General features: G+C 74.4%; 47 protein-coding genes, 3 pseudogenes and 1 riboswitch (1 of these 51 running past the window's edge). Of the genes and pseudogenes, 26 read left to right on the forward strand and 24 right to left on the reverse strand.

From position 1 onward, the window contains the following. Window positions 1-124: 124 nt before the first annotated feature. Window positions 125-478: a DUF8129 domain-containing protein gene (locus tag ACZ3KJ_RS26570; protein WP_467530640.1), complete on the reverse strand. Its 354-nt coding sequence runs from the start codon at window positions 476-478 to the stop codon at window positions 125-127. Between the two features lie 116 nt (window positions 479-594). After that, a complete protein-coding gene (locus tag ACZ3KJ_RS26575) occupies window positions 595-960 on the reverse strand; it encodes a DUF6479 family protein (protein WP_467530642.1) in 366 nt (121 codons plus the stop codon). Window positions 961-1,143: 183 nt separating this feature from the next. Here ACZ3KJ_RS26575 and ACZ3KJ_RS26580 point away from each other — a divergent pair, with 183 nt between their 5' ends. Continuing rightward, entirely contained in the window at window positions 1,144-1,518 is a 375-nt protein-coding gene (locus tag ACZ3KJ_RS26580) for a four-helix bundle copper-binding protein (protein WP_389522801.1), read from the forward strand. A 76-nt stretch (window positions 1,519-1,594) separates the two neighbouring features. Here ACZ3KJ_RS26580 and ACZ3KJ_RS26585 read toward each other — a convergent pair whose 3' ends face one another. After that, entirely contained in the window at window positions 1,595-2,443 is an 849-nt protein-coding gene (locus ACZ3KJ_RS26585) for an NUDIX hydrolase (RefSeq protein WP_467530644.1), read from the reverse strand. Window positions 2,444-2,591: 148 nt separating this feature from the next. On the opposite strand from ACZ3KJ_RS26585, the gene ACZ3KJ_RS26590 reads away from it, so the two are divergent. From ACZ3KJ_RS26590 to ACZ3KJ_RS26620, 7 genes are all read left to right on the forward strand, one after another. After that, window positions 2,592-4,175 carry a phytoene desaturase family protein gene (locus ACZ3KJ_RS26590; protein WP_467530646.1) on the forward strand — a complete coding sequence of 528 codons (1,584 nt, stop codon included), beginning with the start codon at window positions 2,592-2,594 and terminating at the stop codon, window positions 4,173-4,175. 82 nt (window positions 4,176-4,257) lie between these two features. Continuing rightward, window positions 4,258-4,449, forward strand: coding sequence for a DUF2795 domain-containing protein (locus ACZ3KJ_RS26595; RefSeq protein ID WP_389522807.1), 192 nt, complete (start codon window positions 4,258-4,260; stop codon window positions 4,447-4,449). Window positions 4,450-4,574: 125 nt separating this feature from the next. Then, window positions 4,575-6,068, forward strand: a complete 1,494-nt coding sequence (locus ACZ3KJ_RS26600; RefSeq protein ID WP_467530647.1) for an acyl-CoA synthetase — start codon at window positions 4,575-4,577, stop codon at window positions 6,066-6,068. 137 nt (window positions 6,069-6,205) lie between these two features. Continuing rightward, entirely contained in the window at window positions 6,206-6,448 is a 243-nt protein-coding gene (locus ACZ3KJ_RS26605; protein WP_385077596.1) for a DUF397 domain-containing protein, read from the forward strand. A 150-nt stretch (window positions 6,449-6,598) separates the two neighbouring features. Continuing rightward, on the forward strand, window positions 6,599-7,504 hold the full coding sequence (locus tag ACZ3KJ_RS26610; RefSeq protein WP_467530649.1) for a universal stress protein: 906 nt from the start codon (window positions 6,599-6,601) through the stop codon (window positions 7,502-7,504). Window positions 7,505-7,545: 41 nt separating this feature from the next. After that, on the forward strand, window positions 7,546-8,145 hold the full coding sequence (locus ACZ3KJ_RS26615) for a CGNR zinc finger domain-containing protein (RefSeq protein WP_467530650.1): 600 nt from the start codon (window positions 7,546-7,548) through the stop codon (window positions 8,143-8,145). Window positions 8,146-8,245: 100 nt separating this feature from the next. Further along, window positions 8,246-8,743: a hypothetical protein gene (locus ACZ3KJ_RS26620; protein WP_389522817.1), complete on the forward strand. Its 498-nt coding sequence runs from the start codon at window positions 8,246-8,248 to the stop codon at window positions 8,741-8,743. A gap of 4 nt (window positions 8,744-8,747) precedes the next feature. On the opposite strand, the gene ACZ3KJ_RS26625 is transcribed toward ACZ3KJ_RS26620, so the two are convergent. Beyond that, on the reverse strand, window positions 8,748-10,703 hold the full coding sequence (locus ACZ3KJ_RS26625; protein WP_467530652.1) for an N-acetylmuramoyl-L-alanine amidase: 1,956 nt from the start codon (window positions 10,701-10,703) through the stop codon (window positions 8,748-8,750). A gap of 704 nt (window positions 10,704-11,407) precedes the next feature. Continuing rightward, window positions 11,408-12,547, reverse strand: a complete 1,140-nt coding sequence (locus ACZ3KJ_RS26630; protein ID WP_467530653.1) for an aminoglycoside phosphotransferase family protein — start codon at window positions 12,545-12,547, stop codon at window positions 11,408-11,410. 232 nt (window positions 12,548-12,779) lie between these two features. Between ACZ3KJ_RS26630 and ACZ3KJ_RS26635 the strand changes: the two genes are divergently transcribed. Beyond that, entirely contained in the window at window positions 12,780-14,279 is a 1,500-nt protein-coding gene (locus ACZ3KJ_RS26635; protein WP_467530654.1) for a DNA-binding protein NsdB, read from the forward strand. An 83-nt stretch (window positions 14,280-14,362) separates the two neighbouring features. Here the strand turns inward: ACZ3KJ_RS26635 and ACZ3KJ_RS26640 are convergent, their stop codons facing one another. Beyond that, window positions 14,363-15,781 (reverse strand): PP2C family protein-serine/threonine phosphatase, encoded by a 1,419-nt coding sequence (locus ACZ3KJ_RS26640; RefSeq protein ID WP_467530655.1) that lies wholly within the window; start codon window positions 15,779-15,781, stop codon window positions 14,363-14,365. 440 nt (window positions 15,782-16,221) lie between these two features. Here ACZ3KJ_RS26640 and ACZ3KJ_RS26645 point away from each other — a divergent pair, with 440 nt between their 5' ends. After that, window positions 16,222-16,644 carry an SsgA family sporulation/cell division regulator gene (locus ACZ3KJ_RS26645; protein ID WP_467530657.1) on the forward strand — a complete coding sequence of 141 codons (423 nt, stop codon included), beginning with the start codon at window positions 16,222-16,224 and terminating at the stop codon, window positions 16,642-16,644. A gap of 34 nt (window positions 16,645-16,678) precedes the next feature. Here the strand turns inward: ACZ3KJ_RS26645 and ACZ3KJ_RS26650 are convergent, their stop codons facing one another. From ACZ3KJ_RS26650 to ACZ3KJ_RS26665, 4 genes are all read right to left on the reverse strand, one after another. Then, window positions 16,679-17,692 (reverse strand): Gfo/Idh/MocA family protein, encoded by a 1,014-nt coding sequence (locus ACZ3KJ_RS26650; RefSeq protein ID WP_467530659.1) that lies wholly within the window; start codon window positions 17,690-17,692, stop codon window positions 16,679-16,681. A 120-nt stretch (window positions 17,693-17,812) separates the two neighbouring features. Next, window positions 17,813-18,907, reverse strand: coding sequence for a baeRF3 domain-containing protein (locus ACZ3KJ_RS26655; RefSeq protein WP_467530661.1), 1,095 nt, complete (start codon window positions 18,905-18,907; stop codon window positions 17,813-17,815). Window positions 18,908-19,120: 213 nt separating this feature from the next. Then, the gene (locus ACZ3KJ_RS26660; RefSeq protein ID WP_467530662.1) at window positions 19,121-20,638 is read right to left on the reverse strand and encodes a glutamate synthase-related protein; all 1,518 of its coding nucleotides are present in this window, start codon (window positions 20,636-20,638) and stop codon (window positions 19,121-19,123) included. After that, a complete protein-coding gene (locus ACZ3KJ_RS26665) occupies window positions 20,639-22,279 on the reverse strand; it encodes an alpha/beta fold hydrolase (protein WP_467530664.1) in 1,641 nt (546 codons plus the stop codon). Between the two features lie 315 nt (window positions 22,280-22,594). Between ACZ3KJ_RS26665 and ACZ3KJ_RS26670 the strand changes: the two genes are divergently transcribed. Beyond that, on the forward strand, window positions 22,595-23,362 hold the full coding sequence (locus ACZ3KJ_RS26670) for a chaplin (RefSeq protein ID WP_467530665.1): 768 nt from the start codon (window positions 22,595-22,597) through the stop codon (window positions 23,360-23,362). 68 nt (window positions 23,363-23,430) lie between these two features. Here ACZ3KJ_RS26670 and ACZ3KJ_RS26675 read toward each other — a convergent pair. Next, window positions 23,431-23,895, reverse strand: a pseudogene (locus tag ACZ3KJ_RS26675) (nucleoside deaminase). Window positions 23,896-24,041: 146 nt separating this feature from the next. Between ACZ3KJ_RS26675 and ACZ3KJ_RS26680 the strand changes: the two are divergent. Then, window positions 24,042-24,818, forward strand: a complete 777-nt coding sequence (locus ACZ3KJ_RS26680; protein ID WP_467530667.1) for a GNAT family N-acetyltransferase — start codon at window positions 24,042-24,044, stop codon at window positions 24,816-24,818. Window positions 24,819-24,892: 74 nt separating this feature from the next. Here ACZ3KJ_RS26680 and ACZ3KJ_RS26685 read toward each other — a convergent pair whose 3' ends face one another. Both ACZ3KJ_RS26685 and ACZ3KJ_RS26690 read right to left on the reverse strand, forming a co-directional pair. Further along, entirely contained in the window at window positions 24,893-25,333 is a 441-nt protein-coding gene (locus ACZ3KJ_RS26685; protein WP_467530668.1) for an SPW repeat protein, read from the reverse strand. A gap of 464 nt (window positions 25,334-25,797) precedes the next feature. Next, window positions 25,798-26,412 (reverse strand): sigma-70 family RNA polymerase sigma factor, encoded by a 615-nt coding sequence (locus tag ACZ3KJ_RS26690; RefSeq protein ID WP_467530669.1) that lies wholly within the window; start codon window positions 26,410-26,412, stop codon window positions 25,798-25,800. Between the two features lie 137 nt (window positions 26,413-26,549). Between ACZ3KJ_RS26690 and ACZ3KJ_RS26695 the strand changes: the two genes are divergently transcribed. Next, window positions 26,550-27,683, forward strand: coding sequence for a MerR family transcriptional regulator (locus ACZ3KJ_RS26695; RefSeq protein ID WP_467530671.1), 1,134 nt, complete (start codon window positions 26,550-26,552; stop codon window positions 27,681-27,683). A 669-nt stretch (window positions 27,684-28,352) separates the two neighbouring features. Then, window positions 28,353-29,588, forward strand: a complete 1,236-nt coding sequence (locus ACZ3KJ_RS26700) for an NAD(P)/FAD-dependent oxidoreductase (RefSeq protein WP_467530839.1) — start codon at window positions 28,353-28,355, stop codon at window positions 29,586-29,588. Window positions 29,589-29,772: 184 nt separating this feature from the next. On the opposite strand, the gene ACZ3KJ_RS26705 is transcribed toward ACZ3KJ_RS26700, so the two are convergent. The 3 genes from ACZ3KJ_RS26705 to ACZ3KJ_RS26715 form a co-directional block, all read right to left on the reverse strand. Then, entirely contained in the window at window positions 29,773-31,278 is a 1,506-nt protein-coding gene (locus ACZ3KJ_RS26705) for a cryptochrome/photolyase family protein (protein WP_467530672.1), read from the reverse strand. 10 nt (window positions 31,279-31,288) lie between these two features. Beyond that, window positions 31,289-32,653 (reverse strand): cryptochrome/photolyase family protein, encoded by a 1,365-nt coding sequence (locus tag ACZ3KJ_RS26710; RefSeq protein WP_467530674.1) that lies wholly within the window; start codon window positions 32,651-32,653, stop codon window positions 31,289-31,291. A gap of 68 nt (window positions 32,654-32,721) precedes the next feature. Beyond that, window positions 32,722-34,245, reverse strand: coding sequence for an SDR family oxidoreductase (locus ACZ3KJ_RS26715; protein WP_467530675.1), 1,524 nt, complete (start codon window positions 34,243-34,245; stop codon window positions 32,722-32,724). A gap of 127 nt (window positions 34,246-34,372) precedes the next feature. Here ACZ3KJ_RS26715 and ACZ3KJ_RS26720 point away from each other — a divergent pair, with 127 nt between their 5' ends. The 3 genes from ACZ3KJ_RS26720 to ACZ3KJ_RS26730 all read left to right on the forward strand — a co-directional run bounded on the left by ACZ3KJ_RS26720 (window position 34,373) and on the right by ACZ3KJ_RS26730 (window position 37,527). Next, window positions 34,373-34,879 carry a MarR family winged helix-turn-helix transcriptional regulator gene (locus tag ACZ3KJ_RS26720; RefSeq protein WP_467530677.1) on the forward strand — a complete coding sequence of 169 codons (507 nt, stop codon included), beginning with the start codon at window positions 34,373-34,375 and terminating at the stop codon, window positions 34,877-34,879. 273 nt (window positions 34,880-35,152) lie between these two features. Then, complete coding sequence (locus ACZ3KJ_RS26725) at window positions 35,153-37,285, forward strand: MMPL family transporter (protein WP_467530679.1); 2,133 nt, start codon at window positions 35,153-35,155, stop codon at window positions 37,283-37,285. 74 nt (window positions 37,286-37,359) lie between these two features. After that, window positions 37,360-37,527, forward strand: coding sequence for a hypothetical protein (locus ACZ3KJ_RS26730; protein ID WP_389522879.1), 168 nt, complete (start codon window positions 37,360-37,362; stop codon window positions 37,525-37,527). A 77-nt stretch (window positions 37,528-37,604) separates the two neighbouring features. On the opposite strand, the gene ACZ3KJ_RS26735 is transcribed toward ACZ3KJ_RS26730, so the two are convergent. Next, entirely contained in the window at window positions 37,605-38,642 is a 1,038-nt protein-coding gene (locus tag ACZ3KJ_RS26735; RefSeq protein ID WP_467530681.1) for an acyl-CoA dehydrogenase family protein, read from the reverse strand. A gap of 369 nt (window positions 38,643-39,011) precedes the next feature. On the opposite strand from ACZ3KJ_RS26735, the gene ACZ3KJ_RS26740 reads away from it, so the two are divergent. Then, complete coding sequence (locus tag ACZ3KJ_RS26740) at window positions 39,012-40,292, forward strand: MFS transporter (RefSeq protein WP_467530682.1); 1,281 nt, start codon at window positions 39,012-39,014, stop codon at window positions 40,290-40,292. 116 nt (window positions 40,293-40,408) lie between these two features. Here ACZ3KJ_RS26740 and ACZ3KJ_RS26745 read toward each other — a convergent pair whose 3' ends face one another. From ACZ3KJ_RS26745 to ACZ3KJ_RS26775, 7 genes are all read right to left on the reverse strand, one after another. Further along, on the reverse strand, window positions 40,409-41,092 hold the full coding sequence (locus ACZ3KJ_RS26745) for a 2-phosphosulfolactate phosphatase (protein WP_467530684.1): 684 nt from the start codon (window positions 41,090-41,092) through the stop codon (window positions 40,409-40,411). Between the two features lie 71 nt (window positions 41,093-41,163). Next, window positions 41,164-42,204, reverse strand: coding sequence for an LLM class flavin-dependent oxidoreductase (locus ACZ3KJ_RS26750; protein ID WP_467530685.1), 1,041 nt, complete (start codon window positions 42,202-42,204; stop codon window positions 41,164-41,166). Between the two features lie 13 nt (window positions 42,205-42,217). Continuing rightward, on the reverse strand, window positions 42,218-43,894 hold the full coding sequence (locus ACZ3KJ_RS26755; protein ID WP_467530686.1) for a dipeptide ABC transporter ATP-binding protein: 1,677 nt from the start codon (window positions 43,892-43,894) through the stop codon (window positions 42,218-42,220). Then, window positions 43,891-44,814 (reverse strand): ABC transporter permease, encoded by a 924-nt coding sequence (locus ACZ3KJ_RS26760; RefSeq protein WP_467530687.1) that lies wholly within the window; start codon window positions 44,812-44,814, stop codon window positions 43,891-43,893. The genes ACZ3KJ_RS26755 and ACZ3KJ_RS26760 overlap by 4 nt, the downstream gene beginning before the upstream one ends. Then, on the reverse strand, window positions 44,811-45,770 hold the full coding sequence (locus ACZ3KJ_RS26765; RefSeq protein WP_467530689.1) for an ABC transporter permease: 960 nt from the start codon (window positions 45,768-45,770) through the stop codon (window positions 44,811-44,813). The genes ACZ3KJ_RS26760 and ACZ3KJ_RS26765 overlap by 4 nt, the downstream gene beginning before the upstream one ends. Window positions 45,771-45,773: 3 nt before the next feature. Further along, window positions 45,774-47,393 (reverse strand): ABC transporter substrate-binding protein, encoded by a 1,620-nt coding sequence (locus tag ACZ3KJ_RS26770; RefSeq protein ID WP_467530690.1) that lies wholly within the window; start codon window positions 47,391-47,393, stop codon window positions 45,774-45,776. A 207-nt stretch (window positions 47,394-47,600) separates the two neighbouring features. After that, window positions 47,601-47,732, reverse strand: coding sequence for a putative leader peptide (locus tag ACZ3KJ_RS26775; RefSeq protein ID WP_467530692.1), 132 nt, complete (start codon window positions 47,730-47,732; stop codon window positions 47,601-47,603). A gap of 19 nt (window positions 47,733-47,751) precedes the next feature. After that, a riboswitch (SAM riboswitch) is annotated at window positions 47,752-47,865 on the reverse strand. A gap of 424 nt (window positions 47,866-48,289) precedes the next feature. Here ACZ3KJ_RS26775 and ACZ3KJ_RS26780 point away from each other — a divergent pair. The 8 genes and pseudogenes from ACZ3KJ_RS26780 to ACZ3KJ_RS26815 form a co-directional block, all read left to right on the forward strand. Next, a complete protein-coding gene (locus tag ACZ3KJ_RS26780; RefSeq protein ID WP_467530693.1) occupies window positions 48,290-49,330 on the forward strand; it encodes a porin PorA family protein in 1,041 nt (346 codons plus the stop codon). Between the two features lie 187 nt (window positions 49,331-49,517). Next, a pseudogene (locus tag ACZ3KJ_RS26785) lies at window positions 49,518-49,883 on the forward strand (universal stress protein); the annotation flags it as partial. A 509-nt stretch (window positions 49,884-50,392) separates the two neighbouring features. After that, window positions 50,393-50,998, forward strand: a complete 606-nt coding sequence (locus ACZ3KJ_RS26790; RefSeq protein ID WP_467530695.1) for an Rv1733c family protein — start codon at window positions 50,393-50,395, stop codon at window positions 50,996-50,998. A 146-nt stretch (window positions 50,999-51,144) separates the two neighbouring features. Next, window positions 51,145-51,432 carry a DUF1876 domain-containing protein gene (locus ACZ3KJ_RS26795; protein WP_467530696.1) on the forward strand — a complete coding sequence of 96 codons (288 nt, stop codon included), beginning with the start codon at window positions 51,145-51,147 and terminating at the stop codon, window positions 51,430-51,432. A gap of 133 nt (window positions 51,433-51,565) precedes the next feature. After that, window positions 51,566-52,285, forward strand: a pseudogene (locus tag ACZ3KJ_RS26800) (hypothetical protein). Window positions 52,286-52,528: 243 nt separating this feature from the next. After that, window positions 52,529-52,879, forward strand: coding sequence for a universal stress protein (locus ACZ3KJ_RS26805; RefSeq protein ID WP_467530698.1), 351 nt, complete (start codon window positions 52,529-52,531; stop codon window positions 52,877-52,879). Window positions 52,880-52,954: 75 nt separating this feature from the next. Further along, on the forward strand, window positions 52,955-55,357 hold the full coding sequence (locus tag ACZ3KJ_RS26810) for a glycoside hydrolase family 65 protein (protein WP_467530699.1): 2,403 nt from the start codon (window positions 52,955-52,957) through the stop codon (window positions 55,355-55,357). A 117-nt stretch (window positions 55,358-55,474) separates the two neighbouring features. Further along, window positions 55,475-56,204: the 5' portion of a potassium channel family protein gene (locus ACZ3KJ_RS26815; RefSeq protein WP_467530701.1), read on the forward strand. Its footprint extends 143 nt past the window's final position; only the first 730 of its 873 coding nucleotides appear in the window; its start codon is at window positions 55,475-55,477; its stop codon lies beyond the right edge, outside the window.

Here is a 56,204-nt window from a genome sequence, read left to right on the forward strand (position 1 = left end):
TCGTGTGGGGCGGGCGCTCCGCCGACCTGGGGGTGTGGGGGGCGGCGCGCGCCCGGCGCGCCCACTGCCGCGGGCGGGGCCGCGGGCCCGGGGGGTGCCCCGGGCCCTCGCCACGGCGCATCCCTCACGACGTCCGGTCGCCCTTCGGCTTGCCCCGCTGGTCCGGGGTGCCGTGCGGCGGCGGGCTGGAGGGCTCCGGCGAGGTCGCCGGCGACACCGGCGAGCCCGCACGCCCCTGGGTCTGCTCGGGACGCAGGGCGCCCGGATCACCCGAGGTCGGCTCCGCGCCCGCCGCCAACTGCTCCAGGCGGGACGTGAGCAGCTCGGTGACCGGGAGCCGGTCGGCGTGCGTCCGTTCGTAGGCGAGCAACTCCTCCACCTCCCCGGCGGTGAGCGACCGTACGCGGCTCTCCAGGCCGCCGAGGGGCAGGTGGTCGTAGTCGGGCAGGGGCAGGGCGGTGCGGCCGGGGTCGGTCATCGGTCTCACTTCCGTTCGCGGGGGGCACCGGGCACGCTTCCGTTCGCGGGCGGCGCCGGACGCGCCGGCGGTACGGCGTGCGCCGAGCGGCGGCGGGGCGGGGGAGGGGCGTCCGCTCAGTGGGCGCCCAGACCGCCCCCGCCGAACGAGCCGCTGCTGCCCCGGCTCCAGCGCGGACGCGTCTTGGAGTCGCTCGACCGCGTCTGCATGTTGGTCAGTTCGTACGGGGTCAGCGGACGGCCGCCCTTCGCCATGCGGGGCACCTCGTCGGGTTCCCGGTTCTCCCGGACCTCGTGGACCGGGCCCTCCGGCGGCAGATGCGGCTGTTCCTCGGGGCGCGGCCTCGGCGACTCGCGCATCTTGACTCGCGCGCCCAGCCAGAAGCTGCCGGCCAGCATCGCTATGAGGGCGACACCGACCAGGAACAGCGCCAGGCTGAGCAGGCCGCTCGAGGCGGCCAGCTGCATGCTTGCGGTACTCATATCAGGCGAATACCCCTCAAATCGGACGCAAACCGCCGGTGCGGTCCCTCGCCGCGCGTGCGCGTTCCGTCGCCCGCCGCGCTCCCGCCGGGCTCCCACCGCGCTCCGGGCGCGCGCTCACGGCGGCCGACGGGCACATCGCCCGGGTGGTTTGGGTCCGGCCGGCGCGGCAACCCGCACGGTGTGACTTCGACGACATCCCAACAGGAACTCTTCCGGTTCCTGGAGGACCGCTTCGCCTGCGCCCAGGCGTGCACCGAGTGTGCCCGGGCCTGTGCGCAGCGCGCGAGCCTCGTGGATCCGGACGGGACGGAACTGCAAGACCTCATACGCCGCAAGGGCATCATGTGCGCGGAGGTGTGCGACGCGACCTGCCGCATGCTGTCCGAGGACAACCGGACGGACGAGAGCGGCATCCGCCTCCAGCTGGAGTGGTGCCGCACGGTCTGCCTGGAGTGCGCGCACGTCTTCGACCGGCAGCCCGGCGCCGAGCAGAGCGCGGCCGCGTGCCGCGCCTGCGCCCAGGCCTGCACGGACTTCATGGCGACGCTCAGCTGATGCGCTGATCGGCTGATCCACTGGTCGTGCGCGATCAGTGGATCCGGTTCGGGGAGGCGAGCCCGTCCGGCTCGGCTCACCCCCAGCCCAGTTCCGAGTAGAGCCGACCGGCCCGGATACCGTCCAGGGAGGTCCGTGCGTACCCGACCAGCGGGTCCGGCAGGGCGTCCAGCGGCCACCACTCCCAGGCGAGGCACTTGTCCGGCTCCAGCAGCCGGGGCTCACCGGCCCACCGCCGGGCCCGGAAGACCAACTGGAGGCGAGGCCAGGTACCGGGCGCGTCGACGACATGCACCACATGGGCCAGTTCGACGTCCGCGGCCTCGATCACCAGCCCGGCCTCCTCCCGTGCCTCCCGGATCAGGCAGGCCACGGCGGACTCCCGCTCGCAGTGGCCGGCCAGGAAGTGGTGGTGCAGGGGAGCGAAGGGCGAGCCGGGGTGGCGCAGCCCGAGGAGCACCTTCCCGTCGCGCTCCAGGTACAGGTGCACGCCGACGACGTTCGCGACGGCGCCCTCCGCGGGGCGCCGGGCCGGGGGGACGCTCCCGTCGGCCTGATGGCGGGCGAGGACCTCCGCCGCCCACGGCGCCATCGTCAGGTGGGCCGTGGTCGCGGCGTCGAAGAAGGCGAACATGATGCCCTCACCGACCGGCAGCCGGGACGGATCGCCGTCCCAACGGCCGAGGAAGACCGTCATGTCGTCGATGACCGTGAAGCGGGTCAGCCCGTCCAGGACGAGCCCCGTCTCCTCCCACAGCTCCCGCGCGACGGCCTCCTCCGGTGTCTCGTCCCCCTCCCGCGCCCCGCCGGGCAGGGACCAGGCGCCCGGATCGCAGATGGGCTTGTGCGCGTCCCGCAGATGGAGCAGGTACCGACCACGCCGGTCGACCAGGAGCGCGGAGGTGTGGCGAGGCTCGGTGTCCATACGATGCCCTTCGTTCCGTACACGTGACCGCCGGGGTGACATCCCGGAGCCCCGACCGTACTTGAGCGGCCGCCCGGCTGAGGACCCCTCACCGCGCCCGCGCCACGCGTCCCTGGCCGGTCCGGACCGCCCCGTGTTACGAAGGGGCATGCCTGCACACGAGGGACCGGGGCGCCCGGGACACCGGGCCTACGACGTGGTGATCGTCGGCGGTGGCCACAACGGGCTGGTCGCCGCCGCCTACCTGGCCCGGGCCGGGCGGTCGGTGCTGGTGCTGGAACGGCTGGACCACACCGGGGGCGCGGCCGTCTCCACCCGTCCGTTCGCCGGGGTGGACGCCCGGCTGTCGCGCTACTCCTACCTGGTCAGCCTGCTTCCGCGGAAGATCGTGCGGGACCTGGGCCTGCGGTTCCGCGTCCAGGGGCGGACCATCTCGTCGTACACCCCCGTGGAGCGGGGCGGGCGGCCGACCGGCCTGCTCGTCGGAGGGAGCGAGGAGCGCACCCGGGAGGCGTTCGCGCGGCTGACCGGCGGGGAGCGGGAACACGCGGCCTGGCAGCGCTTCCACGGCATGACCCGACGCGTCGCCCGGAGCGTCTTCCCGACGCTCACCGAACCGCTGCCCAGCCGCGCGGAACTGCGCCGCCGCATCGACGACGAGGACGCCTGGCGGGCCCTGTTCGAGGAGCCCCTGGGCGTCACGATCGAGGAGCGCTTCGCGGACGACCTGGTGCGCGGCGTGGTCCTGACCGACGCGCTCATCGGCACCTTCGCCGACGCCCACGACGCCTCCCTGAAACAGAACCGCTGCTTCCTCTACCACGTCATCGGCGGCGGCACCGGCGCCTGGGACGTGCCCGTCGGCGGCATGGGCGCCCTCACCGACGCCCTGGCCGCCGCCGCCCGGGACGCGGGCGCCGTCCTCGCCACCGGCCACGAGGCCGTACGGATCGCCACGGACGGCCGTCGCGCCGAGGTCACCTGGCGCACCGCCGACGGCGAGGGCGTCGCCGCCGCCCGGACCGTCCTGGTGAACGCCTCCCCGCAGGCCCTCGCCGCCCTCACCGGCGACGAACCGCCCGCCCCCGCCGAGGGCGCCCAGCTCAAGGTGAACATGCTGCTGAAGCGGCTGCCCCGGCTCAGGGACACCTCGGTCGACCCGCGCGAGGCCTTCGCCGGGACCTTCCACATCGCGGAGGGCTACGAGCAGCTCGCCCGCGCCCACGCCCAGGCCGCCGCCGGTGAGCCGCCCGCCGCCCCGCCGTCCGAGATCTACTGCCACTCCCTGACCGACCCGAGCATCCTCGGCCCGGACCTCGCCGGACGCGGCTACCAGACGCTGACCCTGTTCGGCCTGCACACGCCCGCCCGGCTCTTCGCCCGGGACCACGACGCCGTGCGCGACGCGCTGCTGGAGGCCACCCTCGCCCAGCTCGACGCCCACCTCGCCGAACCCCTCGCCGACTGCCTGGCCACGGACGCCGACGGCCGCCCCTGCATCGAGGCGAGGACCCCGATCGACCTGGAACGCGACCTCCGCCTGCCCGGCGGCCACATCTTCCACCGCGACCTGAGCTGGCCCTACGCCGACGGGAGCACCGGCCGCTGGGGCGTCGGGACCCCGCACGCCAACGTCCTGCTGTGCGGGGCCGGCGCGGTGCGCGGGGGAGGCGTCAGCGGAGTGCCGGGGCACAACGCGGCGATGGCGGTGCTGGAGGGCGGGGCCGGCTGACGAGCCGCATGCGTCGCGCGGGGAGGGGTACCCCGGCACAACGGAAGGACCGCACGTATGCACGGATGACAGGGAGGCTGTCATGGCGGACCTGAGCCCCATCGACCTGCAGAAGGCCCTCCGCGGCATGGACTACCCGACGGACAAGCAGCACCTGGTGGAGCGTGCCCGTCAGAACAAGGCCGACGACAAGGTCGTCAGCCGCCTCGACGGTCTGAAGCAGGACCACTTCGACGGGCCCAACGAGGTGCAGAAGGCCGTCTTCAACCAGTAGCCCACCGGAGCGGAGCCCGCGGCCGGCCGACGGACCGCCCTCGGCCGGCCGCGCAACCCCGGCCACCGGCGCCGGTGTGCGCCCCCGCTTGACCCGTCCCCGCCGTCCCCCGAGGATCCTGTGTCATGACGCCAGGACACGGCAGCACGGTCGACGGGGTACTGCGGCGCAGCGCCCGACGCACCCCGGCACGCGTCGCGGTCGAGTACCGCGACCGCACCTGGACCTACGCGGAACTCGACGAGGCCGTCTCCCGCGCGGCCGCCGTCCTGCTCGGCCTCGGCCTCGCCCCCGGCGACCGGGTCGGCGCCTACGGCCACAACTCGGACGCCTACCTCGTGGCCTTCCTGGCCTGCGCCCGAGCCGGCCTGGTGCACGTCCCCGTCAACCAGCACCTCACCGGCGACGACCTCGCGTACATCGTCGGCCAGTCGGGCAGCGCACTGGTCCTCACCGACCCCGATCTCGCGGACCGGCTCCCCGACGGCGTACGGACCCTGCCGCTGCGCGACAGCGACGACTCGCTCCTTTCCCGGCTGGCCGGCACCCCGCCGTACGACGGCCCCGAGCCGCGCGGCGAGGACCTGGTCCAGCTTCTGTACACCTCGGGCACCACGGCCCTGCCCAAGGGCGCGATGATGACCCACCGCGCCCTGGTGCACGAGTACCTGAGCGCGATCACCGCCCTCGACCTCAGCGCCGGCGACCGGCCCGCCCACTCCCTGCCGCTGTACCACTCGGCGCAGATGCACGTGTTCCTGCTGCCGTACCTCGCCGTCGGCGCCACCAACATCGTCCTGGACGCGCCGGACGGCGACCGGCTGTTCGACCTGATCGAGGCCGGCCGCGTCGACAGCCTCTTCGCCCCGCCGACCGTGTGGATCTCCCTCGCCAACCGCCCCGACTTCGCCACCCGCGGCCTCGACGGACTGCGCAAGGCGTACTACGGGGCGTCGATCATGCCGGTCCCCGTCCTGGAACGCCTGCGCGAACGCCTCCCGGAGCTCGCCTTCTACAACTGCTTCGGGCAGAGCGAGATCGGCCCGCTCGCCACCGTCCTCGCCCCCGATGAGCACCAGGGGCGCATGGACTCCTGCGGCCGCACGGTCCTCTTCGTGGACGCCCGGGTCGTCGACGACGACGGCGAGGACGTGCCCGACGGCACACCCGGGGAGATCGTCTACCGCTCCCCCCAGTTGTGCGAGGGCTACTGGGACAAACCCGAGGAGACCGCCGCGGCCTTCCGGGACGGCTGGTTCCGCTCCGGAGACCTCGCCGTGCGCGACGCCGACGGCTACTTCACCGTCGTCGACCGGGTGAAGGACGTCATCAACTCCGGCGGCGTGCTGGTCGCCTCCCGCCAGGTCGAGGACGCCCTCTACACCCATGAGGCCGTCGCCGAGGCGGCCGTCGTCGGCCTGCCCGACGAGAAGTGGATCGAGGCGGTCACCGCGGTCGTCGTCCCCCGGGGCGAGGTCACGGAGGACGACCTCATCGCCCACGCCCGCGCGAAGCTGCCCGCCTTCAAGGCGCCGAAGCGGGTGCTGTTCGTGGACGCGCTCCCGCGCAACGCCAGCGGGAAGATCCTCAAGCGTGAGCTGCGGGACCGGCTGCGCTGAGCCGCCGCCCGCCGCCCGCGGGCGGCTCGTGGGCGTACGTTCCCCGGACAGCCGCAAGGTCCCCGTCATGTGCTCTGTCCGCGTCCGTGACCGATCGCTAGGCTGGCCGCGGACGACGAACCGGGAGGAGCAGGGACGTGGCCGAGAGCACCATCCAGCAGCAGCCGCTCGCGGGCTGGGAGAAGCCGGAGCTGGACCTCAGCAGGGCCGAGTGGCAGTCCAGCAGCAGGGGCCGGGGGGATGTCCAGATCGCCTTCGTCGAGGGCTTCGTCGCGATGCGCAACAGCGGTCGCCCCGAGAGCCCTTCCCTGATCTTCACGCCCGCGGAGTGGGGCGCCTTCGTCTGCGGCGCCCGTGAGGGCGAGTTCGACCTGACCTGAGCCCCGGCCGGTCCGGCCCGCCGCCGCGGGCCGAACCGGCGGTGTTCCCCCTCGTTTTCCGGACACGCGACCCCGGGGAGCCGGGCCGGGCCCCCGCCTGGGTCAGGCTGGCCCCAGCAGGACGAAGGACGTGTCCCGGAGGTGAGGACCATGAGCACTCTGCCGGTCGTCGCGGCGGTCGACGGCTCCGAGAACAGCCTGCGCGCCCTCGACTGGGCCTTGGAGGCCGCCCGCGGGCGCGCGGCTCCGCTGCGCGTCGTGCACGTGCGCCAGTACGCCTTCTGGACCCAGCCCGGCGCCCCGGTGGTGGTGCCCCCGCCGCCGGACGAGGACCCCGTCCTCGCCGACGCCCGCGCCCGGCTGGCCGGCGCCGCGGACGGGACGGAGCTGGAGTACGTCGGCCTGGACGGCGCGCCGGGCGCCCTGCTGCCCGAACTCGGCGCGGAGGCGGAACTGCTCGTCCTGGGCTCCCGGGGCCGCGGTGGCTTCACCCGGCTGCTGCTCGGCTCCAACGGCCTCACCGCCGCGCGGGACGCCGAGTGCCCGGTCGTGGTCGTCCCCCCGCCCGGACGCGAGGTGGACGGCCCGCACCCCGCGCCGGAGCCGGGGCCCCGCGTGGTGGTGGGCCTGAAGACGGACGGCCCCGACGACGCCGCCCTGGCCTTCGCCTTCACCGAGGCCGCCCTCCGCGGCGCACGCCTCCAGGTGATCGCCGCCTACCCCTGGCCCGTGCAGACCTGGGCCGCCCCCGGCGAGCTGATCGCTCCGGTCGTCGAGCAGGAGGCCGTCGAGCACGAGACCCGCGTCCTCGTCGACGGCTTCCTCACCGCGCACCGGGAACGCCACCCCGGCGTGCGCGCCGAACCCCACCCCGTCGCCGGTGACGCGGCCGGACACCTCGTCGCCGCCTCCGTCGGCGCCGAGTCGGTCGTCGTCGGCCGCCACCGCCGCCGACTGCTGGCCCCCGCCCGCATGCTGGGCTCCGTCACCCACGCCGTCCTGCTGCACGCGGCCAGCCCGGTCGCGGTCGTGCCCCCGGCCCCGGGGGAGGAATGACCCCCGGGGCGACGGACGCCGGTGGACCTATCATCGGCCGCATGCAGGACGCGACCCACGGCGCCACCCGCCTCGCCCTCGACCTGGCGCTGACCATCCGGCACGACGGCCACGGCGGGGTCGCCGACGACCTGGCCGACCCCGCCGCACTGACCGCCTGGGTGGCGGCCCACGCCGAGGACCTCCCGGGCACCGCCGGACGGACCGTCGACGCGAGCGCCCTCGCCGCCGTCCGCGCCCTGCGCGCCGCCGTCCGCGCCCTCTTCGCGCACGCCGTCCGCCCCGCCGAGCCCAGCCCCGCCGACGCGGCCCGCCTGCTGCCGCTGCCCGAGGCCCTGCGCCGGCTGAACGCGGCCGCCGCCCGCACCCCCACCGTGCCGGTCCTGCGGTGGACCGACGGCACCGGCCCCGTCGTCGACCGGCGGCCCGTACCGGACGGCGATCTCACGGCCGCCCTCGCCCAGGCCGCGATCTCCTTCCTGACCGGCCCGGACCGGGAGCGCCTGCGCGCCTGCCACGCCCCGCGCTGCGTCCGCTACTTCCTCAAGGACCACCCCCGCCAGGAGTGGTGCAAGCCGTCCTGCGGCAACCGCGCCCGCGTGGCCCGCCACCACGAGCGCCACCGCAAGACCGTGGGCTGACCCACCGGCCTCCCCCCTCCGCCCTTGCCCGGCGGTTCCGCCGCCCGTCGCCCCGGTGACCTCGCACCCGTCGCCGAACGGCACCACGTACCATGGCCGCATGTCGTTCCTCCGCCGCCGCAGCGCCACCCCCGCCGGGCCCGACTTCGACGTACTGGCCATGGACCCGGGTGACTGGCCCGGCAATCTCGGCGCCGGGCTGCTGCCCGCCCCCGACGGCACCTGCCAGGGCGTCTTCCTGCGCTACGACCTCTTCGGCGGCCGAGGCCCCGCGATGATCATCGGCAACCTCCCGGCGGGCTCCCCCGCCCGCGAGGTCCCGGAGGGCCAGGTGCCCTTCGAGGTCGCGCAGCTGCTGCTGGCGCTGGAGAACGACGAGGAGGTGACCGTCGTCGGCACCGAGGACATGCCGGTGATGCAGGGCGACAACCTCCTGATCGTGCGCCGCCTCAAGCTCTCCGAGAGCCGCATCTCCTGCGTCCAGTTCGACCGCAGCGACAACGTCCTCGTCACCATCGCCGCCTGGGACCGCCCCATCACCGACGACCTGTACGCCCTGCTGAAACCGCTCCCGGCGGAGCTCTTCCAGCAGGGCTGACCGGTCAGGAGGCCGACACCCGCACGTCCGCCGCCCGGACGAACGCGACCCGGTGGCCGTACTGGATCTCGTAGTACAGGTCCTTGCCGACCACCACCCGGTGCGTGTCGGCCGCGAAGGTGACCGCGTATGAGTACTCGCCCGGCACCGTGCCGCCGGCGACGTACTTCTGGCCCTTCGGCAGCCGGTACGGCAGCGGGGAGACCGCCTGCACCGGGACGCCCGCCGGGTAGGCCGCCGCCTCCGGATAGGCCCGTCCGTAGACGGGGACGCTGTCCACGCCGTCCTTGGGGGTGACCACCGTGCCGGAGGCGGGCACGGCCGTCGGCTGCTGCGCCGGGTTGCGGAACCAGGCCTTCTGGCCCAGGTACCAGATCGCCGTCCAGTCCTCCCACCGGTCGGCCACCGCGTACTGCTGGCCGGTGGACGCCCGCGAGGAGAGGTCGTTCACGCCCGTGCCCGGCGTCGTGCCCAGTCCGACGTCCTTGATCAGGGGCGCGGTCACGGAGTGGTCGGAGTACAGCCGGACCTCGCTGGAGCCGTGTGCCGCGCACGTCTGGCCCGGGGCCGTGCAGCCCGTGTACACCGGCTGGTTGGCCGCGTAGTCCGGCAGGATCGTCACCAGCGAGCCGTTCTGGCCGGCCGTCGCCTTGAACGGGTGGCCCAGCAGCTCGAAGTAGTGCCGCCAGTCCCAGTACGGGCCGGGGTCCGTGTGCATCCCCGGGACGCTCGCCGTCGTCGGGCCGGGCACGGTGTCGTGGCCCAGGATGTGCCGGCGGTCCAGGGGGATGCCGTACTTCGCGGCCAGGTACGCCACCAGGCGCGCCGACGACCGGTACATGGCCTCCGTGTACCAGGAGTCCGGGGCGGCGAGGAAGCCCTCGTGCTCCAGGCCGATCGACTTGGAGTTGACGTACCAGTTGCCCGCGTGCCAGGCCACGTCCTTGGCCTTCACGTGCTGCGCGATGTGGCCGTCGGTGGAGCGCAGCGAGTAGTTCCAGGACACGTAGGCCGGGTCCTGGACCAGGTTGATGACGCCCTCCCAGCCGCCCTCGGTGTCGTGCACGACGATGTAGTCGACGGACTGGGACGCCGGACGGTCCGCCGTGTCGTGGTTGCCGTAGTCGTCGTTGCCGAACTGCTCGTAGGGCGCCGGGATCCACTCGCAGGAGACGGTGCTCGGGCACTCGGTGTCCGCGGCGGACGCCGTGCGCAGACCGATGTGCCGCAACTGGGCGGTGCGCGGCCGCACCCGCGGCTGCGCGGGCAGCGCGACCCGCTGGCCGGCGTCCGTGGTGCGCTCCGCGCCGGTGCGGATCACGTCGTACACGTCGTTCGCGTAGGCGGCGCCCGTCGCGGTGTCGTCGGCGCCCGAGAAGTACGCCACCGCGCCGTACCAGTCCGCCGGGTCGGCGCTCAGCGGCTCGCCCAGGTCCCGCTGGGCGGCGGCGAGCAGGGCGGCGCCGCCGGCCACGTTGGCCATGGGGTCGGTGCGCAGGTCCTCGGGACGCAGACCGGTCAGCTCGGCCGCGCTCAGCAGCGTGTTCAGCCTGGGCGGGATCTCGGCGTCCTCGGGGAGAGCCGTCCGGGGGCGCAGCGGCGGACGGGCGTCGTCGCCGCGGGCGTCCTCCGTGCCCTCGCTGTGGTGCGGGGCCGAGGCCAGGGCGGTGCGGGCGTCGGTGAGGTGCATGGGGCCGTAGCCGCCGGTCACGCTCGGCGCGCCGGCGTGCCCGTCCCAGCGGGACTGGAGGTAGGAGACGCCCAGCAGCACGCTCTGCGGCACGTGGTACTCGGCGGCCGCGGTGCTGAACGCCCGTTGCAGCAGCATCGCGGACGCGCCCGCCGCGCCCATGGAGCCCGTGGAGTCCGTGGCGGGGGAGGCCGCGCCGAGCAGCGGCAGCAGCAGGGCCGCCGACGCCACGGCGGCGGTGGCCCCGCGGGCGCCCGCGGAACCGGGCACTGGTCGGGAGTGGATGACGGATCTTCGCAATGCGGCCTCCTGGGACGAACGAGCGGGGCGGGGCGGCGTGCGGGCCGGGACGTGAGGCAGTGGTACCCGCTTGCCGACGGTCCGTCAATCATGCCCATCGGGAGACGATTTCCCATGTCAACAGGGGTTCGGCGAGTTTCGTGGCGGCGGCCCGCGGGCCTGCGGCGCGTCAGTGGAGTACACCGATGGGCGAGCGCCTCGGCCGGGCGGCCGCGGCCTCGGCGGAGCGCGTCACCCGGGCGGTGGCGCCACCCGCCAGCCCCTCCGGCGGGAGGGCCGCGCCCTTCGCGAGCGCCCGGTCGGGTGGCCGCCACGGCATGGGCGCCCGGCTGGGTGGCCGTCACGCCATGGGCGAGCGCCCGGTTGCGTGGCCGCCGTACCGTTCGAAAGCGCCCGCAGCGGGTGGCCGCCGGGCCCTTCGCGAGCGCGCCCGGTGCGGTGGCCGAGGGCGCCACTCGCGAGCGCGCCCGGTTCGGTGGCCGACGCGCCACTCGCGAGCGCCGGGAGCGGTGGCCGCCGCGCGCCACGTGAAGGCACCCGCAGCGGGTGGCCGTAGCACGCTGGAAGCGGTTCGTGGGCGGCCGTGGCGCCCGGGGTACCCCGGGGCCGGTCCGTCCGGACAGGCGAAGGCCGCGGGGGCCGCCGCTCCGGCGGCCCCCGCGGCCTCTCCCCCCTCAGCGAGTGCCGACAGCCGCCCGCACGGCGCGCCGGGCCAGCTGGCAGTCGTCGTGGAGCCGCCGCAGCAGCAGCCGCTGTTCCTCGCCGGACTGTGCGGCCGCCGTATGGGCCGCGCCCGGAGCCGTCGGGGCCGTGTCGTGCATCGAACGCTGCACGGCCGTCTCGTAGGTGCGGATCTCCCGGGTCAGGACCAGCATCAGGTTCACCAGGAACGCGTCGCGCCAGGCCGGGCCGGCCGACTGCGCGATCTGGCTGATCTGACGGCGCGCCACCGGCGCGTCCCCGAGGACCGACCACAGCGTCGCCAGGTCGTAGCCCGGCAGGTACCAGCCCGCGTGGTCCCAGTCCACCAGCACGGGACCGGCCGGTGACACCAGGATGTTCGACAGCAGGGCGTCGCCGTGGCAGAACTGGCCCATGCCCTGACGGCCCGCGGTCGCCGCGATGCCGTGCAGCAGCTTCTGGAGGTCGCCCAGGTCCCGGTCGGTGAGCAGGCCCAGCTCGTGGTAGCGGGAGATGCGGGCCGCGTAGTCCAGCGGCGCGTCGAACGTGCCCGCCGGCGGACGCCAGGCGTTGAGCCGGCAGACGGCGCCCAGCGCCGCCCTGATGTCCGCGCGCGGCGGTGCCTCCGCCGGGTGCCGCTGGAGCGCCGCCGCCCGTCCCGGCATCCGTTCGACGACGAGGGTGCAGTTGTCCGGGTCCGCCGCGATCAGTCGCGGCACCCGCACCGGGGGGCGGTGCCGGACGAACGTGCGGTATGCGGCTATCTCGTGGCGGATCCGTTCGGCCCAGACGGGCGAATGGTCCAGTAAACACTTCGCGACGGCCGTGCTGCGTCCGGTCGTACCGACCAGGAGGACGGAGCGGCCGCTGCGGCGCAGCACCTGCACCGGGGCGAACTCCGGGCAGATGCGGTGGACGGACGCGATCGCCGTGCGCAGTTGGGCGCCCTGGGGGCCGGACAGGTCGAGTCTCCCGCTGAGTGGTGGGGTGCCGAGACCCGCGGGACGCCGGCCGCGGCCCCCGCCGGGTACCGGGGCCGCCGACCGCGCGGGGTCGAGGTAGGGGCCGCCGCCGCCCGGGCGGGGGAGCAGCGACCGGGGCGGGGCGGACACGGAGGACGATGCTGCGTACATGGGGGAGACAGATCCCTTCGTGTGCCTGCTGTGTGAAAGCGCTGCCCGGCCCGGTCCCCCGGGTGCACCCTGGGGAATGTCCCCCGGAGACCGGGTCGGGGTGGCGCGTTCCTACCTGACACCCGTAGCCCGGTGGCACACCATCTGGCGGACCCTGGCGAAACCCTGGCGAATAGTCCCTCGGCACTGTCCCCGGGCTACTGTCAACTCAGCCGAGAACCTGGGGGCTTACGTGAGCGGACAACCCAACACCCGGCTCGCGGACCTGTTCGGCCTGGCCGGCTGGTCCAAGGGCGAACTCGCGAGGCTGGTCAACCGGCAGGCGGCGGCCATGGGCCATCCCCAGCTGGCGACGGACACCTCGCGGGTGCGGCGGTGGATCGACACGGGGGAGATCCCGCGCGATCCGGTGCCGCGGGTGCTGGCGGCCCTGTTCACCGAGCGACTCGGCCGTGTCGTGACCATCGAGGACCTCGGTCTGGTACGGCACGGGCGTACGGGGAAACGGCAGGGCGGCGGGAGTGCGGATCCTCCCGACGGCGTGCCGTGGGCGCCCGAACGGACTGCCGCGGTCCTCACCGAATTCACGGGAATGGACCTCATGCTCAACCGACGCGGCTTGGTGGGCGCGGGCGCCGCGCTCGCCGCGGGCTCAGCACTCAGCACTGCCATGTACGACTGGCTGCACACCGACCCCACCCTCTCCGCCGACGCTCCCGTCATCGACCACCCCCTCGCACACGCCGACCCCGCGGGATTCGACCGCTACGAGGCCGCCCCGATCGGGACGGAGGAGGTCGACGAACTGGAGCGCTCGGTCGAGGTGTTCCGGGCCTGGGACGCCGCCCGTGGCGGCGGGCTCCAGCGCAAGGCCGTGGTGGGCCAGCTCAACGAGGTGGGCGGCATGCTCGCCTACCGTCATCCACCCCATCTCCAGCGGCGCCTGTGGGGCGTCGCCGCCAACCTCGCCGTCCTCGCCGGCTGGATGTCGCACGACGTCGGCCTGGAGCCCACGGCCCAGAAGTACTTCGTCATCGCCGCCCATGCCGCGAGAGAGGGCGGCGACAGGCCGCGGGCCGGAGAGGCGCTCTCCCGGGCGGCCCGGCAGATGGTGCACCTCGGCCGGCCCGACGAGGCCCTCGATCTGATGAAGCTCGCCCAGTCCGGCTCCGGTGACGAGGTGCTGCCCCGTACCCGGGCCATGTTCCACACCGTGGAGGCCTGGGCGCAGGCGTCGATGGGCAAGGGCCAGGCCATGCGCCGCACCCTCGGCCGGGCGGAGGACCTGTTCGTCTCCGACCGCGACGACGCCAGGACGCCGTCGTGGATGCAGACCTTCAAGGACGAGGACCTGTACGGCATGCAGGCCCTGGCCTACCGCACCCTGGCGGAGTTCGAGCCGGGCGCGGCCGTGCACGCCCAGTACTACGCGGAGAAGGCGCTGTCGCTGCGGATCGACGGACGGGAGCGGTCGAAGATCTTCGACCATCTGTCCATGGCGTCGGCCTGCTTCATCGGGGACGACCCCGAGCAGGCGGACCGGTACGCCCGGCTGGCCCTGATGTCGATGGGGGCGAACTCCTCCCGTCGCACCTGGGACCGGCTGCGTCAGATGTACCGGCTCACCGCGCAGTACGCCGACTCCCCGGGGATCGGCGAGCTGCGCGAGGAGATCCGGCAGGCGCTGCCGAAGGCGAGGGGAGGGCGGGGCGGTCACACCGCTCCGGCGTAGGCCGCCGGGGGGGATCCCGGTCCGTCGTACCCCGGTTCCGGTGGCGGTGGTGCCGGTGGGTCCGTCGTCGCGGTTCCGGTGTGTCAGGCGTCGTACGGCGTCACCCGGGCGACGAGCACACAGGCGTCGTCCTCGCGGTCGCTCGTGCCGAACTCCTCCACGACCATCCGTACGCAGTCCTGTGCGGTGGGCGTCGCCGCGAGGCGCGGGGCCAGGTCCAGCAGCAGGGGGTCCGTGTCGGCCCCGTGGCCGTCGCCGGGTACCAGCCCGGCGGTGTGCAGGAGAAGGAGGTCGCCCTCCTCGAGGGTCTCCTCGGCCTGTCGGTAGACGGCACCGGGGGCGGCACCGAGGAGGGCGCCGGCCGGTGCGTCGAGCCGGCGTCCCGTCCCGTCGCGGAGGAGCAGCGGGGCGGGGTGTCCGGCCCGCGCCCAGGTGAGGGTGCGGGTCTGCGGCCGGTAGCGGCAGCAGACGGCGCCGGCGAGGGCGGGGCGGGCGCCCGCGTCGAGCAACTGGTTGAGCCAGGACATCAGCTGGGCCGGGCGGGTGCCCGCCATCGCCATGCCGCGCAGGGCGCCCAGCGTCATCGCCAGCGTGGAAGCGACGTCCGGGCTCTGGCCGGTGAGGTCACCGACGCTCAACAGCGTCTCGTCGTCGAGGAGTTCGAGCGCGTCGTACCAGGCGTCCCCGAGCGGTGAACCGGTGTGGGCGGCCAGATGCTGGGCGGCGATGTCGAGACGGCGGGGGCCCTGGTGTGTGAGCCGCAGGAGTCCGCGCCAGGGCGGCAGCGCGGCCTGCTCCAGTTCGACCGCGACCCGGCGCTCGGTCTGGGCCTGCCGCCGGTGCCGTCGCAGTGAGTCACGGGTCTCGCGCACCGCCCGCTGGCCGCGGCGCAGTTCGCCGACGTCCCGCAGCACGGCCCACATGGCGGCGGTGCCGCCGTCGGCGTCGAGGACGGGCTCGCCCATCATGTGCACGGACCGGACCTCGCCGTCGGGCCGGACGATCCGGAACTCGCCGTCGATGGGACGGGCGTCGACGAGGCAGCCGGTGACCATCGCGGTGAGCCGGGGGCGGTCCTCCTCCAGGACGAGCGAGGGCAGTTCGTCGAGGGTGAGCGCGGGGGTGGCCGGGTCGCGGCCGACGAGCCGGTACAGCTCCGGGGACCAGACGGCGTCGTCCGTCAGCAGGTTCCACTCCGCGCTGCCGACCCGGCTGCGCGGCGCGCCGCGTCGGGGAGGGGGCGGCGCCGGGGCCTCCGCCGCCGAGGGCGGGCCGTCCCGGAGTTCGGCCAAGTGCGCGTCGAGGTCGTTGAGCTGATGCAGCGCCAGGTCGTAGAGGGCGCGCTGCCAGCGTCCCTGCGGGCCCGTTCCGTCGCTGTGCGCGTCCCTCCGTACGGCGTCGACCTCGCCCCTGAGTCGTCGCGTCTGCGTGATCAGCGCGTCGACCGGGCCGCGACCCGGCGGCTGGGCGGTGGGGCGATCCGCAGAGAGAGGGGGCGGCATGACGCACTCCGATGCGGGGGCGGGACGACCACGGGTGACGGACGGGACGACCAAGGGTGACGGAAGGGGCCGTTACGACTCTTGCACAGCCCGCGACGCCGTGTAAGGGATTCGGCAAGACACGATACGGTGATGCGCTTGGCATATGCCACAGTCTTCACGGAGGCATGTCCCGGTGCGATTGAGGTAGGCGGGCCTCATGTGCAAGTCGTAGGTGGAGTAAGTGAGTTGGGGGGACCTGCCGCATCGCGCGGCGGAGGTCATCCGGGTGTTCGACGGTCGTGTGTTCCATGCTGCGGGGCCTCGTGGAGCCGCAGCGTGCGGACGTGACGCAGCTCACATCAATTCATCATCGCTTCCGCGTAATGCGAAGCGCCCCTGCGGGGTCCTACAAGCAGCACGCCCGACCGGCCGACCCTTCACCGCCGCGGAGACCGCCCATGGATTTCGCCACCGTCACCGTCCAGCAGCCCGCCCGCGCCGAGCTCATCACCTCGCAGGAGCGGGAACTGCCGGTTCCCGTCACCCTGCGCTACTCCTCCGACGACCCGCTCGCCGTGCACCTCGACTTCCCGCCCGAGGCGTGCCTGAAGGACGAGGCCGTCACCTGGACCTTCGGGCGCGCCCTGCTGGAGGAGGGGCTGGACGGACCGGCCGGCCGGGGGGACGTGCAGATCTGGCCGTGCGGCCGGGCCCGTACGGTGCTGGAACTGCACTCGCCGCTCGGACTGGCCCTGCTCCAGTTCGACACGGCCGCCCTGCGCCGGTTCCTGCTGCGCAGCCACGCCGTGGTCGCGGCGGGGCGGGAGGACGTCGGCGCCGCGGTCGACCGCGGGCTCGAAACCCTCCTCGGCAACGTCTGAGGCGTGCGAGCCGCCCGGCCCCGGTCCCCGGCCGTCAGCCGTACAGGGCCGGACGCGGGGCGAGGGCGACGTCCACCCGGGTGCCCGTCTCCGACGCCCGGACCCCGGCCTCGGCGACCACGGCGGCCGCGTATCCGTCCCAGGCGCTCGGCCCGGTGACCGTGCCCCGCCGCACGGCGTCGACCCAGGCCTGCACCTCGCGGTCGTAGGCGTCGACGAACCGGACCAGGTAGTCCTGCGGTACGTCCGTGCCGGCCGTGCCGCCCGCCGTCACGAGCATGCCGTGGTCGTCTCCGACGCGGGCACTGCCCGCCTCGCACACCGCCTCGCAGCGCACCTGGTAGCCGAAGCCGGAGTTGACGAACACCTCCACGTCGACCAGGGCGCCGCCGTCGGTCTCGAAGAGCACGAACTGCGGGTCGGCCAGCCCCTCCGGGGCGCCGGACGAGGGACGTGGCCGCAGCACCGTGACCGCCGTCAGCTCCTGGCCCAGCAGCCAGCGGGCCGCGTCGATCTCGTGCGACACGGAGCTGTCGATGAGCATGGCGCTGGTGAAGCCGGGCGGGGAGGAGACGTTGCGGTGGGTGCAGTGCAGCATCAGCGGCCGGCCCAGCCGCCCGTCGTCCAGCAGCGCCTTGAGCCGGCGGTACTCGGCGTCGTAACGCCGCATGAAACCGATCTGGGCCAGCCGCCGGCCGAGCCCCGCCTCCGCTTCCAGGACGCGCAGCGCGCCCGCCGAGTCCGGCACCATGGGCTTCTCGCACAGCACCGGCAGACCGCGGGCGAAGGCCGCGAGCAGCGCCTCCTCGTGCGCGGGACCGGGAGAGGCGATCAGGACGGCCTCGACGCCCGGGGCGTCCAGCGCGGCCTCCGCCTCCGTGTGCGTGAAGACGCCCGCGATCCCGGCGACGGCCGCCTGGGCGCGGGCGGGATCGACATCGGCCACCGCGGCGACCCTGGCGCCGCTCACCACCCGGTCGAGGCGGCGTATGTGGTCGGCTCCCATGTGTCCGGCGCCCAGGACCGCCACGCCCAGCAGGTCACCCACGTGCGTTCTCCCTCCCCGACGATGATCACGCCGTAGCGTACGCCGCCGGGGAGAACGCCCAGGAGGGGCTGCCCCGGTCGCCGGGGGAGCGCCTCGGACGAGGGGGAGGGGAGGGGGGCCTCAGTAGCGCAGCACCCCCGCGATGCCGTGCGCGTCGCCCAGGGCGCCGTCCGGGACGAAGTGCACCTCGGCGCCCGTCTCCAGGCACTGCTCGACGATCTCGTCGACGATGTCCTCCCGGGAGTCCAGGTCACCGCCGCCCGCCGGGATCAGGTGGTCGCCGTCGTCGCGGACCGTGACGCGGTAGTTCTCCTCGACCGCGAGCAGCCGGACCCGGCCCTCCCGCGCGCTCCGCCAGACCTCGTCGACGCCCGCCGCGTAGGTGCGCTGGCCGCGTGCCGTGTCCAGTTCCCGGCCCACCGCGGCGGTGTCCCGGCGGGCCTGCGCCTCGTGCAGCGGTCGTACGGCCTGCCACACGGCCTCGGCGGAGCCGTGCGCGAGACCGCCGTGCCGCACGTGCAGCGCCTCCCGGGCGACGCCCCCCGACTCGTCCAGGAGCGAGAGCGCGGCCTCCTCGCCGGTGAGGTACAACGGCCGCGGGTCCTGGCGCAGCAGCCGGGCCATGGCGGCGTCGGCGTCACGCAGGAAGCGGCGGGTGTCCTCGTCGCGGTAGGTGCTCGGCAGGTCGCCGATGCGCTCCATGCGCTCGGCGTCGAAGTTCTCCCGGCTGCGCACCAGCGGGAAGCCCCCGGTGCGGACCTCGGCGACCCGGTCGGCGCCGCCGTTCCACAGGGTGACGCGGTCGGGTGAGAGCGACAGCACCCAGAACGGCCGCTCGGCCGCCTGGGCGGAGACCAGGTTGCGGGTGAGGAAGGTGTCGGAGAGGACGACGCGCTCGGGCACGGGGCGGCCCAGGGACCACACCTGGTGCTCACCCGGCGCGGCGAAGATCACCAGACCGTCCTCGGCGTGCGTCAGGTCGACCTCGGCGAGGGCCCGGTCGAGCTGTCCGGCGACATCGGCGCGCCGGTCGCGGGTGACCGACGGATCGGCCTCCAACTGCTTCTTGGCCTCGGCCACGACATTGCGCAGCCGCACCCGGTCCTGGGCGTTGTCCGGTTCACGCCGGTGCGTCGGGGTCAGCACGGACACCGCGGGGTAGGGGCGCGGACGGCGCAGTTCGGAGAGGGTCGCTGAGCTGAGTGCGTGCTCCATAGCAGCACGATAGGGCGGATTCGCGTGACGGGCATTCGGGGCAATGAGGGATCTGTCGGGTGGTCCGTGACCGGGCCGTCGGGTGCCCTCGGAGCCGCCCCGACCCCTTCCTGCCCGTGCGTTCCCCCCTCCCCGTGCCCCTGTTTCCCGCCGTGCGCTCCCCGCCGCGGGCCACAGGTGACGGCGCTGACGGCGCTGACGACGGCCGGCCGGTCACCGGCCCCGGCCCAAGGCCTCCGCGTCGCCGCGCGGAGCGGGCCGGCCGAAGGCGTCCGGGTCCGCCGCCTCCCAGTCCCGCGCCCACGACGTCGGCGGCCCGGCCAGGAGCTCGCCCGGCTCCAGCCACGCGTACAGCTCCGCGTACGAAAGGAGCGTGCCCGGCCCCGTCCGCCGCACCAGGTGGGCGGGGGTGAGGCCGGCCGGGTCCGGTACGCCCATCGACGCCATGACGCGGACGGCGCTGCGGACCGCGGCCCGCTGGTAGCGCTGGACCCGGAGGGACCCCTCGCCCACGTGCAGGGCGCGCGTCCGCAGCGGGTCCTGGGTGGTGATGCCCGCCGGGCAGGCGCCCGTGTGGCAGCGCCGGGCCTGGGCACAGCCGAGGGCGAGCATCATCGCGCGGGCCGCGTTGGTGTAGTCGGCGCCCTGGACGAGACGCCGGACGATGTCCGGGCCGGTGGCCACCCGCCCGCTCGCCCCGATCCGGACCCGGTCCCTCAGACCGGACCCGACCAGCGCGTTGTGGACCGTGATCAGCCCCTCGGTGAGCGGCATGCCCAGCCGCCCGGCGGACTCCGCCGGCGCCGCGCCCGTCCCGCCCTCCGCCCCGTCCACCACCACGAAGTCCGGCGCCACGCCCTCCGCCAGCATCGCCCGGCACACCGCGAGGACGTCCCGGCGCGAGCCGACGCACAGCTTGAACCCGACCGGCTTGCCGCCCGCCAGCTCCCGCAGCCGCGCCAGGAACAGCACCAGTTCGCGCGGGGTCGAGAACACTCGGTGGCGCGGCGGTGACACCACCGTCCCGCCCACCGGCACCCCCCGCTCCCGTGCGACCCCGGCGCTCACCTTCACCCCCGGCAGGACCCCGCCACCCCCGGGCGCGGCCCCCTGGGAGAGCTTCAGGCAGACGCACTTCACCTCCGGGAGCGCCGCCTTGTCCGCGAACTCCCGCGCGTCGAAGCCCCCGTCGCCGGTCCGGCAGCCGAAGTACCCCGTCCCGATCTCCCAGATCAGGTCCCCGCCCCCGCGCAGATGGTGCTCCGACAGCCCGCCCTCACCGGTGTCCTGCGCGAACCGCCCCAGCCGCGCACCCTCGTTGAGCGCGCGGACCGCCCGGGGCGACAGCGCACCGAAGCTCATCGCGGACACGTTCAGCAGCGCCATGTCGTACGGCTGGCGGCAGTCGGGCCCGCCCACCCGCACCACCGGAGCCTCCTCGGGCGGCTCCACCGGGCGCAGGGACGGCACGAGGAACTCATGGCCCTCCGCGTCCACGTCCACGTCCCGGGAGTGCTCCCGGACGGCGGCCCGCCCCCGCCGCAGCCGCCCGGCCAGGGGCCGCCCGCGCAGCACCGCGTCCCGGCGCTGCGCCAGGTCCCGGCAGCCCAGCCCGGTCAGCGCCAGCAGCGGACCGGCCGCCCACCACCAGCCCGCCGACAGGACGGCAGCGGCCGTGGCCGTCCCGGCCGCGCCGGCCGCGACGAGCAGCAGCGGCAGGTAGCGGAGCACTCAGCCGTCCTCGTCCGCCCCGCACGAGCTGCCGCTCGGCGGGAGGGAGCCGTACAGCAGGAAGTCGTCGACCTTGCGGTGGACGCACTTCGACGAGCCGTACCCCGTGTGTCCCTCGGCCCGGTTGTCCAGCACCACGGCCGACGACCCGAGGCGCTCCGCCGTCTCCACGGTCCAGCGGTACGGCGTCGCGGGGTCGCCGCGGGTCCCCACGAGCAGCATCCTCGGCGTGTCGAGGTCCTTGACCTCGTCGCGGATGTAGTCGGTGCCCTTGGGACGGCCGTAGCACATCAGGACCTGGGTGAGCCGGTACCGGCCGAAGACCGGCGACGCCCTGTCGTAGACGGCGCGCAGCCGCTTCAGGTCGGCGGTGACCTGGGCGGCGGTGGGGCGGTCGGGGTCGTCCGCGCAGTTGATCGCCATCAGCGCCGCCGGAAGGTTGTCGAGGGGGACGTCCTCGGCCTCCGCCGGCTTCCCGGCCTTGTCCGGCTTTCCGGCGTTGTCCGGCTTCCCGGCGGGTCCGGCGCCGCCGTCCGGGCCGCGGTACGGCAGCCCCAGGCCGCCGGTCGCGAACGCCATGACGCCGCTGGTGTCCCCGTGCTCGACGAGCTGTGCCAGCGCCCGCTCCAGGGACGGCCACAGCTCCCTGCTGTAGAGCCCCTGCCCGATGGCGCCCACCAGGTCCTGCCCGGTGAACCAGTCGCCGAAGTCGGTCGCCACCGGGTCCTCGTCCAGCGAGCGGACCAGCCGTACGACCTCCTCGCGGGCCTTGCGCGGATCCTGGCCGAACGGGCACGCGATGTCGTCGGCGCACCAGCCGACGAAGTCCTCCAGCGCCCTCTGCTGGCCCCGGGCGCCCGCGACGCCCTGCTCCGCGAGCGGCTCGGTGAGCGTGTCCACGCCGTCCATGACGAGCCGGCCCACCCGGTCGGGGAACTGGGCGGCGTACACCGCGCCGAGCCGGGTGCCGTAGGAGAACCCCAGGTAGTTCAGCCTGTCGTCACCGAGCGCCGCCCGCATCACGTCCAGGTCCCGGGCCGCGTTCACGGTGCCTATGTACGGCAGGACGGGTCCGGAGTGCTCGGCGCACGCGGCGGCGGCGTCCTTCAGCCGCTCCAGCAGCACCCGCGGGTCGGAGGCGTCGGCCGGGGTGTTGTCGAGAGCGGCGAGCGCGTCCTCCTCGCCCTCCCCGCAGCTGACCGGCGCGGACCGGCCGACGCCCCGGGGATCGAAGGAGACCACGTCGTAGCCGTCGGTCAGCCCCATGAACTCCTTGCCGCCGTAGGCGAGTCCGGCGACGCCCGGGCCGCCCGGCCCGCCGAAGTTCAGCAGCACCGAGCCCCGTTTGTCGCCGGTGGCCCGGTAGCGGGCGAGTGCCAGGTCCAGGGAACCGGACTCGGGGTGCGCGTAGTCCAGGGGGACGGTCACCTTGCCGCACTGAAGATCCTCGGGCATGCCCTCGCCCTCGCACGACCGCCAGGTGACCTTCTGGTCGTAGAACCGTGACAGACCGGGGTGGCGGTCCCCGTCCGTGTCCGCGATCGCGGAGGGCGGGCCCGTGCCCAGCAGGGTGACGGCTGCGGCGGCGACGGCGAGCGCGCGGCGCCGCGGCACGGGCCGCCTCGACAGCTTGGCCAGCATCAGTGCCTCCAGGGGCGCCCCACGGCGGACCGTGCGCCGACGCCCCCGCCCACGATAGGCGGGCCCCGCGGGGGCCGCCTCCGGACGGGTGGCGTCCCGTGCGGTGGCCGTCCCGCGTCCGTCGCGGGGCCGCCGGGGGAGGGGGCGTGCGGGCTGCCCGGGAGGGGGCGCGCGGGCCGCAGGGGGAGCGTGTCGTGTGTTCGACGAGGTGACACCCAATGGGGTGAAAGACCGATTAGGCATAACTCGGACGGTTCGTCCGCGTTCTACGGGGTGCGGGCGAGCGCCCGCGACATGTCTGGAAGGCAGGGACCCATGAGACGGGTTACCCGAAACGGTGTGATCGCCGTCGCCGCCGCATCGGGCGCGATGGCCGTGACGATGCCCGCGTTCGCCGACTCCGCCGCGAACGGCTCGGCGGCAGGCTCGCCGGGGGTGATCGCCGGCAACGCCGTTCAGGTGCCGGTGCACCTCCCGGTGAATCTGTGCGGGAACACCGTGAACGTGGTGGGCGTGCTGAACCCCGCCGCGGGCAACACCTGCGTCAACAAGGGCTCCGGCCCCTCCGGCGCGAAACCGGGCCACGGCGCGAAACCGGGCGGCGTCACGAGGCCGGGCCACAGCACGAAGCCGGGCGGCGGCGCGACGGCGACCAGCAGTACGGCGCACTCCCCGGGCGCCGTCTCCGGCAACGGCGTCCAGGCCCCGGTCGACCTCCCCGTCAACGCCACCGGCAACAGCGTGGACGTGGTCGGCATCCTGAACCCGGTGTTCGGCAACGAGTCCGTGAACACCTCGGGCGAGGAACCCGCGCCCGAGGCGGAGCCGGCGCCGGAGCCGCCGCGGAACACGCCGCCCGCCGCGTCCCGGCCGGGCCCGACCGGCCCGAAGACGGTCCCGGCGGCCCCGGCGCCCCAGGCCCCGGCACCCCACGCACAGGCGCCCGAGGTGCCCGAAGCGGTCGGCGGGTCCCTGGCCCGGACGGGCGCGGACGCCACCGTCCCCGCCGCTGTGGGCAGCGCGGCCCTGGTACTCGGCGGAGCACTCCTGTACCGCCGGTACCGGCCGGGCGCGCAGCGCTGACCCGGCTCTCCACCGGGGGCCTCCACCGGCCCGCTCCGGGGCGGGCGGCGACCGTCACGCCCCCGCCCTCAGGCGCCGTGGAACCGCCGGTGGAGCCCCCGTACCTCCTCCGCCGGCTCGGGGACCGGCCCCTCCACGGCCACGCCGGGCGCGACCTCCCGGACCGGCAGGCCCGTACCGGGGCCGCCGGTACGCCCCACTCGGCCAGCCAGGCGGCGAGCTGCGCGGAGGAGGCGACGTACACGATGCGGCCGAGGCCCACCCAGGCGTGGGCGGCCGCGCACATCGGGCCGTGCTCCCCGGAGGTGTAGACGGTGGCCGCCGCCCGTTCCTCGGGCGAAAGCCGGGCCGCGGACCAGCTCGAACTCGGGGTGGCGCGTGGGGTCGCCCGACGCCACCCGGTTGCGGTCCTCGGCGAGCACCGTGCCGTCGGCGCCGACCAGCACCGAGCCGAACGGCTCGTCCCCGCACCGCAGCGCCTCGGCGGCCAGCTCGACGCAGCGGCGTACGTGCGGGAGTTCGCCGTCCTTCACCGTCGTCCACGGACCTCCTGGCCGTCGATTGCCGATCTTCGCCGACCAGCCTGGGGGCGGGGCGCGGTCCCCGCCGGTCCGTCCCCGTAGTTCGGTCATCCGGTAATCCGGTTGAGGCGGCCGTGCCGGGCTGCTGGAGTGGGCGCATGGACCGTGCCGCCGTACTCGCGCTCTACGACCGGGACATGCGTGAGGGCGCACGGCCCGACGGGCCCGACGCCCGGATCGAACGTGACGGGAACGTGGTCCGGCAGGTCGCTTCCGCGCAGGGCTGGAACGGCGTCGTCTGGTCCTCGCTCGGGGCGGCCGACGCCGATGCGGCGATCGCCGCGCAGGTCGCGTACTTCTCCGGGACCGACCGCGAGTTCGAGTGGAAGCTCTACGGGCACGACCGCCCGGCCGACCTCGGACGGCGGCTGTCGGAAGCCGGGTTCCGGCCCGGACCCGAGGAGACGCTGATGATCGGCGAGACACGTGACCTGCTGTCCGACGCCGCACCGCCCGACGGGGTCCGCGTGCTGCCCGTCACCGACGCGGCGGGCGCCGGCCTGGTGGCGGATGTGCACGAGCGGGTGTTCGGGACCGACGCCTCACGTCTGCGGCGGCGTCTGGCGGCCCGTCTGGGCGAGGCCCCGGACACCGTCGTCGCCGTCGTCGCCGTCGCCGGGGACGAGCCGGTGAGCTCGGCGCGGATGGAGCTGGTGCCCGGCACCGGGTTCGCCGGGCTGTGGGGCGGCGGGACCGTCGAGGGCCGGCGCGGCCAGGGCATCTACCGGGCCCTTGTCGCCCACCGGGCCCGCGCCGCCGCCGAGCGCGGCTACCGGTACCTCCAGGTCGACGCCTCCGACCTGAGCCGCCCCGTCCTGGAGCGGCTCGGTTTCGTGGCCGTGAGCACGACGACGCCGTACGTGTACGTGCCCTGACCGGCGGGCTCCGTGCCGTGCCGCCCGACGGGCCGCCGATGTGGGCCGGCCGGCTCGCCTCCCGTCCCGTCGGGTCACCGCCTCGGGGCGCTCTTCGCCGCCGTACCGGCGCACATCAGCCCCAGGACCAGGGCCAGGGCGCCGATGACGATGTTGTTCACGATCACACCCGCGTCCGGGCTGTCGCCGACGACCCACGGGGCGATGATCATCCAGATGCCCAGAGCGCACATGGCCCAGCTGAGGCCGTACATGCGGGCCGGAGCCGCGGTGAACCCGAGTGCCAGCAGACCGATGGCTATGCCGATGATCAGGTTGTGCGCCACGAGCGCGGGCTGGCTGGCGGTGTAGTGCAGTATCCACGGGGATACGGCGCAGTACAGACCGAGCAGGAACACCGGTCCGTCCACGAGAGCCACATCACGACCACCGAGCATGCGTTCGTACCGTGCGCGCATCTCGGAAACATCGGGGTGAGTCGACATGTCGCCTCGGGTGGGCGAGACGTTGGCCATGACTCGTCTCCTTTGACTTGCAGGCCTGACCGCGTCTGGTGCGGTGTGCGGTAAGCGCCGCGCAGGTTCATTCTGCGCTTATTTTTCCTTTATGTGTAGAGGTCAGGTGGGTCAGGGTGGGGGTGGCGGATGTCGCGACACGGGCGCGCGAGCGGGGTGCCTGCGGGGTGTGCTGCGCAGGGGCTCGCCCCCGGAGGACACCGACACTCTCCGGGGGCGAGGGGGGAGCGGGGCCGCGCTCCCGCCGGCGGCGCCCGAAGGGGAAAGGGCTGCCGCGCGAAGGGCTTCCGGTGCCGGACGCCCTCCGGATGCGGCGGACGCGGAGTTCCACCCGGGTGGGCGGTCCTTCGGCGCAGCGTTCGTGCGTCGAAAACACCCACGGTTGGCCCGGCGGCCCGGCGGCCCGGCGGCCCGGCAGTCGGCCCGGCAGTCCGGCGGTTCTCGGCCGTGCCGCCGCTCGTGCGTCAGCCGTACGTGTCGTTCTCCAGGCGGCGTCGCAGCTGGTGCATGCCGCGCCGGGCGTGGCTCTTGACCGTGCCCAACGGCCAGCCGGTGAGCGCCGCGATCTGGGTCTGGCTCAGGTCCTCGTAGAAGGCCAGCCGCAGCACCCGCCGCTGGGGCGCGGGCAGCCTGGCGAGCTCGCTGCGCAGCACGACGCGGTCCAGGACCGTCTCCGGGCGGTCGCGTCCGGGATCGGCGAGGGCGAGGACGGAACCGGCCGAGGCGACCAGGTTCCCCCGGCGGGTGCGGGCCGCGAGGGCGTCGGCGATCTTGCGCCGGGTGATGCCGACGATCCAGCCGCCGACCGCGCCGCGTTCGGGCCGGTAGCCCGCGCGACCGCGCCATACGCCGAGGAACACCTGCTGGGTGACGTCCTCGGCCTCCTTCGCGTCGCCCAGCGAGCGCCAGGCGAGCGTGTGCACCAGGGCGGACCAGCGCCGGTACGCGGCGGCGAGGCACGCCTCGTCGCCCGCGACGAGGCCGCGCGCCAGCTCTTCGTCGGGGAGGCGGTCCGCGTCGACGACCCGTGCCGGAGCCGTGGGGGCGGGCGGGGCCGGGGCGATGGTCGGCGGGCTCATGGCGGCGGCTCCTCACGTCGGGCGGCCTGTCACCGGGCCGGTGCGGACGTTCGTCCCCGGCGTCCCGGTGCCGTCATCGTGCGAGCTGCCGCGGCGGTGCCTCAACGTGCGTCGATAGCGCGTCGTATCGTCGTCTCATGAGCGAGTTCCCGAGTCCCGAGGACGCCGGCCTGACCACCGGCGCCCTGGCGCGACGCCTGGGCGTGGCGCCCACCACGCTGCGCTCCTGGGACCGCCGGTACGGCATCGGCCCCGCCGTCCGCTCCGGCGGCCGGCACCGCCGCTGGCGGTCCGACGACGTGGCCGTACTGGAGGCGATGTGCCGGCTGACGGCCGCGGGAGTGCCGCCCGCCGAGGCCGCGCGGGCCGCGCGGGAAACGGTGCGGGCGGCGCGGCAGGAAGGGGGCGAGCCGCGACCAGTGCCGGAGGGGGGCGCGGCGGGGCCGGTGCCGCCGGGCGGGGCCGGGACCGCCGACGTGCCCGCGGCCGGGACCGCGTCGGCCCGGGCCGAGGCGGGCGGCCGCGCACCGGCCGGGCCGGAGCCGGCCGGCGGCGGCCGGTCCCGCGCGGCCGGCGCGCTGCCCTTCGGCGGTGACGTGCGCCAGGAGTGCCGGGGGCTGGGCCGCGCCGCCGTACGGCTCGACGCGCCGGCCGTCGAGGAGCATCTGGCCGCCGCCGTCGAGCGGCACGGGCTGACCGTCGCCTGGCAGGAGGTGATGGTGCCGACGCTGCACGCCGTGGGGCGCAAGTGGGCGTCGTCCGGCGACCGGTACGTCGAGGTCGAGCACCTGCTGTCCTGGCACGTCTCCACGACCCTGCGACGCGCCACCAGGCCGCCCGCGCCCGGGGACGGGGCCGGCGCGGCCGCGCCGGTGCTGCTGGCCTGCGTGCCCGGGGAGCAGCACACCCTGCCGCTGGAGGCGCTCAACGCGGGCCTGAGCCACCTGGGGCTGCGCACCCGCATGTTCGGCGCCGCCGTGCCCGCGGAGGCGCTGACGACCGCGGTCCGGCGCCTGGGGCCGTCGGCGGTCGTCCTGTGGGCCCAGGCGCGCTCGGCGGCGAGCGTGGCGCTCGCCCGCCACGTCGCCGACACGCGGTGGGGCGTGCACGGGGCGCGGCGCCGGCCCACGGTCGTCCTGGGCGGCCCCGGCTGGGCGGGGCGCGCCGCGCACGGGATGCCACGGCCCGCCGGGCTGCGCGAGGCCCTGGAGGTGCTGGCCGGCGCGCATGCGCGCGGACCGGCGGCCGATGCCCCGTTCCCCCTCGGCTGACGCCGCGGGCGATGCTCCACGCCCGCCTGCCGGGCGGTGGGGCGCCGTCGGCTTCTTCCGGTTGCCCGGTGCCGGGGCGGGGTGCTGAAGCCCTCGCTCGCCGGGTGCCGGGGTGCTGAAGCCCCCGACCGGCCGGTGCCGGGGTGTCGAAACCCCCGCTCGGCCGGTGCCGGGGTGCCGGCGCCCCTCTCGGTGGTCCACCCGCGTCCGGGACCTGCTGCTGGGCGCGGGCCGCACCTGGTGAGACGCCCGGCCCGCGCGCCGGTGCGGAGGAGTCGCCCCGCCCGGGCCCGCCCGGACCACCTTGGCCACCCAGGGCGGCCCGCCCACTCCGCCCACCCCGATCATCCCGATCACCCAGGGCGGTCCGACCACGGGCGGCCCACCGCCGCCGCGGCGTCCGGCTGACGTCCGGGCCGTATCGCTCTCCGGCCGCATCGGGGTCCGGCCGACCCGCGCCCCGGCCGCGTCCACGCCCGGCCGACCCGCGGTCAGAGCCCCCCGCACCCACGTCCGGCCGACCCGCGTTCCTCCCCGCGTCCACGTCCGGCCGACCGCGTCAACCCCCCCCCCCGCATCCACGTCCCACCCGGCACGGGAAGCTCCGACGGGGGTACCCGGACGGCCGGTGGCCCCCACCGGCCTACGACGGAAGGCACGCACGTGACCATGGACAGCGACCCCTCGGACGTCCTCGTGATCGGAGCGGGCGTCGCCGGACTGGCCTGTGCCCGGGACCTGCTGGCGGCGGGGCTCGACGTCCGGGTGCTCGAGGCCTCCGACGGCGTGGGCGGACGCATGCGCTCCGACCGTGTCGACGGATTCGTCGTCGACCGCGGCTTCCAGGTCCTCAACACCTCCTACCCGCAGCTCCGGCGCCGTCTGACGCTGCGGGACCTGCGGCTGCGCCCGTTCACCCCCGGCGTCGCCGTGCGCACCGACCGGGGCATGCTGCGCTTCACCGACCCGACCCGCCGGGCCCGCGCCCTCCCCGACCTGCTGCCGGGACGCCTGGCCGGCCCGCGCGACCTCCTCGCCCTCGGGGCCCTGTCGGCCGGGGACATGCTCGCCCCGGTACGGCTCCTGAAGCGCCGGGAGGCCGGCAGCACCCGGTCCGTGCTGGCCGCCGCGGGCTTCTCCGACGCGTTCGTGGAGACCTTCTTCCGCCCGTTCCTCTCCGGAGTGTTCCTGGAGGACCGGCTGGAGACGTCCGGCCGCGTCTTCCACCTCGTCTGGCGCAGCATGCTCCGCGGCACCCTGTGCCTGCCCTCCGACGGCATCGGCGCGGTGCCCCGCGCCCTGGCGGCCGCCCTGCCCGAGGGCACCGTCCGGCTCGGGACCGCCGTACGGCACCTGACCGGCACGGGCGCGGTGACGGCCGACGGCGCCGAGGTGACGGCGCGCCGGGTGGTGGTCGCCACCGGTCCGGGCCCCGCCGCCGCACTGCTGCCCGGACTGGACGTGCCCGCCTGCCGGACGGTCACGACGTACTACCACGTGGCACCGCGCCCGCCGCTGCCCGAGCCGACCCTCGTGGTCGACGACCGGCGCCGGTTCCTCAACACCTGTGTCCTGTCCGAGGTGGTGCCCGGCTACGCCCCGGCCGGCCACGCCCTGATCGCCACGTCGGTCCTCGGGCGCGACGGCACCGGGCGCGAGAGCGCGGTGCGCGAGGCCCTGGGGGACGCGTACGGCGCCGACCCGGCCGGCTGGGACCTGCTCACCGTACGGACCGTCCCCGACGCGCTGCCCGCCATGACGCCCCCGCAGCCGCTGAGCCGCACGACCCGGGTGGCCCCGGGGCGGTACGTCTGCGGCGACCACCGCGCCACCGGCTCGGTCCAGGGCGCGCTCGCGTCGGGGGCCCGTGCCGCCCGCGAGGTGCTCCAGGACCTACGCACCTGACCGCACGCTCGCGCGGCGGCACTCCCGCACCCGGTCCTCGGTACCCCGCATCCGGTCCTCGGTACCCCGCATCCGGTCCTCCGCACGCCGTATCCGGCCTCCGCACCCCCACACGCGTCCGCCTCCCCCCACGGCCGGTTCGCGCCCCCGCGGCCGGGTCGCCCCCCCCGCGGGGCGCGGCCGCTCACGGCGGTCCGTCGTCCCGTTCCGCATCCTCCCGCAGCAGCTCGTCCAGGTCGGTCAGCCGGTCCAGGCCCGCCACGGGCCGCGCCATCCGGGTATTGGCCGCGAAACGGCTCCGGTGCCGGTGCAGGAAGGCCCAGTAGCCGGCCGTGTACGGGCACGCCCCCTCGCCGACGCGGCGCGTCGGCCGGTAGGCGCAGGGCCCGCACAGGTCGCTCATCCGGTGCAGGTACGCCCCGCCGGAGGTGTACGGCTTGGTGGTCATCCGCCCGCCGTCGGCGTACTGGGACATGCCGACGACGTTCGGCAGCATCACCCAGTCGTAGCCGTCGACGAAGCAGCGGTGGAACCAGTCGGTCACGGCGGCCGGGTCCCAGCCGCGCTGGAGGGCGTGACTGCCCAGCACCATCAGCCGCGGGATGTGATGGGTCCAGCCGGTGTCCCGCACCTGCGCGAGGACCGTGGCCAGGCAGCGGGCCGTGACGGCGTCGGCGTCCAGCTCCAGGAACCAGCCCGGCAGCGGCGCCCGGTGCCCGAGGGCGTTGCTGTGCCGGTAGTCCTCGCCGAAGTACCAGTACAGGTGCCACACGTACTCGCGCCAGCCCGCGATCTGACGCACGTACCCCTCCGCGCTGTTGACGGGCACGTCGCCGGACCGCCAGGCGGCCTCCGCGCGCTCCACGCACTCGGCGGGATCCAGCAGGCCCAGGTTGAGCGACGACGACAGCAGGCTGTGGCTCATCACCGGATCGGCCGCCAGCAGGGCGTCCTCGTACGGGCCGAAGCCGGCCAGCCGGTGGGCGACGAACCGGCGCAGCGCGGCCAGCGCCTCCCCGCGGGAGGCCGGGAAGAGCCGCGGCCCGTCGCGCCCCACGAAGGCGATGCCGTCCCGCTCCTGCCAGCGGTCGAGGTCGGCCCGGACCTCGTCGTCGACAGCGTCCTCACGGGGCCGGTAGGGCGGGGGAACGTCCAGGGCGCGGGCGCCCTTCGGGGGCGGCTCGCGGTTGTCGTGGTCGTGGTTCCAGCGGCCGCCGGCGGGTTCGTCGCCGTCCATGAGCAGGTCGTGCGTACGGCGCACCCACCGGTAGAAGTCCTCCTGCCGCAACCGCTGTCCGCCGTGCCCGTCGGCCCACGCGCGGAAGTCGTCCCGCGTCACCAGGAAGCCGCGCGGGGGCAGGACCGTGACGTTCTCCAGCGACCGCACGAACCGCAGCGCGGCGCGCGAGGTCGGATGGCACACGGTGACCGGACCGCCGCCGGCCGCCGCGCGCAGCCCCTCCCGGTAGGTGTCGGCCCGGACGTAGCGCACCCGGTCGCCGAGTTCGGCCGCCCGGTGGCGCATCGCGGACAGCACGAGGTGGGCCTTGGCCCGGTGGAAGCGCCGACGGCGGAAGACCGACCGGGCCTCGATCATCACCACGGGGGCCTCCCGGCCGGGGCCGTCGTCACCGGGGGCGAGGAAGTGCGGTCCGAGCTGGTCGCCGAAGAGCCAGTGCGGGGTGGCCACGGATGTCTCCTCAGCCGTGCGAGCGCGCCCGTTTGAACCGGGCGAGCCCCTCCGACAGTTCGACGAGGGGGTCCGGGTAGTCGACGGCCGCCCGGTCCCGGACCGGCAGTTTCCACGGCTCGTGCACCGCCGGGCCCTCGATGCCCGCCAGTTCCGGCACCCAGCGCCGGACGTAGGCCCCGTCCGGGTCGTAGCGCTTGGCCTGGGTGACGGGGTTGAGGACCCGGTTGGGCCGGTTGTCGGTGCCGGTCCCCGCGACCCACTGCCAGTTGAGCTGGTTGTTGGCCACGTCCCCGTCGACCAGCAGGTCCAGGAAGTGCCGGGCGCCGATCCGCCAGTCCACGTAGAGCGTCTTGGCGAGGAAGCTCGCGGTCAGCAGCCGGCCCCGGTTGTGCATCCAGCCCTCGTGGCGCAGCTGCCGCATCGCCGCGTCCACGACCGGATAGCCCGTCCTGCCCTCCCGCCAGGCCTCGATGTCCTCCCGCGCCGTCCGCTCCGTACGCCACCGGTCGTGCCGGGTCCGGTAGTCGGCGCCGGAGGCGGCCGGGCGGGCCGCCAGCAGCTGGCGGTGGAAGTCGCGCCAGGCGACCTGCCGGACGAACGCGTCGGCGCCCCGGCCGCCCGCCGCGCGGGCCCGCTGCACGAGGTCGACGGGGGAGAGGGTGCCGAAGTGCAGGTGGGGCGAGAGCCGGGAGGTCGCGTCGCCCGCCAGGTCGTCGTGCCGGTCCTCGTAGGCGTCGATCCCGTGCTCCAGCCAGGAGGCGAGACGCCGGCGGCCCTCCGTCTCCCCGCCCGCCGCCAGGCCCTCCGACACGCCCCGGTACGCGGGCAGGTCCTCCGACCCGACCCCGTCGGGCACCCGCACGACCCGGGGCGCCGCGAGCGGCTCCCGCAGCCGCTGGTCCGACCAGTGCCGGAAGTACGGCGTGAAGACGGCGAAGTGGTCGGAGGCGGACGGGGTGACCGCGCCGGGCGCCACGGCCGACGTCACCGCGTCGTGGACGTGCAGGCGCACCCCCTCGGCCTCCAGCGCGCGCCGCAGCCGCTCCTCCCGGCGGTGCGCGTACGCGCTGGCGTCCGCCGACAGGTGCACCTCGTCGGCGCCCGCCTCGGCGGCCACCCGGCACACCTGCGCGACCAGGTCCCCGGAGCGGACGACGAGCCGCCCGCCCCGCTCCCGCAGCCCCGCGTCGAGGTCGCGCAGGCAGTCGGAGAGGAACGCCAGCCGGTTGGGCGTGGCGAACCCGGCGCCGTCGACGGCCCGGTCGCGCACGAACAGCGGCACCGCCTCGCGGGCGCCGTCCAGGGCGGCCCGCAACGGCGGATGGTCGTGCAGGCGCAGGTCGGAGGTGAACAGGACGACCGAGACGTTCATTGCGGTGACTCCGGATGAGGTGGAAGGACCACGGACGCTTCCCCGGCGGTGCGCCCGCCGGGGCGCGCTCAGGCGACGGGTGCCGTCGTGGCGGCGGACCGCGCCGCCGCGGTGCGGGCGATGTTGCGGGCCATGCCGCCGAACACGACCGCGTGGAACGGCGAGACGCCCCACCAGTACGCCTGGCCGAGCAGCCCGTGCGGGTGGAACAGGGCGCGCTGGCGGTAGCGGGCACGGCCGTCCCCGTCCGGCTCCGCGTACATCTCCAGCCAGGCCAGACCCGGCAGCCGCATCTCGGCCCGCAGCCGCAGCAGACGGCCGGGTTCGATCTCCTCGACCCGCCAGAAGTCCAGCGAGTCGCCGACCCGCAGCCGCGCCGCGTCCCGCCGTCCCCGGCGCAGGCCCACCCCGCCGGCCAGCCGGTCCAGCCCGCCGCGCACCGCCCAGGCGAGCGGGAAGGAGTACCAGCCGTTCTCGCCGCCGATGCCCTCGATCACCCGCCACAGGGCCTCGGGCGAGGCGTTCACGGTCAGTTCCCGGTGGTCGGTGTACAGGCTCCCGCCCGCCCATTCGGGGTCGGTCGGCAGCGGGTCGCTCGGGGCGCCGGGCAGGGAGGCGGAGGACCAGCGGGTGGTGACCCGCGCGTCCCGCACCCGCTGGAGGGCCAGCCGGACCGCCTCGTCGAACCCCACGGGGTGGCCCGGCGGATCCGGCACGTACCGTGCGATGTCGTGCTCGCGGCAGACCACCTCGTGCCGCAGCGACTCGGTCAGCGGCCGGGCGATCGACGCCGGCACCGGGGTGACCAGGCCGACCCAGTGGCTGGACAGACCGGGGCTGAGCATCGGCACCGGGAGGATCAGCCGGCGCGGAAGCTCCGCCACGGCGGCGTAGCGGACCATCATGTCGCGGTACGTCAGGACGTCCGGACCGCCGATGTCGAAGGCCCGGTTGACGTCCGCGGGCATCCCGGCGCTGCCGACGAGGGCCCGCAGCACGTCCCGGACCGCCACCGGCTGGATCCGGGTGCGCACCCAGCTCGGGGTCACCATCACGGGCAGCCGCTCGGTCAGGTAGCGCAGCATCTCGAAGGAGGCCGAGCCGGAGCCGATGACGACGGCCGCCCGCAGCACGGTCGTGGGGACGCCGGAGGCGAGCAGGATGCGCCCGACCTCCGCGCGTGAGCGCAGGTGCGGGGACAGCTCCCGTTCGGGCACGCCGGCCGGGGTGAGGCCGCCGAGGTAGACGACGCGCCGGACCCCGGCGGCCCGCGCCCGCTCCCCGAAGATCCGCGCGGCCCGCCGGTCGGTCGCCTCGAAGTCGTCGCCCGTGCCCAGCGCGTGCACCAGGTAGTAGGCGACGTCCACACCCCGCATGGCCTCCGCCACCGACGCGGCGTCCGTGACGTCCCCGCGCACCACCTCCGCCCGCCCGGCCCACGGGTGGTCGCGCAGCCGCCCGGGGGAGCGGGCCAGGCAGCGCACCCGGTGGCCCGCGGCCAGCAGCTCCGGGACGAGCCGGCCGCCGATGTACCCGGTGGCTCCGGTCACCAGACAGAGCGGCGCGCCGGAGTCGTCGCCGTGTGCGGTCATGAGTCCTCGGTCCTCCGTGTCGACGGGCCCCTCAGGAATGGCTTCCACTCCGCGGTGGTGCGCGGATGCGCCGGTCCGGGACCATGCACACGACCGGGTGATCGCGGGCAGCGGCTACGCTGACCGCGTGGCCACAGCGAACGACCGTGAGCGCCGCGCGCGGGAAGACCGGCCGGACGCTCCCGGAACACCGACCGACCTGCCCGCCTTCGCCGTACGGTTGCGGAGGATGAACGGCGAGATCAACCGGCTGGTGCACGGGTTCGCCGGGGACCACGGACTGCACGCGACGGACGTCCAGGCGCTCGCCGCGATCCTCGACGCAGACGTGCCGATGACCCCGGGGCGGCTGCGCGAACACCTCGGTCTGACCTCCGGGGCGGTCACCGCGTGCGTGGACCGGCTGGAGCGCGCGGGGCACATCCGGCGGGTCCGGGAGAGCGCCGACCGCAGGGTGGTCCACCTCTACTACGCGGCCGACGCCCGCTCGGCCGCCCGCACCTACTTCCGGCCGCTGGCCGAGGCGACCGAGGCCGCCCGCGCCCGCTTCACCGAGGAGGAGCTGGCGGTGGTGATGCGCTTCCTCACCGCGATGGGTGAGGAGTTGTCGCAGATCACGCCGCACGGCCGCTGACCGATCGCGGCCGTTGACCGTTCGCGACCGTTGGCCGCTTTCAGGCCCGCTGGTCGCTCCCGGCTTGGTGGTCGCTCCGGGCCCGCTGGTCGCCCCCGGCTCGTGATCACTTCCGTCCCGGTGCATCCGGGGGCCGGGCGCGGGCAGAACAACGGACACCGTCTACGATCATCGCAACTTAGCTCAATGATTGAGATTGTTTGTCATTGAGATAGTTGCCGGTGCCGAGACACCTCGGCCAGGCCAAGAAGATCCATCCCCGCTGGGAGAACGATGTCCACCACCCCTCGACGCGCCCGCTGGCTCGTCCCCGTCCTCCTCGTCGCCGTATGGCTCGGCCTGGGCGGCGCCCTCGGCCCCTACGCCGGGCGCCTGGGCGAGGTCGCCACCAACGACCAGGCCGCCTTCCTGCCGCGCAGCGCCGAGTCCACCGAGGTCATCGACGCCCAGCGGGCCTTCAAGCAGGACGAGACGCTCCCGGCGATCGTCGTGTGGACCGCGTCCTCGACCGGCTCCGGCTCCGCGAACGGCGGCACCGGGATCGAGGACCGCAAGCAGGCCGCCGACAGCGCCCTCGCCACCCTCACCGACGCCCCCGGCGTCGCCGGACAGCTCTCACCCGCGCTGCTCTCGGAGGACGGCGAGGCCATCGAGGCCGTCATCCCGCTCCGCCCCGACCTCGGCGACGACCTCGCCCCGGCCCTGGACCGCATCCGCGCCGCCGCCGAACGCGTCCCCGGCACCACGGTCCAGCTGGCCGGGCCGGCCGCGACCCAGGCCGACCTGTCCGACGCCTTCGCCGGCATCGACGGCCTGCTGCTCGCCGTCGCCCTGGTCACCGTCCTCGTCATCCTGCTGCTCGTCTACCGCAGCCTGCTGCTCCCCCTGGTGATCATCCTCGGCGCGGTCTTCGCCCTCGGGCTGGCCTGCGCCGTCGTCTACGCCCTCGCCGACCACGACGTGGTGCGGGTCGACGGCCAGGTCCAGGGCATCCTCTCCATCCTCGTGATCGGCGCCGCCACCGACTACGCCCTGCTGCTCACCGCCCGCTACCGCGAGGAACTCGCCTCCCGCACCGACCGGTTCGGGGCCGCGTGGGCCGCGCTGCGGCAGTCCTGGGGCGCCATCGTGGCCAGCGCCGCCACCGTCGCCCTCGGGCTCCTCGCCCTGCTGATCAGCGACCTCACCAACAACCGCGCCCTGGGCCCGGTCGGGGCCATCGGCATCGCCGCCGCCGTCGTCAGCACCCTGACCTTCCTGCCCGCCGTCCTGGTCCTCCTCGGCCGCGCCGCCTACTGGCCCGCCAAGCCCCGCCCGACGGACGGCCGCACCGGCGGTGCCGGCCTCTGGCAGCGGGTCGCCGCCCTCGTCGACCGCGCTCCCCGCAAGGTGTGGGCGGTGTCGCTGGCCGGCCTGATCGCCTGCGCCGCGTTCGCGCCGACCCTCGCCTCCCGGGGCGTCCCGCTCGACGAGACCTTCGTGAACGACGCCCCGTCCGTGGCGGCGCAGCAGACCCTCGCCCGGCACTTCCCCGGCGGTTCCGGCAACCCCACGGTCGTGATCGCCGACGCGGACCGCGTCGCACGGGTGGTCGCCACCGCCGAACGCACCGACGGCGTCGCCTCGGCCGCACCGGTCGGCGCCTCGGGACGCTCCGGCGGCGAGCCGCTCGTCGTCGACGGCCGGGTCCGCGTCGACGTCACCCTGAGCGCGGCGGCCGACAGCGACGCGGCCAAGGACACCGTGGCGCGGCTGCGCACCGCCCTGCACGCGGTACCCGGCGCCGACGCCCTCGTCGGCGGCTACACCGCCCAGCAGTACGACACCCTGCGCACGGCCGAACGGGACCGCACCCTCATCGTCCCCGTCGTCCTCGCGATCATCTTCCTCATCCTGACCGCGCTGCTGCGCTCGCTCCTGATGCCCGCCCTGCTCGTGGCGACGGTGGCGCTGAACTTCCTCGCCACCCTCGGCGTGTCGAGCCTGGTCTTCCAGCACGTGCTCGGCTTCACCGGCACCGACCCGTCCGTGCCGCTGTACGGCTTCGTGTTCCTCGTGGCGCTGGGCGTCGACTACAACATCTTCCTCATGTCCCGGGTCCGCGAGGAGTCCCTGCTGCACGGCGTGCGCGAGGGCGTCCTGCGCGGCCTGGTCACCACGGGCGGTGTCATCACCTCCGCCGGTGTGGTGCTCGCCGCCACCTTCGCCGCGCTCGGTGTGATCCCGCTGGCCTTCCTCGCGCAGATCGCCTTCATCGTCGCCTTCGGCGTGCTGCTCGACACGCTCGTCGTGCGCTCGCTGCTGGTGCCCGCGCTGGTGCGGGACATCGGGGGGCGGGCCTGGTGGCCGGGACGGCTCGCGCGCGGCGGCGCCACGTCGGGTGAGGAGCCGGTCACGCGGGCGTGAACATGCTCACGCCGATCGCGGGCAGGCGGAGTACGAGGGAGTTGTCCGTTACGGATCGGGAGGTGTCTGCCGCTATGGGCGCGAAGGTGTTGGAGCGTTTTCCTGCGGGGGCTCCGCGCGGATCGTGGCCGGCGGAGGAGTACGCGGCGCGACGGCGGGCGGAGGGCGAGCCCGCGACCGTCGTCATGGACCTGAAGTCGGACGCCTTCCTCGTCGTCGTACCGACCGGCGACGAGGAATGACCCACCGGCCGGCCGGCACGGGAACGAGCCGCGCCGGCGCCGGAGCGCACAGGGCGGCGGCACCGCCGCCCGCCGCGTCACCCCGCGAGGGCGGCGAGCGCGGCGAGATGCGCCGTCCGTGACGGCGAGGTCTGGCCCTGGACCATGAGGAACAGGGCCTCCCGCGCCAGACGTTGCGCCCGGTTCGTCAGCAGCATCGAACGGCCGCCGCCGGCCACCACGGCCGCCGTGGTGGCCGCCAGCAGCACCTCGTACGCCGCCGTCCTGAGGGCCAGCTTCTCCTCCAGGTGCTCGTGGGGCACCGGATGGTCGGCCAGGGCGTAGGCCCGTCGGCGCACCTCGTCCAGACGATGGCGCAGGGGAGCGGCCGTGCCCTCGTCCAGCAGGGTGAGCGCCGTCTCCGTGACCCCGAAGACGGCCGGGTTCGCAACCACCGTCCTCGGGCGGTCGGCCGCCGCCCACCGCTCGTACGGCGTCCGCAGGACCACCGCCTCCTCCGGCAGCCACAGGCCGTCCAGTTCCAGGGAGACCGTCCGGGCCGCGGTGAGGGCCGCCAGGCGCAACGGCTCCGACGCGCGCAGGCCCGGCTGCTCGCGGGCCTCCGCGAACGCGAAGAGCGCCTCGCCGGAGTCGGTGACCCCGGCGAGCAGCATCACGTCGTTCAGCCCCCAGCCCGTGTACCAGGGCACCGTCCCGTCGAAGCGCCGGCCGCCCCGCTCCCGCGTCACCCGCACGGGGATGCGCGGATGGGCCCGCAGATGGGCGTAGGCCACCCCGGACAGCAGTTCGCCGCGCGCCAGCGGACCGAGCAGCCGCTCGCGCGCCGGTCCCTCGCTCCTCGCCAGGGTCAGCACCGGCGTGTGGTGCTGCGTCTGCACGAACCACGTCGAGCAGCACGCCCCGGCGAGGATCTCCGCCGTCTCGCGCACGACCGCGGCGGGAGCCGCCGACCCGCCGTACTCCTCCGGCGCGTTCACGCCCAGCAGGCCCGAGCCCCGGACCGCCGCGAGATGGCTCACCGGCACACCCTCCTGGTCGACGCGTTCGGCGTGAGGCGCCAGCAGCTCATCGGCCAGGCGGCGGGCGCGGGTGACGAGGGGGTGGGGAGGAGTCATGCACGCGATTGTCGGGGAGCGGCGGCGTGTGTGCGGGCCCGGGGTGCGTGGGCCGCGCGCGAGGCGATGAAGGGCCGCCGCCTCGCACGTCGGCCCTCCGGGCGGGCGGCCTGGCCGTCCGCCACGGATGCCGGCCGCCTTTCGCGCCGTACCGCCGAGCGCTAGTGTTCGGGTGCGGTGAGTGGCCCATGAGGAGCGTAGACATGATCGGTCGTCCGAGCGCGCGTTGACGTCGTGGGCCGTGATCGGCCCGTCATCGCGTGCTGCCCTTGATGCCGCGGCACAGCGAGCCATCTCCCGCCTGAATCGTCGGTGCGCGTGCCGTGCGCCGGGCGACGGGCCTCGTCGTCGGCAGTCCAGGGGATCCTCATGCCCTCCGTTTCCTCCGCCGTATCCGATTCCGGTCGGCCGGTTCCGTCACGCCTGTGGCGGGACGGCGACTTCCGCAGACTCTGGGTGGGGCAGACGGCCTCCCAGCTCGGCGAACACGCAAGTCTGGTGGTTCTGCCGCTCTTCGCCGTCCTGACGCTCGACGCCGGCGCCGGCCAGCTGGGCGTCCTGCGCGCGGTGGGGCAGGTGCCGATCATGTTGCTCTCGCTCTTCGCCGGCGCGTGGGTGGACAGGTGGCGGGCCTGCACCGTGATGGTGCTGACGGACGCCGGCCGGACCCTGGCCCTGGGCGCCGCCGCCGTGGCCGGCTTCCTCGGTGCGCTCGGCCTGCCGGTCCTGTTCGTGGTCGCCTTCGCCGTCGGGGCCCTGTCGGTGTTCTTCGACGTGGCGTACCAGGCGTCTCTCGTACGGCTGGTGAGACGCGACCAGTTGGTGTGGGGCAACAGCGCGCTCGAGGGCAGCCGGTCCGTGGCGCAGATCGGCGGCCCTGCCCTCGGCGGTGCGTTGGTGTCACTGCTGTCGGCGCCGATCGCCGCCGCTGCCGGCGCGCTGTTCTTCGCACTGTCGTTCCTGTCGATCCGACGGATCCGACGGATCGAATCGCTCCCGACGCGCTCGAAACGTCCTCCTCGGGTCTGGTGGCGCATCCATGAGGGCCTGCGTTTCGTCGTCAGCGATGCCTCGCTGCGGACGGTGTGCCTCGCCTCGGCCGCCTTCCAGTTCTCCTCCGCGGCCATGATGACCGTCTACCTGCTCTTCCTGCCGCGGGAACTGCACCTGTCGGGCACCGCCGTCGGGCTGGCGCTCGCGGCGACGGGACCGGGCGCGCTCCTGGGCTCGGTGCTGGCCGCCCGCCTGCCGCGCCGGTTCGGCCAGGGCGCGGTGCTCATGTCCGCGGCGGCACTGGGCGACGGTGTGCTTCTGTGCGTGCCCGCGGTGCACGGCTCCTCCGCGGTGACCGTTCCCGCGCTGCTGGCGATCAACTTCGTGTTCGGTACGTGCGGCCAGTTGGTGAACGTCACGGTCATGGCCGTCCGGCAGGCCGTCACCCCGGACGGGATGCAGGGCCGCGTGGCCGCGACGATCACTTTCGCCGGCATGGGGACGACCCCACTCGGCTCGCTGCTCGGCGGATTTCTCGCGGAGGAGTGGGGATTGCGCACCGGCCTCCTGGTGACCGCCGCAGGCATGATGCTCTCCCCCGTGCTGATGGCCTGGTCCCCGCTCGCCCGCTTGGGACGGACACTCCCGGCCGCGTAGGATGCCCGCTGCCCGCTGCCCGCTGCCCGCTGCCCGCTGCCCGCTGCCCGCTGCCCGCTGCCCGCTGGGCGGAGTGCGGAGTGCGGGAGCGTCTGTGCTTGCGGGAGGAAGGCGCGTCACGCGTCGGGCACGGCGCAGGGACGCAGGACCATGAGCGAGTCCTCCGAGGCCGCCACCATGGCGAAGGGGAACCGGTCGAGCTCGAGACAGAGCGCGACGTCGTCGGGATGGGCTCCTTGACGCACCCCCTCCGCCAGCTCGGCGGCGGCGCGCGACGCGGCGGCGCGGCGGAGGAACCCGGCAGCGTCCGCCCCGGCCTCGGTGGCTCTCCGAGCGATGTACTGAGCGCACGCCAGGTCTTCTTCGGCCCGTCCGTCCTCGCCGGTGACCACGAACGTGACACTGTCGCTCCCGCGTGTCCGCAGGAGCCGAGCCGTCGCCTCCGCCACCACGAAGCCGGCGCACAGCACCAGCGACGCCTCCTCGACCGCGAGGGCGCCGACCGTCCCCGCCGTGGTCTTCTGTACGACGGTCCGTCCGCCGAGGTTCACGGACCGCAGCAGGCCCGGTGAGTTGACCAGGTCGAACCCGGGCGCGGGCGGCCCGTCCTTGAGCGCCACGCGGTCCGGGTGGCGAGCCTTGAGCGCCAGAGCGTCGTCCAGCGACTCAGCCAGAATGATCTTTTCCGCCCCCTGGGCAAAGGCCCAGGCGGCCACGGTGAAGGCCCGCATGACGTCCACGACGACCGCCACGGACGGGGCCTCGACCAGCTCGGCGATGCCGACGAAACGAGCGTCCATTCGCATCATGATCGCGCACGCCGGCCCGACCCGGCCGGAGGGTGGTGCACGTCACACCGAAGCGACGCAACTCATCCGGCCCCCTCCCGCACCGCCGGGGAGGCGGGACGCCAGCCCAGTTCGGGTGCGACCAGGTGCCGTACGTCGTGCAGGATCTGCTCGTACTCCTCCCCGTGGAACTCGTAGGGCAGTTCCAGGCGCAGCTCGGACACCTCGGCGAGCACCGGATCGGCGGTCAGCCGCTCCAGGATCTCCTCGGCGGTCCCCACGACGTCCGGGGCGAACAGGGTGCGCTTCGGGCCCTGGGGCGCCAGGGTGCGTTCGTGGCGGCCCGCCGCATAGGTGCGGTAGCGGGCCCGGGTGGCCGCGTCGGCGCTGTCGAGCGGCACGATCACCCGGCCCAGCGCCACGCACGCCGGACGGTCCCCCGACAGCGTGCGCCGGTACGCGGACAGCAGGTTCAGCTGGGCGGTGGTGAAGTCGTCGGTGCCCTCGCCGGTGACGATGTTGCCGGACAGCAGACCGAGGCCGTTCCCGGCGGCCCAGCGCGCCGAGCGAAGACTCCCGCCGCCGTACCAGATCCGCCGTGCCAGGCCGGGGCTGTGCGGTTGCAGCCGCGGGCGCTGGACGTTGCCCGGCGAGTGGATGACCGTGTCCGGGCCGCCGAGGTAGCCGCCGCGCAGGTTCTCGACGACCCGGGTGATCCTGCCGTACGACAGGTCGAAGCCGCGCCAGTCCCCGTCGTACACCAGGTCGCCGAGCAGGTCGGCGTGCGGCATCCCGGTGCTGAAACCGATCTGGAGCCGGCCCCGGGACAGCACGTCGGCCAGTGCCAGGTCCTCGGCCAGACGGAACGGACTCTCGTAACCGATGGGGATGACCGCGGTGCCGAGCTCGATCCGCTCGGTGCGCTGGCCGGCCGCGGCGAGGAACACGGCCGCCGAGCCGACGCCGTGTTCGAGGTGGCGCTGCCTGATCCAGGCGCCGTCGTAGCCGAGCCGCTCCCCGTACTCGAACAGCCGGAGCGTCTCCTCCAGGCCCGCGTGGGGGTCGTCGTCGGTGAAGTTGCCGGGCGTGAGGAAGGCCAGCGAGGTGATGGTGGGAGTGCTCATGTGACGCCGGTCCTCAACTCGTGGTGGCTTCCGCGGCGGGGGAGGGGAGACGGCCGCCGGGGATCGCCGCGATCAGTGCGCGGGTGTACGCGTGGCGGGGCTCCGTGAACAGGTCCTCGGGCGGGCCGGTCTCGACGACGCGTCCGGCCCGCAGGACGGCGACCTGGTGCGCGATCTGGCGCACGACGGCCAGGTCGTGGGAGATGAACAGGTACGCCACGCCGGTGTCCGCCTGCAACTCGGCCAGCAGCTCCAGGACTTGCGCCTGCACGGATACGTCGAGCGCGGAGACGGGCTCGTCGCACACCACCAGGTCGGGTGAGAGGGCGAGGGCGCGGGCGATGGCCACACGCTGGCGCTGTCCGCCCGACAGCTCCGCCGGGCGGCGCTCCAGCGTCGAGGCGGGCAGCGCGACCCGGTCGAGCAGTTCGCGGGCGCGGGCGAGCCGGGAGGCGCGGTCACCGACCTTGAAGGCCCGCAGCGGCTCGGTGATCACCTCGCCGATGGAGAAGCGCGGGTCGAGCGAGGCGTACGGGTTCTGGTAGACGAGCTGCGCGCGGCGGCGCAGCAGCCTGACCCGGTCGCCCCGGGCGGCGGTGACGTCGGCGCCGTCGAACAGGACCTGTCCGGAGGTCGCGTCGGCGAGGCGGAGCACCAGGCGGGCGGTGGTGGACTTGCCCGATCCCGACTCCCCGACCAGGGCGAGCGTCTGCCCGCGATGCAGGGTGAGGCTGACGTCGTCCACCGCGCGCACGGTCCGGGCCTCGCCCCCGGCGCGCGGCAGCCTGAACTCCTTGACCAGGTTGCGCGCCTCGACCAGGGGCGTCGCACCCGCCTTCGGCGCGGAGGCCGGTGTGCGGGGCCGGGCGGTGGCCAGGCTCGGGGCGCCGGCCAGCAGGTGCCGGGTGTACTCGTGCCGGGGGTCGGCCAGGACGTCACGGGTGTCGCCCGCCTCCACCACCCTGCCCCGCTCCATGACCACCAGGCGCTGGGCCCGGTCGGCGGCCACCCCCAGGTCATGGGTCACGAGCAGGATCGCGGTGCCCGACTCCTCGGTGAGGTGCTGGAGGTGGTCGAGGATGACGCGCTGCACGGTGACGTCGAGCGCGCTGGTCGGCTCGTCGGCGACGATGAGCCGGGGCTTCGCGGCGATGGCCACGGCGATCAGCACCCGCTGCCGCATGCCGCCGGACAGTTCGTGCGGGTACTGCCGGGCGCGGACGGCCGCGTCGGGCAGCCCGGCCCGTTCCAGCACGGCGACCGCCTCGACGGCCGCCGTACGGCGGGTCGCCAGACCGTGGATGCGCAGCACCTCGGCGACCTGCTCGCCGACCCGCTTGACCGGGTTGAGCGAGACCGTCGGGTCCTGCGGGACCAGCCCGATCTGCGCGCCCCGCACGGTGCGCAGCTCCGCCTCCGACAGGGTGGCGAGGTCGTGCCGGCCGAAGCGGACCGTGCCCGCGTCGATCCGGCCGTTCGCCGCCAGCAGCCGGGTGACGGCGTGTGCGGTGGTGCTCTTGCCGGAGCCGGACCCGCCGACCACGGCGGTCACCTGCCCGGGCCACACGTCGAGGTCCACGCCCCGCACGGCCGGTACCGTGCCGCCCCGGGTGCGGTACGACACGGACAGTCCACGGATCTCCAGCAGTGGTGTGGTCACGTCCTCACCGTTCTCGTGTTCGTCGCTCATCGCTGCCGGGACCATTCGCCGTCCAGCGCCCTGGCGACGCGGTTGGTGGCCAGCACGGTCGCGGCGATCGCCAGACCGGGCAGCGCGGTCAGCCACCAGGCGTTGGCCAGGTAGTTGCGGCCGTCGGAGATCAACGTCCCCCATTCCGGGGCCGGCGGCGGCGCGCCGTAGCCGAGGAAGCTCAGCGCCGACACGGCCAGGATCGAGGCGCCGAAGTCCAGCGTGGCCAGGACGATCACCGGGCCGGCGGCGTTGGGCAGCACGTGCCGGCCCAGCACCGAGTACCAGCGGGCCCCGCAGGAGCGGGACGCCTCGACGAACACCGCCTGCCGTATCCGCAGGACCTCGGCGCGCGCCACCCGGGCGAAGGAGGCGACGCTCGCGACCCCGACCGCGACCGCCACCTTCACCGTCCCGTACCCGAGCGCGGTGACGAGGGCCAGCGACAGGAACAGCGCGGGGATGGAGAGGAGGACGTCCACGAAGCGCATCAGCACGTCGTCCACCCAGCGGCCCACGAACCCGGCGACCACGCCGAGCAGACCGCCGACCACGAACGCGACCAGGACCGCGATCAGCGTGGCCTTGAGGGACAGCTGGGCGCCGTGCACCACACGGGAGAACACGTCGCGTCCCAGTTCGTCGGTGCCGAACCAGTGGCTGCCGCTCGGGCCGCGGAAGTTCTGCGACGGCACCCCCTTCAGCGGGTCCTGCGAGGTGAACAGGTCCGGCCGGAACGAGGCCAGCACCACCAGCACGAGGACGGCGGCCGACAGCAGCAGACCGGGGCGGCGCAGCAGGAACCGCAGCACCTGCCGTACATCGGCCCGACGGCCCGGTTCCGCGGGGTCACCGGCCTCGACCGGGCGGGCCGGGCCGAGGGCGGCCTCGGCCCTCTCGTCGACAAGGCTCTGACTCATGCGAAGCTCGCCCTCCTGTCCGAGGCCACCACGATCCGCGGGTCCAGCAGCGGATAGACGAGGTCGACGACCAGGTTCGTCGCCACGAAGATCAGCGACCCGAACACCACCACCCCTTGGACCAGCGGGATGTCCTGGGCGGTGACCGCCGCCGCGGTCACCCGACCGAGGCCGTCGCGGGAGAACACCGTCTCGACGACCACCGAGCCGGCGATCAGCTGCCCGACCAGCAGGCCGACGACCGTCAGCGCGGGAAGCGACGCGTTGCGCAGCGCGTGCCGCAGATGCACCCGCCACCGGCCGGCGCCCTTGGCGCGCGCGGTCTCCACATAGGCCTGGTCCAGGGCGGTGAGCAGGCTCTTGGCCAGCACCTGCGCGATCTGCGCGCCGGTCGGGACCGCCAGCGTCAGGGCCGGCAGCACCAGGCCGCCCAGCCCGTCGTTGCCGAACGCCGGGAACCAGTGGAGCCGGAAGGAGAACGCCTCGACGAGCAGCAGGCCCACCCAGAACGTCGGGACCGACACCCCGAGCGGGGGCAGCGACAGCAGCAGCTGCCGCAGCGACCGCCGCGAGGTGTACGTCGCCACCACCGCGAGACCGCCGCCGAGCACCACCGCGAGCAGCAGCGCGGCACCGGTCAGCTGGAGTGTCTGCGGCAGCGCGTCGGCCAGCGTGGAGGTCACCGGGCGGCCGGTGGAGACCGCGTCGCCGAAGTCCCCGCGCACGGCCCGTCCGAGATACTCGGCGTACTGCGCGAGCACCGGCTTGTCGAAGCCGTACTCGTGCCGCAGCGCGGCGAGTTGGGCCGGGTCGACCTGCCCGGAGTCCATCCCGGCACCGGCCATCGCGGTGACCGGGTCACCGGGCAGGTAGTCCAGCACCAGGAACGACACCGTGTAGGCCGCCCACAGCACCCCGACCGCCTGGGCCAGCCGTTTGATCACATAGCGGCGCATACGCTAGCCGATCCAGGTGTCGTGCAGCTGGATCCGGCTGCCCGAGTCGAAGGCGAGGTCGTGCACCTTCTTCGACACGCCCAGCTGGGTCTGGAGCTCCACCACCGGCACGTTGTACGCGTTCCGCACGAGCAGTTCCTGCGCCTCGGCCACCAGCTGCCCGCGCCGGGCGGTGTCCGTGGTCGCGGCCTGCCCGGACAGCACCGTGTCCAGTGAACTGGCGGGCAGCCGGTAGAAGTTGCCCAGCCGGGTGGAGAAGGAGCTGCGCAGGATGTCGGGGTCGGAGCGGGTCACGTTGCCCCACACCACGTCGAAGTCACCCGACTGGAGCGTGGTGGCGAACTGGCTGACCTGGAGCTGCTTGAGCACCACGTCGACGCCGACGGCCTTCAGCTGCTGCTGGACCAGCTCCAGTGCCGGCTGGTTGGTGGTCGCGTTGGGGAACCAGGTGATGGTCAGGCTCAGCTTCTTGCCGTCCTTGGTGCGGACGCCGTCGCCGCCCGCCTTCCAACCGGCCGCGTCCAGCAGGGACTTCGCCTTGGCCGCGTCGAACGCGAGGTCCGCGGAGAGGTCGGTGTAGTCGGGTGTGGTGTGGGCCAGGACACTGGTCGCCGGCTCGGTGCCGGTCGGGAAGACGGTGTCGGCGATCTGCTTCCGGTCGACGGCGGCCAGGATCGCCTGGCGCACCTTGGTGTCCTTCAGCACGGGCCGCGCGTTGTTGAGCCCCAGTCCGAACACCACACCGGGGTTGGCCCGGCGCTGGAGGGTGACCTGACCGCCCTTGAGCGCCGCCTCGTTGGCCTTGCCGACGCCGCTGATCGCGTCCACCTGCCCGGACTGGAGGCTGCCGGCCCGGACACCCGCCTCGGGCACGACCTTGAACACCAGCTTGTCCAGGTAGGCCTCGCCCTTCTTGGACCACAGCGAGGAGCCCCAGTCGTACCCGGTGCGCTTGGCCAGGGTGATCGACTGGTTCTGCACGTACTGCTTCAGCACGAACGGTCCGGACCCGATCACGCCGTCGCTGCACTTCTGCTGCGGGCTCTTCTTCGCGCTCGCCGACGACTCGATGCCCAGCGAGTGGGTCGACGTCGCCTGGAGGAACTGCGCGTTGGGCTCCTTGAAGGTCACCCTGACGGTGAGCGGGTCCACCACGGTGGTGCTCTTGACGCCGCTCAGATAGCCCTGGGCGAGGGACCCCAGGGCGCCGAGCTTCGGCACCGCGTCGAAATTGTCCTTCACCACCTGGGCGGTCAGCTCGGACCCGTCGCTGAAGGTGACCCCCGACCGCAGATGGAACGTGAACGTCGTCGCCTCGGAGTCGACGTCCCAGCTCTCGGCCAGCCACGGCACGATCTTGCCGGTCTCGGGGTCCTGGTCGGTCAGGGAGTCCACGGTCTGGCGCACCGAATAGATGCTCTCGTTGCTGCCGACCTGCTGCGGGTCCACGCAGCCGGAGTCGGAACCCACCGCGAAGGTCAAGGTGCCGCCGGACGTCGGCCGGCCGGTTCCGCTGCCGGAGCCGTCGGCGCCCGACCCGCAGGCGGTCAGCAGAACACTGGTGGTCAGCAGGGCGGCCAGGGGCGCCCATCGAGAGGCTCTGAAATCCGGGAGTGCTGTCACGGAGGGGTTCTCCTACTCGTGTCACCAGGCACGGGGTGCTGTGTGGGGCACGGCCGTGCATGGGCGTGCGGCCCCGGCCGGATCGACACCGGCGGTGGGGGAGCGCTGTACAGACGGGGGTCAGGGACGGCACCGGGAACGGCGCCGGGAAAAGCACGAAGCACGCGTGGGCCGGTGACGGACGTCAGCCGGCGGCGGACGAGCTCGTCAGGGCCGACAGAGGCAGCTGGTCGAGCGCTTCAGATCGATGTGGCGCCGGCGTGAGAGCCGGGAGAACGCTGTGGCGTCGGCGAAGGGGACAGCCAGGTCAACGCCGTGTCGCACGCCTGTCCTCCCCATCTCCGGCCCCCGTCCCGGGGCCACGCGCTTGCGGGAATCGTCGGTGATCCCGCCGGGCTTTCACCTGGAGCACCCCACCGCGTGGGAGGGTTGCCGGTCAGCGAGCCAGGGCTTGACGCTGACACTCAATGCCGGTCGCGATGGTACGGAGCGGTCTTGTCGTACGTCAATGCCGTACGGGGGCGCCGACCTGTCCGCCCCCGACCCGGACGGGCCGCTGCCCGACATCGAGCCCGGCGAGGACGAACTCGACGCCCGACGCGGCACGATCGCGGTCGCGCACCGCACCGGCCGAGCGGCCCTGATCCGCAAGTGGCGCGAGCCGGCGACCGAACGGGGTCTGTCCGTACGGCAGGACTCACCGGAAGTTGTTTATCGATCGCTCAGTCTAGGAAGAGGTCCCCATCGATCCGTGGCTCGATCTGTTGAATTCGATCACCCTGAATGCCAATAAGCCACTCATGGTCGGATGTGTTGACGGCATCATCCGACCCCCCTACCTTCTTAGCGCTCGCTAAGTTCTTTTCCGTCTGCGGAAGCTCCCCTGAGGAGAAGTCATGCGAAGAACCAGCTGGGTACTGACCGGATCGGCGGTGATTCTGGTGGCGGCCTCGGCCGTCACACGGTTCACGGTCTATCCCGCACTGCACCAGGTGCCGGCCGACGCCAAGAGCACTTTCCGGTACGAGGGCACGGCCACGCTGCTCAACGCGACAGCCCTTCAGGCGGGTGACCCGGGCAAGGCCTTCCTCAAGGACGTGCCTGTCACCTTGGACCGCAGTATCGAGGTCGAAGACACACACGGCCGGACGGCCCTGGTCTCCGACGACGCGGTGCTGCGCGGTCCGAACGGCGCGGAGTTGAGCACCTCCACGCATCTGTGGGCGCTGGACAGGCGCGACCTCACCGAGCGTGCCGCACCGGCGGGTTCCGGGGCCGAGAAGCACGAGGGACTCGTCCTTTCCTGGCCTCTGGAACCCGAGAAGCGGGACTACCGGTTCTGGGACACCGGTACGCGCAGCGTGTTCCCGGCGACCTACGAGGGCGCGCAGTCCGTCAACGGCCGCGAAGCCTACGTGTACGCCATCACGTCCGACGGGCCCCTTGCCGACCCCGCCACACTGAAGGCCCTGCCGCCCGCCTTGCCCCGGGAAGCGGTGGTGGGCCTGGTCTCCGCCCTGCCGGAGGCGCAACGCCCGCCACAGCAGACACTGGACGCACTTCCGGCAACGGTACCGCTGACCTACACGACTGCCACGAAGCGGCAAGGCTGGGTCGACGCGGAGACCGGGCTGTCACTGGACGGCACGCTGCATCAGACGGTTCTCGCGCGGACACAGAGCACGGAGGGGCCGGTGACGCTCTTCCCCGTGAGCGATGTCGACGTCCGCGGCGCCCAGGCTTCGGTGCGGCACCAGACCGACGACGCGACCACGACCGCCCGGCTGCTGTGGCTCCTCCGCACGGGTGGCCCGCTCGCCCTGCTGGCCGTGGCCCTGCTGCTCACAGCCCTGGCCCTGTGGCTGGCCCGCCGCAGGGTCCGCTCGGCCACCGGCGCCGACGAGACCGACACGGGAGTCCCGACCGCGGCGCTGTGAGGCGGGCAGAGCGTGGGTCCTCGGCAGGTGTGGTGAAACCGTGGCGTGGCGGTGTCCGGTGGCACGGGTGAGGCTGGAAGGAGCGTGAACCGTCGGCGGCGCGGAGTTCACCTGGAGGCGCCATGGCTGATGCGGACGGGCGTCGGCCGATCGTGGTGGGCGTCGGCCCCGATCCTTCGCGGCGGCTCATGCGGCCGCGGCGGTGGACGCGGCGTTCGAGGAGGCGGCTCTGCGCGGAGCGCTCCTGAGGGCCCCGTACGTGTGGCATCCGCCGGTCTTCGGTGTCCTGGACGAGGCCGCCACCGTGCGGGAACGCCGCCGTGTGCTGTCCGAGACGGTCGCGGGCCGCACGGCGGCGTACCCCGACGTGGAGCTGCACCACGAAGTCGTCCGCGGCCACCCGGTGCACGTCCTGACCGAAGCCTCGGAACACGCGCTGGGCCTGGTCGTGGGAACCCGGGGGCGCGGTGGATTCAAGGGAATGCCGCGCGGCTCGGTGAGCCAGGGGGTCCTGCACCACGCCCACTGTCCCGTCATCGCGGTCCCCGTGTGAGCCGCATGAGTGACCGACCTGCGCAGCGGGTCGGATGGAACGCACCGGTACGGACCCGCGGGTGTCTCGCGGAGGCAGGGACAAGGCGAGGGCGCTGCGTGCCGCAGCCGCCCTGCCGGTGGGCACCACTCGGCCTCGCCGGCGGCCCGGTGGGCAGCGGCCGGGCTCCCGGACGAGCCGTCGGGGCTCACCGTGACGACCGGCCGCATGGCAGCGGCCTCCGTCTCGTAGGAAGCTGGGAAGGACACCGCGAGGGTGGACGCATCCGGTCGCGCGGGTGGTCCGGGTCTCGCGGTACCGCATGATGCGCCGTGTCCCGTCGCGGTCGTTCCCCGCAGGCGACCGACGTGCCCGCGAGCGGTGAGGACGGACCGGGCTCGGCGGCCGGTTTCGCGGGGCCGGAAACCGGACCGCAGGGACGTTCGGCCCTGTGACCTGAGTGCCCTGCTGTCCGATGATGGGACCAAGGCGGTGGGGGACCGGACCAGCGACCTGCTGGAGGCCGACTCATGAGCGCACACGGTTCGCCGTACACATCCGGTCCGCACCCGGCGCGCAACGACCGCACGCCGAAGGGAACGAACCCACTGAGGCGTACCTCCGACAGGATCGAAGCCTGGTTCCGACGTTTCCTGATGGTCGTCCTCGTCCTCGGACTGCCGGCGGCAGCGGTCGGCGCGGGGCTGACGGCGTACGAGTCGTCCCTGCGCACCGTGCACGCCCAAGCGGCGGAACGCCGGCAGGTCACCGCCCGGCTGACGACGGACGCCGGGCGCGACGACGACATGGCGAGCCAACCGGCCCGGGTCCGCTGGACCGACGGCAGCGGCGTCGTGCGGACGGGCACCGCCTACGTGGATCCCGGAACCCGCAAGGGCACCGCCGTACGGGTGTGGGTGGACCGGCACGGAACCCTCACCACCGCGCCGACGAGCCCGCTCAACGCGAAGACCACCGGCTGGTTCGTGGGCGGCATGGCGGCCTTCGGCGTGGCCGCCGGGGTCTACGCCGCGGGTGTCGGCATGCGGGGGGTGCTGGACCGGAGGAGGTACGCGCGGTGGGACGCCGAATGGGACCTGGTGGAGCCCGCGTGGTCCGCGCGCTTTCGCCGGTGACAGCGCCATGGCCATGTTTTCTCTGTGGGAGGGGGCGCCCGGCGCCATGTCGAGGAGCAGCCGGCGGCCGCCGGCGCACCGCCCCCGGTGCCCGGACGGACCGCATCCGGATCACATCGGTCCGTACCGAGGTGAGGAGGAAAGCGATGCCGCACACCGTGGAATGGAAGGTCCGTCTCCACGTCTTCGAGGACGACGAGGGGACGACGAAGGCCCGCGTGGTCCTGGACACCGGTGCCACGGCGCTCACCGGCCAGGGTGCCGCGCACTGCCATCCGGCCGACAGGAACGTGCCGGAGATCGGCGACGAACTGGCGGCGGGCCGGGCCCTGAACAACCTGGCCCAGCAACTGCTGAACGCCGCCGAGAAGGACATCGTAGGAATGGGCGCGCCCCGGCCGATCACCCGGCAGGCCGCCGGATGGCCCACGTGACCGACGGCGGCGCAGCACCCCGCCCGACACGGGCGTCCGGTTCCGGGGCTGACGTAGGCAGTCTCCGGCGGGAGCAGCCCACCGCCGAGGCGCGGCTCCGGGATCGCGCACCGCCGAGTCGAGGAGGACTCCGGTGAGCCGACGGGCACCGTCCGACGAACGCGTGACAGCCCTGGTCCGCGACGCCACGGCCGCCCGTCGATGCACAACGCCCAGCCGTGGCGCTTCCACTACGTCCGGCACAGCCGCGTGTTCGAGGCGCGCGCCGACTTCGAGCGCGCCATGCCGCACTCCGACCCCGGCACCCGCGCCCTGCACATCGGCTGTGGTGCCGCCCTGTTGAACCTGCGGGTCGCCGTGGCCCACGAGGGCCGGCGCCCGCAGACCCGGCTCCTGCCCGACCTCACCGCCCCGGCCCTGGTCGCCGACGTGCGGCAGACCGGCCCCGGCGGTGGGAGCGACCTCGGCGCGCTGCATCCGGCGATCCACCGGCGGCACAGCAGCCGCGTCCCCTTCGAGGAGCGGGAGATCCCCGCTGCCGTGCGGGAGACGCGACGCCGCCGCCTTCGAACAGGCCCCTCGGCCGGCCGTCCTCAGCACGCGGCACGACCGCCCGGACGACTGGCTCCGCGCCGGTCAGGCCATGGAACGCGTCCTGCTGCTGGCCACCCTCCAGGGCCTGTCGTGCTCCCTCGTCACCCAGCCCCTCGAATGGACCGACCTGCGCTGGCCCCTTCGTGACCCGATGACCGGGACGGGCCACCCCCGGATGGTGCTGCGCCTGGGATACGGGCCGAAAGGCCCGGGCACTCCACGCCGCCCGGTCGCGGAGGTCCTCGACATCCAGCCCTGACGCGTCCGAGGGACCGCCACCGGCACGGCGCCGGTCCACGCGTGCGGGTCAGCGCGGTCTCCGGCCGCTCCGGAGCGGCGTCCTCGCCGTCGAGCCGGGGCCCGCCGCCGCGTCCAGGAGCACCACGTGCCCCGGTTGCGCGGCGGCCCGTCCGCGGAGCGACGCTGCCGCGCCATGTCGCGGCGCGACGCGGCCGGTGCGACGGTATGTACGGGGGCGTCTCGCAACCGGACGGAGAAGGCGATGGCGGCGACGGAACTCCCGCTGGTCGTGGGCGTCGGCGGAGCGGACTCGGGTCCGCAGGCGGTCGACCCGGCGGTGGACGAGGCGGCACGCCACGGGCTGCCGCAGCGCCCGCTCCACGCATCTCCGTGGGAGCGCTACGAGGGGGCTCTGCCGTCCTTCAGCACCGAACGCCCCGCCGAGGAGGTCATGGCCCAGCACCTCATCGCCTCCTGCCGGGAACGCACCCGGCTCCGGGTGGTCGGCGCCGTGCGCCGGCGCGGTCACCCGGGTCTGCGGATCGGCAGGGTCGCCCACGCCCTGCTGCACCACGCGCGGTGCCCGGTCGCCGTCGTCCCCCAGCCGCTCTGAGGATCAGCCCCGAGCCCGAGCCCCGAGCCCGGGCCACGCGGTCCGCGGAGCAGCGGGAGAGGGAGACGGCGGCCGATGTCGGAGTGGACGTGGGAGTGGACGGGGTACGACCCCGCCGCCGAGCGGTTGCGTGAGTCGCTCTGCACGCTCGGCAACGGCTACTTCGCGACGCGGGGCGCTGTGCCCGAGTGCCGGGCGGGCCTGGTGCACTACCCGGGGACCTATGTCGCCGGCTGCTACAACCGCCTGGAGTCGACGGTGGCGGGGCGACAGGTGGTGAACGAGGACCTGGTCAACCTCCCCGACTGGCTGCTCCTGCGGTTCCGTCTGCGCCGCGCCGGGGGAGCGTGGGGCCGGTGGTTCTCCCCGGACACCCACACCCTCCTGGACCACCGCCACACCCTGGACCTCCGCCGTGCCACGCTCACCCGCGCGTTCCGCCACCGGGGCGACGAGACGGGCGTGACCGGCGTCGAGCAGGCCCGCCTGGTGCACATGGGCGATCCCCATGTGGCCGCGCTGCGGACGGTCTTCACGGCCGAGGACTGGTCGGGAGAGATCGAGGTCGAGTCCGGTCTCGACGGCGAGGTGGCCAACGGCAACGTGCACCGCTACCGGGCTCTCGCCCACCGCCATGTGGCGCGTGTGCGGACCGGCGCGCACGAGCCGGACACGGTCTGGTTGACCTGCCGGACCAGCACCTCGGACACAGGTGTGGCCACCGCCGCCCGGACGCAGGTCGTCCTGGGCGGGACGCCCGCCTCGTCGGTGCTTCATGCCGCCCACCGCCGAGCCGTCCACCGCCTGGTGGTCCCGATCGCGCCCGGTCGCCCCGTCGCCGTGGAGAAGACCGTGGCGCTGCACACCTCACGCGACACGGCGATCAGCGACCCGCTCGGCGCGGCGGTCGACCGGGTGTCCGCAGCGGCCGGCTTCCCCGCCCTGCTGGACGACCACGCCGCGGAATGGCGACGGCTGTGGCGGCGCGCCGACATCGAGGTGCCCGGCCAGGCCGGCCGCATCCTGCGCTTCCACCTCTTCCACGTTTTGCAGACCTTGTCCCCGCACACCGCGGACCTCGACGTCGGCGTGCCGGCCCGCGGGCTGCACGGCGAGGCGTACCGGGGCCACGTGTTCTGGGACGAGTTGTTCGTGCTGCCGTATCTCAACCTGCACCTCCCCGAGGTCTCCCGGGCGCTGCTGGACTACCGCCACCGGCGTCTTGCGCGGGCGTGCCGGGCCGCGGCCGACAGCGGCCGGGCCGGGGCGATGTACCCGTGGCAGAGCGGCAGCGACGGCCGCGAGGAGACCCAGCGGTGGCACCTCAACCCCCGCTCGGGACGCTGGCTGCCCGACCACTCCCGGCTCCAGCACCATGTGGGCTCGGCGGTCGCCTACAACGTGTGGCGGTACTGCGAGGCCACCGGAGACACCGAGTACCTGCACACCAAGGGAGCGGAGATGCTGCTGCAGATCGCCCGGTTCTGGGCGGACTCCGCGGCGTTCGACCCCGGCACGGGGCGCTACCGCATCCGCGGCGTCGTCGGCCCCGACGAGTACCACGACGGCTACCCGGGCGCCGCCGGGCCGGGCCTGGACGACAACGCGTACACCAATGTCACCGCCGCCTGGGTGCTCACCCGCACCCTGGAGCTCCTGCGGCACCTCCCCGCGCGACGCCGGGACGACCTGCTGGAACGCGTCCGGCTGGCCGACGACGAACCAGCGCGGTGGGACGAGGTCTCGCGGCGGCTGCTGGTGCCGTTCCACCGAGGCGTCATCAGCCAGTTCGAGGGCTACGACGACCTCGCCGAACTGGACTGGGACGCCTACCGGGCGCGCTACGACAGCATCCGGCGGCTGGACCGGATCCTCGAGGCCGAGGGCGACACCGTCAACCGCTACAAGGCGTCCAAGCAGGCCGACGTCCTCATGCTCGGATACCTCTTCTCGCCCGCCGAGCTGCGGACCGTGTTCCGGCGCCTCGGCCACGACCTGGACGACGACGTCTGGCGCCGGACCGTCGACTACTACCTGCGCCGCACGAGCCATGGCTCCACCCTCAGCGGGCTCGTCCACGGCCTCGTCCTCGCCAAGGCCAGACGAGCCGACGCCTGGCAGTACCTCCACCAGGCCCTGGAAGAGGACATCGCCGACCTCCAGGGCGGCACGACCGGCGAAGGCATCCACCTCGGGGCCATGGCAGGGACCCTCGACCTGGTCCAGCGCGGTCTGACGGGACTGGAGACGCGCGAGGACGCCCTCTGGCTGGACCCCGTACCGCTGCCGGCGCTCTCCGCATACGGATTCTCGCTGCGCTACCGGGGTCACTGGGGAGTCGGCGTGCGGCGCCGGAGCGGACAGCTGGAGATCACCGTGCCCGAGTCGGAGGAGTCACCGATCCGTGTGCTGCTGGCCGACCGGGCCGTGACCGTCGCGCCGGGGGAGACCTGTACGCTCGTGCTGCCGGCCAGTTGATCCGCGCGAACGGGCGGCCCCACCCGCGTCCGCCACGCGATGGAACAGACCGGGACCCGCGCTCCGGAACAGTGCTCCGGGTACTCCGCTCCAGGTGACAGGCGACGGGAGACGTGCATGAAGTGGCTGGTCTCGCTCGTCGGTGCCGGACTCGTGATGATCACCTTGCGGGACCTGTTCCACACCCTCTGGCACCCCACCCGGCACGGCGGGCTCAGCCGCCTCGTCATGACCGGGCTGTGGCGACTGGCCAAGCTCTTCCGCACGCGCCGGCGGGTCGTCGGGCTCGTCGGGCCGCTCGCCATGGTCACGGTCGTGGGGATGTGGGCCGTCACCGTCGTCCTCGGCTGGGCGATCATCTACCTGCCCCACATGCCCGGGGCGTTCACCTTCTCGCCCGGTTCCCAGGCGGCGCGGGAGCCGGCCGTGCTCGACTCCCTGTACTTGTCGCTGGTCACGGTGGCCACCCTCGGACTGGGGGACATCGCACCCGCCGAAGGCTGGCTCCGCCTCGTCTCACCGCTGGAAGCCCTCGTGGGCTTCGTACTTCTGACGGCCACGGTCTCCTGGGTGCTGGAGATCTACCCGGCGCTGACCCGCCGGAGGGTCCTGGCCGTGCGGCTGGCGCTGCTGCGCGACGCCGACCCGACGACGCGGCAGATCGACTGCACGGCCGGGGCGGTGCTGCTGGACAGCCTGGCCACCGACGTCGTACGCGTCCGCATCGACTTCACCCAGTACGCCGAGGCCTACTACTTCCACGACGGAGAGGACCACTCGTCGCTCGCGGCCATGGTCGGCTACGCCGACACCCTCGCCCGGCGTGGACAGGCGGCGACACGGCCGG

It is taken from the genome of Streptomyces sp. NPDC003248, assembly GCF_055563235.1.

Coding starts and splice junctions, on each gene's coding strand:
- ACZ3KJ_RS26570 (WP_467530640.1), bottom strand. CDS start 478: ATGACCGACCCCGGCCGCACCGCCCTGCCCCTGCCCGACTACGACCAC.
- ACZ3KJ_RS26575 (WP_467530642.1), bottom strand. CDS start 960: ATGAGTACCGCAAGCATGCAGCTGGCCGCCTCGAGCGGCCTGCTCAGC.
- ACZ3KJ_RS26585 (WP_467530644.1), bottom strand. CDS start 2,443: ATGGACACCGAGCCTCGCCACACCTCCGCGCTCCTGGTCGACCGGCGT.
- ACZ3KJ_RS26590 (WP_467530646.1), top strand. CDS start 2,592: ATGCCTGCACACGAGGGACCGGGGCGCCCGGGACACCGGGCCTACGAC.
- ACZ3KJ_RS26595 (WP_389522807.1), top strand. CDS start 4,258: ATGGCGGACCTGAGCCCCATCGACCTGCAGAAGGCCCTCCGCGGCATG.
- ACZ3KJ_RS26600 (WP_467530647.1), top strand. CDS start 4,575: ATGACGCCAGGACACGGCAGCACGGTCGACGGGGTACTGCGGCGCAGC.
- ACZ3KJ_RS26610 (WP_467530649.1), top strand. CDS start 6,599: ATGAGCACTCTGCCGGTCGTCGCGGCGGTCGACGGCTCCGAGAACAGC.
- ACZ3KJ_RS26615 (WP_467530650.1), top strand. CDS start 7,546: ATGCAGGACGCGACCCACGGCGCCACCCGCCTCGCCCTCGACCTGGCG.
- ACZ3KJ_RS26620 (WP_389522817.1), top strand. CDS start 8,246: ATGTCGTTCCTCCGCCGCCGCAGCGCCACCCCCGCCGGGCCCGACTTC.
- ACZ3KJ_RS26630 (WP_467530653.1), bottom strand. CDS start 12,547: ATGTACGCAGCATCGTCCTCCGTGTCCGCCCCGCCCCGGTCGCTGCTC.
- ACZ3KJ_RS26640 (WP_467530655.1), bottom strand. CDS start 15,781: ATGCCGCCCCCTCTCTCTGCGGATCGCCCCACCGCCCAGCCGCCGGGT.
- ACZ3KJ_RS26645 (WP_467530657.1), top strand. CDS start 16,222: ATGGATTTCGCCACCGTCACCGTCCAGCAGCCCGCCCGCGCCGAGCTC.
- ACZ3KJ_RS26655 (WP_467530661.1), bottom strand. CDS start 18,907: ATGGAGCACGCACTCAGCTCAGCGACCCTCTCCGAACTGCGCCGTCCG.
- ACZ3KJ_RS26665 (WP_467530664.1), bottom strand. CDS start 22,279: ATGCTGGCCAAGCTGTCGAGGCGGCCCGTGCCGCGGCGCCGCGCGCTC.
- ACZ3KJ_RS26670 (WP_467530665.1), top strand. CDS start 22,595: ATGAGACGGGTTACCCGAAACGGTGTGATCGCCGTCGCCGCCGCATCG.
- ACZ3KJ_RS26680 (WP_467530667.1), top strand. CDS start 24,042: ATGGACCGTGCCGCCGTACTCGCGCTCTACGACCGGGACATGCGTGAG.
- ACZ3KJ_RS26685 (WP_467530668.1), bottom strand. CDS start 25,333: ATGGCCAACGTCTCGCCCACCCGAGGCGACATGTCGACTCACCCCGAT.
- ACZ3KJ_RS26690 (WP_467530669.1), bottom strand. CDS start 26,412: ATGAGCCCGCCGACCATCGCCCCGGCCCCGCCCGCCCCCACGGCTCCG.
- ACZ3KJ_RS26695 (WP_467530671.1), top strand. CDS start 26,550: ATGAGCGAGTTCCCGAGTCCCGAGGACGCCGGCCTGACCACCGGCGCC.
- ACZ3KJ_RS26700 (WP_467530839.1), top strand. CDS start 28,353: ATGGACAGCGACCCCTCGGACGTCCTCGTGATCGGAGCGGGCGTCGCC.
- ACZ3KJ_RS26710 (WP_467530674.1), bottom strand. CDS start 32,653: ATGAACGTCTCGGTCGTCCTGTTCACCTCCGACCTGCGCCTGCACGAC.
- ACZ3KJ_RS26715 (WP_467530675.1), bottom strand. CDS start 34,245: ATGACCGCACACGGCGACGACTCCGGCGCGCCGCTCTGTCTGGTGACC.
- ACZ3KJ_RS26725 (WP_467530679.1), top strand. CDS start 35,153: ATGTCCACCACCCCTCGACGCGCCCGCTGGCTCGTCCCCGTCCTCCTC.
- ACZ3KJ_RS26730 (WP_389522879.1), top strand. CDS start 37,360: ATGGGCGCGAAGGTGTTGGAGCGTTTTCCTGCGGGGGCTCCGCGCGGA.
- ACZ3KJ_RS26735 (WP_467530681.1), bottom strand. CDS start 38,642: ATGACTCCTCCCCACCCCCTCGTCACCCGCGCCCGCCGCCTGGCCGAT.
- ACZ3KJ_RS26740 (WP_467530682.1), top strand. CDS start 39,012: ATGCCCTCCGTTTCCTCCGCCGTATCCGATTCCGGTCGGCCGGTTCCG.
- ACZ3KJ_RS26745 (WP_467530684.1), bottom strand. CDS start 41,092: ATGGACGCTCGTTTCGTCGGCATCGCCGAGCTGGTCGAGGCCCCGTCC.
- ACZ3KJ_RS26750 (WP_467530685.1), bottom strand. CDS start 42,204: ATGAGCACTCCCACCATCACCTCGCTGGCCTTCCTCACGCCCGGCAAC.
- ACZ3KJ_RS26755 (WP_467530686.1), bottom strand. CDS start 43,894: ATGAGCGACGAACACGAGAACGGTGAGGACGTGACCACACCACTGCTG.
- ACZ3KJ_RS26760 (WP_467530687.1), bottom strand. CDS start 44,814: ATGAGTCAGAGCCTTGTCGACGAGAGGGCCGAGGCCGCCCTCGGCCCG.
- ACZ3KJ_RS26765 (WP_467530689.1), bottom strand. CDS start 45,770: ATGCGCCGCTATGTGATCAAACGGCTGGCCCAGGCGGTCGGGGTGCTG.
- ACZ3KJ_RS26775 (WP_467530692.1), bottom strand. CDS start 47,732: ATGGGGAGGACAGGCGTGCGACACGGCGTTGACCTGGCTGTCCCCTTC.
- ACZ3KJ_RS26780 (WP_467530693.1), top strand. CDS start 48,290: ATGCGAAGAACCAGCTGGGTACTGACCGGATCGGCGGTGATTCTGGTG.
- ACZ3KJ_RS26790 (WP_467530695.1), top strand. CDS start 50,393: ATGAGCGCACACGGTTCGCCGTACACATCCGGTCCGCACCCGGCGCGC.
- ACZ3KJ_RS26795 (WP_467530696.1), top strand. CDS start 51,145: ATGCCGCACACCGTGGAATGGAAGGTCCGTCTCCACGTCTTCGAGGAC.
- ACZ3KJ_RS26805 (WP_467530698.1), top strand. CDS start 52,529: ATGGCGGCGACGGAACTCCCGCTGGTCGTGGGCGTCGGCGGAGCGGAC.
- ACZ3KJ_RS26810 (WP_467530699.1), top strand. CDS start 52,955: ATGTCGGAGTGGACGTGGGAGTGGACGGGGTACGACCCCGCCGCCGAG.